This window comes from Microbacterium sp. 3J1, from assembly GCF_001049495.1.
GTDB lineage: Bacteria > Actinomycetota > Actinomycetes > Actinomycetales > Microbacteriaceae > Microbacterium.
This window is the reverse complement of the sequence record NZ_CDWI01000011.1, coordinates 341,497-396,394: the sequence shown is the minus strand read 5'-3', so window position 1 is coordinate 396,394 and position 54,898 is coordinate 341,497. Positions and strand designations below refer to the sequence as shown.

At 69.2% G+C, this 54,898-nt stretch carries 60 protein-coding genes and 1 tRNA gene (2 of these 61 running past the window's edge); 27 read left to right on the top strand and 34 right to left on the bottom strand.

Annotated features, from left to right (window positions below; translation table 11 throughout):
- From nadB to BN2660_RS10875, 5 genes are all read left to right on the top strand, one after another.
- Positions 1-644: the 3' end of an L-aspartate oxidase gene (nadB, locus tag BN2660_RS10895; RefSeq protein WP_091231574.1), read on the top strand. It extends 868 nt beyond the left edge of the window; 644 of the gene's 1,512 nt are visible here — the last part of the coding sequence; the start codon falls outside the window, past its left edge; its stop codon occupies positions 642-644.
- On the top strand, positions 644-1,495 hold the full coding sequence (gene nadC, locus BN2660_RS10890; protein ID WP_091231570.1) for a carboxylating nicotinate-nucleotide diphosphorylase: 852 nt from the start codon (positions 644-646) through the stop codon (positions 1,493-1,495). The genes nadB and nadC overlap by 1 nt, the downstream gene beginning before the upstream one ends.
- 3 nt (positions 1,496-1,498) lie before the next feature.
- Positions 1,499-2,638 carry a cysteine desulfurase family protein gene (locus BN2660_RS10885; RefSeq protein ID WP_091231567.1) on the top strand — a complete coding sequence of 380 codons (1,140 nt, stop codon included), beginning with the start codon at positions 1,499-1,501 and terminating at the stop codon, positions 2,636-2,638.
- A gap of 65 nt (positions 2,639-2,703) precedes the next feature.
- Positions 2,704-3,651 (top strand): glycosyltransferase family 2 protein, encoded by a 948-nt coding sequence (locus tag BN2660_RS10880; RefSeq protein WP_255305120.1) that lies wholly within the window; start codon positions 2,704-2,706, stop codon positions 3,649-3,651.
- 19 nt (positions 3,652-3,670) lie between these two features.
- Positions 3,671-4,444 carry an SDR family NAD(P)-dependent oxidoreductase gene (locus BN2660_RS10875; RefSeq protein WP_091231559.1) on the top strand — a complete coding sequence of 258 codons (774 nt, stop codon included), beginning with the start codon at positions 3,671-3,673 and terminating at the stop codon, positions 4,442-4,444.
- Between the two features lie 45 nt (positions 4,445-4,489).
- Here BN2660_RS10875 and BN2660_RS10870 read toward each other — a convergent pair whose 3' ends face one another.
- Entirely contained in the window at positions 4,490-6,535 is a 2,046-nt protein-coding gene (locus BN2660_RS10870) for an ABC transporter ATP-binding protein (protein WP_091233561.1), read from the bottom strand.
- Positions 6,536-6,714: 179 nt separating this feature from the next.
- On the opposite strand from BN2660_RS10870, the gene BN2660_RS10865 reads away from it, so the two are divergent.
- Positions 6,715-8,193 carry an MDR family MFS transporter gene (locus BN2660_RS10865; RefSeq protein WP_091231555.1) on the top strand — a complete coding sequence of 493 codons (1,479 nt, stop codon included), beginning with the start codon at positions 6,715-6,717 and terminating at the stop codon, positions 8,191-8,193.
- Positions 8,194-8,268: 75 nt separating this feature from the next.
- Here the strand turns inward: BN2660_RS10865 and BN2660_RS16625 are convergent, their stop codons facing one another.
- Positions 8,269-8,418, bottom strand: a complete 150-nt coding sequence (locus BN2660_RS16625) for a hypothetical protein (protein WP_176697167.1) — start codon at positions 8,416-8,418, stop codon at positions 8,269-8,271.
- Positions 8,419-8,522: 104 nt separating this feature from the next.
- On the opposite strand from BN2660_RS16625, the gene BN2660_RS10860 reads away from it, so the two are divergent.
- A complete protein-coding gene (locus tag BN2660_RS10860; protein ID WP_091231552.1) occupies positions 8,523-9,107 on the top strand; it encodes a 1-acyl-sn-glycerol-3-phosphate acyltransferase in 585 nt (194 codons plus the stop codon).
- 10 nt (positions 9,108-9,117) lie between these two features.
- Here the strand turns inward: BN2660_RS10860 and BN2660_RS10855 are convergent, their stop codons facing one another.
- On the bottom strand, positions 9,118-9,339 hold the full coding sequence (locus BN2660_RS10855) for a hypothetical protein (RefSeq protein ID WP_141651278.1): 222 nt from the start codon (positions 9,337-9,339) through the stop codon (positions 9,118-9,120).
- Between the two features lie 69 nt (positions 9,340-9,408).
- On the opposite strand from BN2660_RS10855, the gene BN2660_RS10850 reads away from it, so the two are divergent.
- Entirely contained in the window at positions 9,409-9,930 is a 522-nt protein-coding gene (locus BN2660_RS10850; RefSeq protein WP_091231547.1) for a DUF6328 family protein, read from the top strand.
- A gap of 21 nt (positions 9,931-9,951) precedes the next feature.
- Here BN2660_RS10850 and BN2660_RS10845 read toward each other — a convergent pair whose 3' ends face one another.
- Positions 9,952-10,512, bottom strand: coding sequence for a Dps family protein (locus BN2660_RS10845; RefSeq protein WP_091231545.1), 561 nt, complete (start codon positions 10,510-10,512; stop codon positions 9,952-9,954).
- Positions 10,513-10,636: 124 nt separating this feature from the next.
- On the opposite strand from BN2660_RS10845, the gene BN2660_RS10840 reads away from it, so the two are divergent.
- The 3 genes from BN2660_RS10840 to BN2660_RS10830 all read left to right on the top strand — a co-directional run bounded on the left by BN2660_RS10840 (position 10,637) and on the right by BN2660_RS10830 (position 11,989).
- Positions 10,637-11,131, top strand: a complete 495-nt coding sequence (locus BN2660_RS10840; protein WP_091231541.1) for a GNAT family N-acetyltransferase — start codon at positions 10,637-10,639, stop codon at positions 11,129-11,131.
- A gap of 94 nt (positions 11,132-11,225) precedes the next feature.
- A complete protein-coding gene (locus BN2660_RS10835) occupies positions 11,226-11,525 on the top strand; it encodes a Fe-S cluster assembly protein HesB (RefSeq protein ID WP_091231538.1) in 300 nt (99 codons plus the stop codon).
- Positions 11,526-11,644: 119 nt separating this feature from the next.
- The gene (locus BN2660_RS10830) at positions 11,645-11,989 is read left to right on the top strand and encodes a LysR family transcriptional regulator (protein ID WP_091231535.1); all 345 of its coding nucleotides are present in this window, start codon (positions 11,645-11,647) and stop codon (positions 11,987-11,989) included.
- Position 11,990: 1 nt separating this feature from the next.
- Here BN2660_RS10830 and BN2660_RS10825 read toward each other — a convergent pair whose 3' ends face one another.
- The 4 genes from BN2660_RS10825 to BN2660_RS16620 form a co-directional block, all read right to left on the bottom strand.
- Entirely contained in the window at positions 11,991-13,655 is a 1,665-nt protein-coding gene (locus BN2660_RS10825; RefSeq protein ID WP_091231533.1) for an ABC-F family ATP-binding cassette domain-containing protein, read from the bottom strand.
- Between the two features lie 202 nt (positions 13,656-13,857).
- Positions 13,858-14,421, bottom strand: coding sequence for an alpha/beta fold hydrolase (locus tag BN2660_RS10820; RefSeq protein ID WP_091231530.1), 564 nt, complete (start codon positions 14,419-14,421; stop codon positions 13,858-13,860).
- Between the two features lie 91 nt (positions 14,422-14,512).
- The gene (locus BN2660_RS10815) at positions 14,513-15,175 is read right to left on the bottom strand and encodes a hypothetical protein (RefSeq protein ID WP_091231527.1); all 663 of its coding nucleotides are present in this window, start codon (positions 15,173-15,175) and stop codon (positions 14,513-14,515) included.
- Positions 15,176-15,323: 148 nt separating this feature from the next.
- Positions 15,324-15,479 carry a hypothetical protein gene (locus tag BN2660_RS16620; RefSeq protein ID WP_176697166.1) on the bottom strand — a complete coding sequence of 52 codons (156 nt, stop codon included), beginning with the start codon at positions 15,477-15,479 and terminating at the stop codon, positions 15,324-15,326.
- 138 nt (positions 15,480-15,617) lie between these two features.
- Between BN2660_RS16620 and BN2660_RS10810 the strand changes: the two genes are divergently transcribed.
- Positions 15,618-15,956 (top strand): hypothetical protein, encoded by a 339-nt coding sequence (locus tag BN2660_RS10810; RefSeq protein ID WP_091231524.1) that lies wholly within the window; start codon positions 15,618-15,620, stop codon positions 15,954-15,956.
- Positions 15,957-16,020: 64 nt separating this feature from the next.
- Here the strand turns inward: BN2660_RS10810 and ychF are convergent, their stop codons facing one another.
- Positions 16,021-17,094, bottom strand: coding sequence for a redox-regulated ATPase YchF (gene ychF / locus BN2660_RS10805; RefSeq protein WP_091231520.1), 1,074 nt, complete (start codon positions 17,092-17,094; stop codon positions 16,021-16,023).
- Positions 17,095-17,313: 219 nt separating this feature from the next.
- On the bottom strand, positions 17,314-18,054 hold the full coding sequence (locus BN2660_RS10800; protein WP_091231518.1) for a class I SAM-dependent methyltransferase: 741 nt from the start codon (positions 18,052-18,054) through the stop codon (positions 17,314-17,316).
- Positions 18,055-18,113: 59 nt separating this feature from the next.
- On the opposite strand from BN2660_RS10800, the gene BN2660_RS10795 reads away from it, so the two are divergent.
- Both BN2660_RS10795 and rmuC read left to right on the top strand, forming a co-directional pair.
- Entirely contained in the window at positions 18,114-18,710 is a 597-nt protein-coding gene (locus tag BN2660_RS10795) for an exonuclease domain-containing protein (RefSeq protein WP_091231515.1), read from the top strand.
- 44 nt (positions 18,711-18,754) lie between these two features.
- Positions 18,755-20,038, top strand: a complete 1,284-nt coding sequence (gene rmuC / locus BN2660_RS10790) for a DNA recombination protein RmuC (RefSeq protein WP_091233557.1) — start codon at positions 18,755-18,757, stop codon at positions 20,036-20,038.
- 52 nt (positions 20,039-20,090) lie between these two features.
- Here the strand turns inward: rmuC and BN2660_RS10785 are convergent, their stop codons facing one another.
- Both BN2660_RS10785 and glpX read right to left on the bottom strand, forming a co-directional pair.
- Complete coding sequence (locus BN2660_RS10785; protein ID WP_091231513.1) at positions 20,091-20,384, bottom strand: hypothetical protein; 294 nt, start codon at positions 20,382-20,384, stop codon at positions 20,091-20,093.
- A gap of 156 nt (positions 20,385-20,540) precedes the next feature.
- Positions 20,541-21,527 carry a class II fructose-bisphosphatase gene (glpX, locus tag BN2660_RS10780; protein WP_091231510.1) on the bottom strand — a complete coding sequence of 329 codons (987 nt, stop codon included), beginning with the start codon at positions 21,525-21,527 and terminating at the stop codon, positions 20,541-20,543.
- A 182-nt stretch (positions 21,528-21,709) separates the two neighbouring features.
- Between glpX and fbaA the strand changes: the two genes are divergently transcribed.
- The gene (gene fbaA / locus BN2660_RS10775) at positions 21,710-22,738 is read left to right on the top strand and encodes a class II fructose-bisphosphate aldolase (RefSeq protein WP_091231506.1); all 1,029 of its coding nucleotides are present in this window, start codon (positions 21,710-21,712) and stop codon (positions 22,736-22,738) included.
- A gap of 69 nt (positions 22,739-22,807) precedes the next feature.
- On the opposite strand, the gene BN2660_RS10770 is transcribed toward fbaA, so the two are convergent.
- The 3 genes from BN2660_RS10770 to BN2660_RS10760 all read right to left on the bottom strand — a co-directional run bounded on the left by BN2660_RS10770 (position 22,808) and on the right by BN2660_RS10760 (position 25,421).
- Positions 22,808-23,317, bottom strand: coding sequence for a DUF6264 family protein (locus BN2660_RS10770; RefSeq protein WP_091231504.1), 510 nt, complete (start codon positions 23,315-23,317; stop codon positions 22,808-22,810).
- 267 nt (positions 23,318-23,584) lie between these two features.
- On the bottom strand, positions 23,585-24,376 hold the full coding sequence (locus BN2660_RS10765; RefSeq protein WP_091233553.1) for an IclR family transcriptional regulator: 792 nt from the start codon (positions 24,374-24,376) through the stop codon (positions 23,585-23,587).
- Position 24,377: 1 nt separating this feature from the next.
- Positions 24,378-25,421: a 4-hydroxy-3-methylbut-2-enyl diphosphate reductase gene (locus tag BN2660_RS10760; RefSeq protein WP_176697211.1), complete on the bottom strand. Its 1,044-nt coding sequence runs from the start codon at positions 25,419-25,421 to the stop codon at positions 24,378-24,380.
- A gap of 90 nt (positions 25,422-25,511) precedes the next feature.
- Between BN2660_RS10760 and xseA the strand changes: the two genes are divergently transcribed.
- The 6 genes from xseA to BN2660_RS10730 all read left to right on the top strand — a co-directional run bounded on the left by xseA (position 25,512) and on the right by BN2660_RS10730 (position 30,910).
- Positions 25,512-26,804, top strand: coding sequence for an exodeoxyribonuclease VII large subunit (xseA, locus tag BN2660_RS10755; protein WP_091231500.1), 1,293 nt, complete (start codon positions 25,512-25,514; stop codon positions 26,802-26,804).
- Between the two features lie 32 nt (positions 26,805-26,836).
- A complete protein-coding gene (locus tag BN2660_RS10750; protein ID WP_255305119.1) occupies positions 26,837-27,073 on the top strand; it encodes an exodeoxyribonuclease VII small subunit in 237 nt (78 codons plus the stop codon).
- Complete coding sequence (locus tag BN2660_RS10745) at positions 27,073-27,717, top strand: DUF4245 family protein (protein WP_255305118.1); 645 nt, start codon at positions 27,073-27,075, stop codon at positions 27,715-27,717. The genes BN2660_RS10750 and BN2660_RS10745 overlap by 1 nt, the downstream gene beginning before the upstream one ends.
- Positions 27,714-28,403: a carbonic anhydrase gene (locus BN2660_RS10740; protein WP_091231494.1), complete on the top strand. Its 690-nt coding sequence runs from the start codon at positions 27,714-27,716 to the stop codon at positions 28,401-28,403. The genes BN2660_RS10745 and BN2660_RS10740 overlap by 4 nt, the downstream gene beginning before the upstream one ends.
- Positions 28,400-29,794, top strand: a complete 1,395-nt coding sequence (locus BN2660_RS10735) for a class II fumarate hydratase (RefSeq protein ID WP_091231490.1) — start codon at positions 28,400-28,402, stop codon at positions 29,792-29,794. Before BN2660_RS10740 ends, BN2660_RS10735 begins: the two co-directional genes overlap by 4 nt.
- Positions 29,795-30,076: 282 nt before the next feature.
- A complete protein-coding gene (locus BN2660_RS10730) occupies positions 30,077-30,910 on the top strand; it encodes a type IV toxin-antitoxin system AbiEi family antitoxin domain-containing protein (protein WP_091231486.1) in 834 nt (277 codons plus the stop codon).
- Between the two features lie 125 nt (positions 30,911-31,035).
- Here BN2660_RS10730 and BN2660_RS10725 read toward each other — a convergent pair whose 3' ends face one another.
- The 4 genes from BN2660_RS10725 to BN2660_RS10710 all read right to left on the bottom strand — a co-directional run bounded on the left by BN2660_RS10725 (position 31,036) and on the right by BN2660_RS10710 (position 35,966).
- A complete protein-coding gene (locus BN2660_RS10725) occupies positions 31,036-31,242 on the bottom strand; it encodes a YbdD/YjiX family protein (RefSeq protein WP_091231482.1) in 207 nt (68 codons plus the stop codon).
- Positions 31,242-33,473, bottom strand: a complete 2,232-nt coding sequence (locus BN2660_RS10720; RefSeq protein WP_091231478.1) for a carbon starvation CstA family protein — start codon at positions 33,471-33,473, stop codon at positions 31,242-31,244. Before BN2660_RS10720 ends, BN2660_RS10725 begins: the two co-directional genes overlap by 1 nt.
- A gap of 139 nt (positions 33,474-33,612) precedes the next feature.
- Positions 33,613-34,899: an RNA 5'-3' helicase PhoH2 gene (locus tag BN2660_RS10715; protein ID WP_255305180.1), complete on the bottom strand. Its 1,287-nt coding sequence runs from the start codon at positions 34,897-34,899 to the stop codon at positions 33,613-33,615.
- A 287-nt stretch (positions 34,900-35,186) separates the two neighbouring features.
- On the bottom strand, positions 35,187-35,966 hold the full coding sequence (locus tag BN2660_RS10710) for an isoprenyl transferase (protein WP_091231473.1): 780 nt from the start codon (positions 35,964-35,966) through the stop codon (positions 35,187-35,189).
- A gap of 97 nt (positions 35,967-36,063) precedes the next feature.
- Between BN2660_RS10710 and BN2660_RS10705 the strand changes: the two genes are divergently transcribed.
- Positions 36,064-36,792, top strand: a complete 729-nt coding sequence (locus tag BN2660_RS10705) for a PAQR family membrane homeostasis protein TrhA (RefSeq protein ID WP_091231469.1) — start codon at positions 36,064-36,066, stop codon at positions 36,790-36,792.
- 23 nt (positions 36,793-36,815) lie between these two features.
- Here BN2660_RS10705 and BN2660_RS10700 read toward each other — a convergent pair whose 3' ends face one another.
- The gene (locus BN2660_RS10700) at positions 36,816-37,100 is read right to left on the bottom strand and encodes a hypothetical protein (protein WP_255305117.1); all 285 of its coding nucleotides are present in this window, start codon (positions 37,098-37,100) and stop codon (positions 36,816-36,818) included.
- 69 nt (positions 37,101-37,169) lie between these two features.
- Between BN2660_RS10700 and BN2660_RS10695 the strand changes: the two genes are divergently transcribed.
- The gene (locus BN2660_RS10695) at positions 37,170-37,556 is read left to right on the top strand and encodes a DUF4307 domain-containing protein (protein WP_091231466.1); all 387 of its coding nucleotides are present in this window, start codon (positions 37,170-37,172) and stop codon (positions 37,554-37,556) included.
- 96 nt (positions 37,557-37,652) lie between these two features.
- Entirely contained in the window at positions 37,653-38,141 is a 489-nt protein-coding gene (gene greA / locus BN2660_RS10690) for a transcription elongation factor GreA (RefSeq protein WP_091231464.1), read from the top strand.
- Between the two features lie 66 nt (positions 38,142-38,207).
- Here the strand turns inward: greA and ilvA are convergent, their stop codons facing one another.
- Both ilvA and BN2660_RS10680 read right to left on the bottom strand, forming a co-directional pair.
- Positions 38,208-39,437: a threonine ammonia-lyase gene (ilvA, locus tag BN2660_RS10685; RefSeq protein ID WP_091231460.1), complete on the bottom strand. Its 1,230-nt coding sequence runs from the start codon at positions 39,435-39,437 to the stop codon at positions 38,208-38,210.
- Positions 39,434-40,630, bottom strand: a complete 1,197-nt coding sequence (locus BN2660_RS10680; RefSeq protein ID WP_091231457.1) for an AI-2E family transporter — start codon at positions 40,628-40,630, stop codon at positions 39,434-39,436. Before BN2660_RS10680 ends, ilvA begins: the two co-directional genes overlap by 4 nt.
- A gap of 80 nt (positions 40,631-40,710) precedes the next feature.
- Between BN2660_RS10680 and BN2660_RS10675 the strand changes: the two genes are divergently transcribed.
- Together BN2660_RS10675 and BN2660_RS10670 are read left to right on the top strand one after the other, a co-directional pair.
- The gene (locus tag BN2660_RS10675; protein WP_091231454.1) at positions 40,711-41,967 is read left to right on the top strand and encodes a winged helix-turn-helix domain-containing protein; all 1,257 of its coding nucleotides are present in this window, start codon (positions 40,711-40,713) and stop codon (positions 41,965-41,967) included.
- On the top strand, positions 41,964-42,473 hold the full coding sequence (locus BN2660_RS10670; protein WP_091231451.1) for a hypothetical protein: 510 nt from the start codon (positions 41,964-41,966) through the stop codon (positions 42,471-42,473). Before BN2660_RS10675 ends, BN2660_RS10670 begins: the two co-directional genes overlap by 4 nt.
- A gap of 90 nt (positions 42,474-42,563) precedes the next feature.
- Here the strand turns inward: BN2660_RS10670 and BN2660_RS10665 are convergent, their stop codons facing one another.
- The 3 genes from BN2660_RS10665 to BN2660_RS10655 form a co-directional block, all read right to left on the bottom strand.
- On the bottom strand, positions 42,564-43,130 hold the full coding sequence (locus BN2660_RS10665; RefSeq protein WP_091231448.1) for a LemA family protein: 567 nt from the start codon (positions 43,128-43,130) through the stop codon (positions 42,564-42,566).
- Between the two features lie 88 nt (positions 43,131-43,218).
- Positions 43,219-44,532 (bottom strand): D-arabinono-1,4-lactone oxidase, encoded by a 1,314-nt coding sequence (locus BN2660_RS10660; protein ID WP_091231445.1) that lies wholly within the window; start codon positions 44,530-44,532, stop codon positions 43,219-43,221.
- Positions 44,529-45,776, bottom strand: coding sequence for an alanine racemase (locus tag BN2660_RS10655; RefSeq protein ID WP_091231442.1), 1,248 nt, complete (start codon positions 45,774-45,776; stop codon positions 44,529-44,531). Before BN2660_RS10655 ends, BN2660_RS10660 begins: the two co-directional genes overlap by 4 nt.
- Positions 45,777-46,251: 475 nt before the next feature.
- On the opposite strand from BN2660_RS10655, the gene BN2660_RS10650 reads away from it, so the two are divergent.
- Positions 46,252-46,324: transfer RNA gene (locus tag BN2660_RS10650), tRNA-Leu, on the top strand.
- Between the two features lie 10 nt (positions 46,325-46,334).
- On the opposite strand, the gene BN2660_RS10645 is transcribed toward BN2660_RS10650, so the two are convergent.
- From BN2660_RS10645 to BN2660_RS10605, 9 genes are all read right to left on the bottom strand, one after another.
- Positions 46,335-47,231: a hypothetical protein gene (locus BN2660_RS10645; RefSeq protein WP_091231438.1), complete on the bottom strand. Its 897-nt coding sequence runs from the start codon at positions 47,229-47,231 to the stop codon at positions 46,335-46,337.
- 288 nt (positions 47,232-47,519) lie between these two features.
- Positions 47,520-49,025 carry an NAD(P)/FAD-dependent oxidoreductase gene (locus BN2660_RS10640; RefSeq protein WP_091231435.1) on the bottom strand — a complete coding sequence of 502 codons (1,506 nt, stop codon included), beginning with the start codon at positions 49,023-49,025 and terminating at the stop codon, positions 47,520-47,522.
- A gap of 38 nt (positions 49,026-49,063) precedes the next feature.
- Positions 49,064-50,356 carry a S8 family peptidase gene (locus tag BN2660_RS10635; protein WP_091231431.1) on the bottom strand — a complete coding sequence of 431 codons (1,293 nt, stop codon included), beginning with the start codon at positions 50,354-50,356 and terminating at the stop codon, positions 49,064-49,066.
- Positions 50,353-50,895 carry a DUF501 domain-containing protein gene (locus BN2660_RS10630; protein WP_091231429.1) on the bottom strand — a complete coding sequence of 181 codons (543 nt, stop codon included), beginning with the start codon at positions 50,893-50,895 and terminating at the stop codon, positions 50,353-50,355. Before BN2660_RS10630 ends, BN2660_RS10635 begins: the two co-directional genes overlap by 4 nt.
- 58 nt (positions 50,896-50,953) lie before the next feature.
- The gene (locus BN2660_RS10625; RefSeq protein WP_255305116.1) at positions 50,954-51,508 is read right to left on the bottom strand and encodes an FtsB family cell division protein; all 555 of its coding nucleotides are present in this window, start codon (positions 51,506-51,508) and stop codon (positions 50,954-50,956) included.
- A 52-nt stretch (positions 51,509-51,560) separates the two neighbouring features.
- On the bottom strand, positions 51,561-52,841 hold the full coding sequence (eno, locus tag BN2660_RS10620) for a phosphopyruvate hydratase (protein ID WP_091231427.1): 1,281 nt from the start codon (positions 52,839-52,841) through the stop codon (positions 51,561-51,563).
- A 99-nt stretch (positions 52,842-52,940) separates the two neighbouring features.
- A complete protein-coding gene (locus BN2660_RS10615) occupies positions 52,941-53,600 on the bottom strand; it encodes an O-methyltransferase (RefSeq protein WP_091231425.1) in 660 nt (219 codons plus the stop codon).
- A 32-nt stretch (positions 53,601-53,632) separates the two neighbouring features.
- A complete protein-coding gene (locus BN2660_RS10610) occupies positions 53,633-54,658 on the bottom strand; it encodes an SdpI family protein (RefSeq protein WP_091231423.1) in 1,026 nt (341 codons plus the stop codon).
- Positions 54,655-54,898, bottom strand: the 3' portion of a protein-coding gene (locus BN2660_RS10605) for a GntR family transcriptional regulator (RefSeq protein WP_091231420.1). It continues 152 nt past the right edge of the window; the window shows 244 of its 396 coding nt (coding positions 153-396); its start codon lies beyond the right edge, outside the window; it ends in the stop codon at positions 54,655-54,657. The genes BN2660_RS10610 and BN2660_RS10605 overlap by 4 nt, the downstream gene beginning before the upstream one ends.

Sequence of the window (54,898 nt, the reverse complement as noted above, 5' to 3'; positions counted from 1 at the left end):
CCACCATGCTCGGCGCCGAGACGCTGGCCCGACGGTTCCCGACGATCGATCGCGTGACACGCGAGCGCGGCATCGACTGGGCCTCGGAGCCGATCGCCGTGACCCCGGCCGCTCACTACCTGATGGGTGGCGTCGCGACCGATCTGGTCGGGCGCACCTCTCTGCCGCGGCTGTTCGCCGTCGGCGAGGTGGCCAGGACGGGCGTGCACGGCGCGAACCGGCTCGCGTCGAACTCGCTGCTCGAGGGCGCGGTCTTCGGAGCACGTGCCGCCTCGGCGCTCGACGAGCCATGGCCGTCGCCCTCCGCTGCCCGGAGTGGCGCCTCCCCGGTCTTCGCGGCAGCCGTGACGAACCGAGTCCGGTCGACGCGAAGCGGGTCGACGACGATCGACCGCAGCGCCGTGCAGGCCCTGATGTGGCAGAGCGTCGGTCTGCTGCGATCGGATGCCGGCCTCGCGCAGGCTATCGAGACGCTCCGCCGCTGGAAAGCCGACGCTCCCGCCCCGCGGACCGTCTCCGAGCACGAGGACGCCAACCTTCTGCTGCTCGCCGAGGCGACGGCATCCGCTGCTCTCGCCCGCACCGACTCCGTCGGATCCCACCATCGCGACGATGTCGCCTCCCCCGTTCTGGAGACTGCCTGATGCTCACGCCCGCCCACATCGCCCGCGTCGTCGGTGCCGCCCTCGAAGAGGATGCGCCCTGGGGCGACCTGACGAGCACCGCACTGCTTCCGGCTGAAGCGACGGCGACGGCCGATCTCGTCGCTCACGAGCGCGGGGTGTTCAGCGGCGGAGAGGTGTTCGCCGCCGCCTTCGGACTCACCGATCCTACGATCGAGGTCGACGTCCACGTCGGCGAGGGCGACGAGTTCGCACCCGCAGACGTCCTCGCCTCGGTCTCCGGCAGCGCACGCGGCATCCTCACCGCCGAGCGCGTCGCGCTGAACTTCACGCAGCGCATGAGCGGCATCGCGACGATGACCGCCGCCTACGTGCGCGCGATCGAAGGGTCGACGGCACGCATCGTCGACACACGCAAGACGACGCCGGGCCTCCGTGCGTTCGAGAGGCACGCGGTGCTCTCGGGCGGGGGTCGCAACCACCGCTTCTCGCTCTCCGACGCCGTCATGGCGAAGGACAACCATCTCGCCGTGCTGCAGCGCTCGGGCGCCGATGTGGCCACCGCGCTCCGCGACGCGCTCGTGCGACTCCCGCATACGACCCACGTCGTGGTGGAGGTCGACCGTCTCGATCAGATCCCCGCGGTGCTCGACGGCGGAGCGCACACGGTGCTGCTCGACAACTTCTCGCTCGACGATCTTCGCGCGGGTATCGCGCTGATCGCCGGTCGCGCGCAGGTCGAGGCGTCGGGTGGCGTGACGCTCGAGACGGTGGCGGACATCGCTGCGACCGGAGTGGACGTGATCTCGGTGGGCGCGCTCACCCACTCCGTCCTCGCGCTCGACCTGGGCCTGGACGTCCGGATCGACTGAGCGATGCTGTACCTCGATCATGCCGCGACCACCCCGGTGCGGGCCGAGGTGTGGGAGGCGATGCGCCCGTACCTCTTCGACGTGTTCGGCAATCCGTCGAGCCATCATGAAGTCGGGGAGGCGGCGGCGAGCGCCTTGGAGGACGCACGCTCCCGAGTGGCCGCAGTGCTGGGGATGCGAGCGGGCGACGTCGTCTTCACCGGCGGCGGGACGGAGGCGAACAACCTCGCGGTGAAGGGCATCGTCCTCGCCCGGCTGCACGACGGCCGCCGTCACCTGGTCGTCTCGCCGATCGAGCACGAGTCGATCCTCGAGTCGGCTGAGTATCTCGAGCGATTCCACGGCGTCCGCGTGACCAGGATCGCGGTCGACACCGTCGGCCGCATCACCCCGGACGCGCTGCAGGCGGCGATGAGCGACGACACCGCGCTCGTCGCGCTCGGCCACGCCAACAACGAGATCGGGACGATCCAGGACGTGCCGGCTCTGGCTGCGGTGGCGCACCGTGCGGGTGTGCCCCTGCACGTCGACGCGGTGCAGTCGGCCAGCTGGCTGCCGCTCTCGGGCTTGGGAGCGGACGCCGTGGCGATCGCCGGACACAAGCTCGGAACGCCCAAGGGGATCGGCGCGCTCGCCGTGCGCGGTCGGATTCCGCTCGAACCTCTGCTGCACGGAGGCGGCCAGGAGCGGGGTCGGCGATCGGGGACGGAGAACGTCGCCGGCGCGGTGGCGCTGGCCACCGCTCTCGAGCTCGCGGAGGCCGAGCGGGGCGTCGTGAACGCGGGGGTCTCGGCGGTGTCCTCCGACTTCATCCGGGAGGTGCTCCGCGCCGTACCTCAGGCCGCTCTGACCGGAGACCCGGCATCGCGGCTCCCGGCGACCGCGAGCTTCACCTTCGCGGGCGTCAGCGGCGAGGCCGTCCTGCTCGAACTCGAACGGCGCGGAGTCGTGTCGTCGAGCGGCTCGGCCTGCGCCGCGGGCAGCGACGACCCCTCGCACGTCCTGCTGGCGTGCGGCGTGGACCCGGCCGTGGCGCAGACCTCCGTGCGCTTCTCCTTCGGCCGCGTGCCGCTGCCGGGGAATGCCGCAACCGAGCTCGCCGCGCTCGTCGCGGAATCGGTGCGCGCGGTCGCGGGCTCGTGATCCCGTCTCGGCGGCGGGACCGCCCGGCGCCGCTCTCGGCGCGACGCCGCCTCTAGACTCGGCTGGTGACCGCTCCCGCCCCGATCGTTACCATGATCGTCCCCGGCCGCGACATCGGCTCCTTCGCTCCCGCGGCCCTCGATTCGCTGCGTGCCCAGACCGAGGAGCGCTGGACCGCCATCCTCGTCGACGACGGCTCGACCGATGACACCGGTGCCGTCTTCGCTGCGGCGGCATCCGCAGACCGTCGATTCCGGGTGATCGACCACGAGGCCTCTCGGGGTCTCGGAGCCGCGCGCAATGCCGCGCTGGACCTCGTGGACACCCCGTTCGTGGGCTTCCTCGACGGGGACGACCAGCTCACTCCCACCGCGCTCGGACGTCTCACCCGAACCCTCGGCGAGACGGGCAGCGACTTCGTAGCGGGCGCATACGTGCGATCCCGCTTCGACGGCACGAGGTACTCGGCGGGTCGGGTGCAGCCCTGGGTGTCGGCGGCCACGGCGCCGGAGCGGCGGGGCACCACGATCTTCGAGCATCCGCAGGCCAGCGCGAACATCGTCGCCTGGTCGAAGGTGAGCCGCACGGAGCTCTGGGCGGACCTCCGGTTCCCCGAGGGTGTCGCATACGAGGATCAGATCGTCGCGCAGCTCATGTACACCCGCGCACGCGCCTTCGATGTCATCCCCGACACCGTCGTCGAGTGGCGGCTCCGGGCAGACGGCACGTCGATCACACAGGGCCGCGGGCGGCTGTCCGTGCTGCGCGAGTATCTCACCGCACTGCGCGGCGGCATCCGGGTCCTCCGCGAGGCCGGCGCGCACACCGCCGTGACCGCCCGTCTCGAGCTCATCATGACGATGGACGTGCCGCCGCTCGTCGAGATCGGGCTGACCCACCCCGACCCCGACTACGCCGCGGAGGTGTCGCTGTTCGTGGACGAGCTGCGAGCTCTGCCGGAGTTCGCGGATGCGAGTCCTGATCCCTCCCTCACCGCCGCGCTCGCGTGGTGACAGCCCCGACTGGAGCCCCATGACCGACTACCTCGACGACCTCTTCTCGCTCGCCGGCCGCACCGCCGTCGTCACCGGCGGCAGCTCGGGCATCGGTCGAGGGATCGCGACGGCACTGGCACGCGCCGGGGCGGCGACGGTCATCGTGGCGCGGGGCGAGGATCGGATCGCCGACACGGTCGCAGAGCTGCAGGCCGCCGGCTGCACCGCCGCAGGGGTGAGCGGCGATCTCGGTTCACGCCCCGGCATCCGGGCACTCGCTGAGGCGGCGACCGCGCCGTTCGGCGAACCCGACATCCTGGTCAACTCGGCGGGGATCAACATCCGACCGCCCTTCGCAGACATCACTGAGGAGGACTGGGATGCGACGATGACCGTCAACGCGCTCGCCCCCTTCCTGCTCGGACAGCGCTACGCGACGGGCATGGCGTCGCGCGGCTACGGCCGTCTCATCCACATCAGCTCGCAGCAGGCGCACCGGGCCTTCGTCGGCAGCGGTGTCTACGGTGCCTCGAAGGGTGCCGTCGAGTCGCTCATGCGCTCGGAGGCGGAGGCCTGGGGCGGCACCGGAGTCACGAGCAACGCGCTGGTGCCCGGCTTCGTGCTGACTCCGCTCAACGCCCGCCTGCAGGAGGATACGGGTCAGATCGCCGCTCTTGCCGCGCGCACCATGATCGGGCGCAACGGCCTGCCGTCGGACTTCGCGGCCGCCGCGGTGTTCCTCGCCGGCTCCGGCTCGTCGTATGTGACGGGTCAGTCGCTGTTCATCGACGGCGGCCTGTCGGTGCACTGACAGACGCACGAACGGAGAACGGCACCGAGCGCCGGGCGGCCCGGATCAGCCGCCCGCCGGGTACACGCGATCGTCGGCTCGGGGCTCTCCGAGGAGTGGTACCGACGCGGTGAGAGCCGCGACGGCGTCCTCCCCCGCGGAGTCCTGAGGAGCACGATCGGCCCGACGGTCGGCGAGCGCCGCCCGGACACCCCCGGTGACCGCCTCCTCGATGACCGCCTCGGTGTCGAGCACGCGGGATGCCGCGACCTGCTGGGCGGCGAGCTCGGCGTAGAGACCGTCGAGAGCGAGCAGCTCCGTGTGCGTTCCCGACTCGACGATCTGTCCGGCTTCGAGGACGTGGATGACGTCGGCACCCATCACGGTCGACAGCCGGTGTGCGATGGTCAGCGTCGTGCGGCCCTTGGCGGCCTCGTCGAGCGCCTCCTGCACGACACGTTCGGACACGGTGTCGAGAGCCGAGGTGGCCTCGTCGAGGAGGAGCACCGGTGGATCCTTGAGCAGCACCCTCGCGATGGCGATACGCTGCTTCTCGCCTCCGGAGAGACGATAGCCGCGTTCGCCGACGATCGTGTCGTAGCCGTCCTCGAAGCCCGCGATGATGTGGTGGATGTTGGCCGCCGTGCACGCCGCGATCATCTCCGCCTCGGTCGCACCGGGCTTCGCGTAGAGGAGGTTCTCGCGGATCGTCGCGTGGAACAGGTAGGTCTCCTGCGACACGATGCCGACCTGGTCGATGATCGACTCCTGCGTGAGCGTGCGCACGTCCGCTCCCGCGAACAGGACCGCTCCCCCGTGCGCCTCGTACAGGCGGGGCGCGAGGTAGAGCACGGTCGTCTTGCCTGCGCCCGAGGGGCCGACGAACGCGACGTGCTGACCGGGTTCGGCGACGAAGGACACGCCCTGCAGCGTCGGCCGAGCATCCGGTGAGGCATCGGGATAGCGGAAGACGACGTCGCGGAACTCGATGCGCCCCCGAGGGCCCGGCGCATCGGCCACGGTGATGGCGTCGGAGGAGTCCCGGATCTCGGGGACGAGATCCAGGTACTCGAAGATGCGGGCGAAGAGCGCGGAGGAGGTCTGCAGATCGAGCGAGACGCGCATGAGCCCCATGAGCGGCTGCAGCAGCCGGGCCTGCACGGTCGTGAAGGCCACGACGGTCCCGGCGGTGATCGCCCCGGTACCGCCCGCGATCAGGTAGCCCGACACGAGGTAGATGACGGCCGGCACGCTCGCCATCAGCACCTGCACGACGGCGAAGAACCCCTGGCCGCTCATCGCCCTGCGCACCTGCAGCTTCACCTGGTTGCGGTTCTCCGCCTGGTAGCGCTCCGACTCGGTCCGCTGCCTGTTGAAGGCCTTCGACAGCAGCATCCCCGAGACGCTCAGGGTCTCCTGCGTGATCGACGTCAGCTCCGACAACGACTCCTGGGTCTCTCCCGCGATGCGGGCGCGCACCTGCCCGACGCGCCGCTGCACGACGATCAGGAAGGGCATGAGGACGACCGCGATCAACGTCAGCCGCCAGTCGATCAGGATCATCGCCACGAGAGAGGCGATGACGGTGACGACGTTGCCGAGGATGCTCGTGACCGTGTTCGTCAGCACGCCGGACACTCCGCCGACGTCGTTCTGCAGACGCGACTGGATGACGCCGGTCTTCGTGCGGGTGAAGAAGCCGAGCTCCATCGCCTGGAGGTGCTCGAAGAGCCTCACCCGCAGGTCGCCCGTCACGCTGTTGCCTACCGTCGAGGTCAGCCACGTCTGAGCCACCCCCAGCCCGGCCGAGAAGAGGAACAGCCCGATCATCGCCACGACGAGCTGGATCAGCAGAGGGATCTGCGGGGCGCCGCCGTCGACGGGGAACAGCGCGTCGTCGAAGATCCGCTGCACGAGGAGCGGTGGGATCACAGCGATCGCGGCGCCGAGGATCACGAGAACGCCCGTCCAGACGATGCGCCACTTGTACTGGGCGAACAGGGCGACGACCCGGGCGCCGAGACCGTTGATGCGGGGCGCCTCCGCGTTCATGCGGCGCTGTGCGTCCTCATCCATGCCGCGGAATCCTCCGCGTCCGCCCATGCCACCCATGCTCATGTCGCCAGCGTAGTCAGCCTCGCCGACACCCCGGCTCGTACCGGCGAGGCTGAGCGTCCGCTGAGAGCGGATTCCTGTGGATCCGGAATGAAATGTCACACCCCGCCGTTACGCTGAATGGTTCCCGCGCACTCGCGCACTCCTCTCGTTTCTCTCAGTGCCCAGGAGGCCGCATGTCTGCCGTCGACACCGGTTCGATCACCACGCCCCCGAGCACTGCGGGAGGCGACATCTCACGCAGCGACATGCGCGTCATCTGGCTGCTGCTCGTCGCGGCGTTCGTCGCGATCCTCAACGAGACCACGATGGGCATCGCGATCCCGCATCTCAACGAGGACCTCGGCATCCCGCCCGAGCTCGGACAGTGGCTGACGAGCGCCTTCATGCTGACGATGGCGGTCGTGATCCCGACGACGGGCTTCATCCTGCAGCGCTTCACCACGCGCCAGGTGTTCATCGCCGCGATGATCTCCTTCTCGCTCGGAACCCTCGTCGCGCTCGTCGCGCCCGGCTTCGAGGTCCTCCTGGTCGGCCGCGTGATCCAGGCGGCGGGCACCGGCATCATGATGCCGCTGCTCATGACGACCATCATGAACGTCGTGCCGCCGCGGTCGCGAGGCCGCATGATGGGCCGCGTCGGCCTCGTGATCTCGCTCGCGCCCGCCATCGGGCCCACGCTCGCCGGCGCCGTGCTCGAGACCCTCAACTGGCGTGCGCTCTTCGCGATCGTGCTTCCGATCGCGATCGTCTCCCTCCTGATGGGCGCGAAGTGGATGACGAACCTCGGCGAGACCCGCAAGGTCCCGCTCGACGTGCTGTCCATCCCCCTCGCCGCCCTCGGATTCGGCGGCATCGTGTTCGGCCTCAGCCAGTTCGGCGGGCACGGCGGCTCGGGAGAGACCGTGGGCGTGGTCTCCCTCGTCGTGGGCGCAGCGTCGCTCGGCCTGTTCGTCTGGCGCCAGCTCCTGCTGCAGCGCGTGGACGACGCGCTCCTCGACCTCCGGGTGTTCCGTTCGGCGAACTTCACTCTCTCCGTGGTCATCATGACGATCCTGGCGCTGTCCATGTTCGGCACCCTGACCCTGCTGCCTCAGTACCTGCAGAACGTGGCGGGTCTCAACGCGCTCCAGTCCGGTCTGATCCTGCTCCCCGGGTCGGTGCTCATGGGTCTGCTGGGTCCGATCATGGGTCGCGTGTACGACGCGCGCGGCACGCGTCCGCTGCTCATCCCGGGCACGATCCTCGTGTCGGCCGCCCTGTTCTACTACTCGACGGTCGGCGAGCACACCGTCTGGTGGGTGCTGATCATCGTCCAGGCCGCGATGTCGGTCGGACTCGCGATGTCCTTCACGCCCCTGTTCTCGGCGTCGCTCGGCTCGCTGCAGCGCTCGCTCTACTCCCACGGTTCGGCCGTGCTGAACACGCTGCAGCAGGTCGGCGGAGCGGCCGGCGTCGCCGTGCTCACCGTCACCTACTCGGCCATCCTCCACACGGGCGAAGCCGAGGGACTCTCGACCGCTGCCGCCGGGGCTCCCGGCGCACGCATGGCCTTCCTCATCGCGGCGATCATCTCGCTGGCGGCCGTCGCGCTGAGCGCCTTCGTCAGCAAGCCGGCCGACGATGTGGCGGGAGACGTCCACGTCGGTCACTGAACGGCGCTCGGTCGCTCGACGGCGCTGACCCTCGCGGAGCGGGCCCCCTCTTCGCGAGGGGGCTCCCCCAGGGAATTACTCCGTGGGAGTCTTGGGCGCCGGGAGGTGGCAGACGCCACCGCTGCAGTAACCCGCCGCGGCGTCGTCGAGCAGGTTCGAAGCGCCGGGCAACGGCTCGAGCACGGCCGGTGCGACCTGCTCCACGGGTACCTGTGTCTGAGACATCCTTCGATGGTACGCCTGCTGGTGCACCCCGGCGCCGATATCTCCTTCCTGGGCCCGGCCGCAACCGGCAGACGATCGATAGGTGTTCCCCCTACCGTTGACCTGTGCTCAAGAGACTCATCGCCCGCCTGTTCTGGTTCTTCAGCCGCTGGAGGCTGACCGCCGAGGCGACCCCCACGCGGCCCACCATCCTCATCGGTGCGCCGCACACCTCGAATTGGGACTTCGTGTTGATGCTGGCGATCGCATGGCGGCTGGGCATCGAGGTCCATTGGCTGGGCAAGAGCAGTCTCTTCCGCGGGTGGCGCGGTCCGATCATGCGGCGGCTCGGCGGCATCCCCGTCGATCGATCCGACCCCGCCCGGGTCGTCAACGACGTCGTGGCACAGGTGCACACCGGCGGTGTCTTCGGACTCGTGATCACCCCTGACGGCACCCGAGGCGGAAACGCCTATTGGAAGTCCGGCTTCTATCGCATCGCCCGGGAGACCGGGATGCCGGTGACCCTCGGGTTCGTCGACCGCACGACGATGACCACAGGTCTCGGACCCACGCTCGAACTCAGCGGCGACGTCCCTGCCGACATGGACCGCATCCGCGCCTTCTATGCGGACAAGGCAGGACTCCGCCCCGAACGTCGGGCCGTCCCCCGTCTCCGCGAAGAGGTCGCCGGTGCCGCAGAGGCCTGACGCCCGCCGATCACTCCTCGGGTGACTCGTCGTCGACCTGCGCCGCGGCATCCGCCCGCGCGTAGTCGAGGTCCTCATCCGACAGCGTCTCCTTCATGCCGACGACCGCACCGGTGATGGCTCTGATCTCCTCTCTGGCGATCTCGCCCAGATGCGGGGCGTGATCGAGCGCATCGACGCGGCCCTCGACGGACAGTTCCGGCCACCATTCGCGGATCGGAGGGAGCGTCATCGCGACACCCGTCGGACGTGACATGCAAGAGGCTGGACATCGCGGAAGCGCGACCGGGAGACTGGCCTCATGACACCCGATGAACGCCCTCCGTCGCCGATCGCCCACGACGATCGGCAGGACGGTCGCGACGAGACGCCCAACGAGCGCGCGGACCGCAACTGGGACGAACTGCTCCAGGAGCTACGGGTCATGCAGACCGGCACGCAGATCCTCACGGGCTTCCTCCTCGCTGTGGCGTTCCAGCCTCGTTTCGAGGACATGGACCTCTTCCAGCGCGACGTGTACGTGGTACTCGTCGCACTCGCCGCCCTCGCCACCATTCTCGCGTTGGCCCCGGTCGGCATGCATCGCGCTCTGTTCGGTCGCCGCCGCAAGCCCGAGCTCGTGAAGGTCGCGGCGCGGATCGTCAAGATCGATCTGGTCGTGATCGCGGCCCTGACCATCGGCGTCACAACGCTCATCATCGATTTCACCGTCGACCGCAGGGCCGGGCTCGTCGCCCTCATCGCCTCGGTGGTCGCGGTCGGCCTGCTCTGGCTTCTGCTCCCGCGGATGATCCGCAGAGCGCTCGATCGCCGGCAGGCCTGACCGCCACCGCCGCGTGAGGCGTCAGCGGCCGGCGGGACTCCGATTCTCGGCGCTGACCATCCACGCGAACTGCTCGAGGCTCTCGATGACGGCGTGCAGGATGTCCGCGGACGTCGGATCCTCCTCGTCGACCTCGTCGTGAACGCTGCGCATGGTCGCGACCACGGCGTCGAGCCGCGCGGTCACGAGATCGATGGTGTCGGTCGTGGAGACCTCTCCCGCAGGGAAGGCCGGAAGCGACGTGGTCTCGGCGATCGTGTCCGTGCGTCCGTCCGGGACGGCGTGCAGAGCGCGCATCCGCTCGGCGACCGTGTCGCTGAAGGTGCGGGCCGCATCGATGATCTCGTCGAGCTGGCGATGGGTGTCGCGGAAGTTCCGTCCGACGACGTTCCAGTGAGCCTGCTTGCCCTGGAGAGACAGCTCGACGAGGTCGACGAGCACCGTCTGCAGGTTGGCGGCCAGGGTCGGAGAGGCGGTGAAGCCCTTCTCCGCGTTCTGGCGCCTGGTCGTCTTCGCGCCACGCTTCGTCGGCGCAGCGGTCGCGCTCTTCTTCGCGTCGGTCGTCTTCTTGTTCTCAGCCATGTGTTGACCTCCTGACCGCGACGCTAACGACACGCACGCGCGGAATCGAGGGGGTTGACACTGCCTCACCCCTGACCGAAGGTGGCGACCGGGAGGAACACCGATGCCTCCGGGAGGAACACAGATGTCAGAGAAGAAGAGTGCGGAGCTCGTCATCGCCCCGATCAGCGAGACGGATGCCGGAGAGGTGCTCACCCTGCAGCGCGCGGCGTTCGTGTCGGAGGCGCAGATCTACGGCAGCGCCGACATGCCCCCGCTGACGCAGACCCTTGCCGAGGTGGAGTCGGAGCTCCGCGCGGGCAGCGGGCTCACAGCTCGCATCGGAGGTCGCCTCGTCGGCGCGATCCGATACGTCGAGTCCGACGGGATGCTGCTGATCGGCCGCATCGCCATCGCCCCCGACATGCAGGGAGAGGGCATCGGGCGCACGCTCCTGGACGCGGCGGAGAAGGCATCGACGGCCGACGTCGCCGAGCTCTTCACCGGCAGTCTCAGCGAGGCGAACATCCGGCTGTACGAGGCGTGCGGCTACCGCGAGAGCCAGCGGATCCCCGACGGAGACGGCACGGAGCAGGTCTTCCTGAGAAAACCTCTGCGTCAGGTGGGAGACCGCTCCTAATGGGCGCGTCGGGTTGAAAACCGGCTGACGGATGCGGAATCGTGGCCCGGACACGTCGCGTCCGCCTCGTGTCCGCAACCGGAAGGAGAGTCTCGTGCTCACCCTCACCGATAACGCAACCGCCATCGTGAACACCCTCGTCAGCCGTCAGACCGACGCATCCGACGCAGGGCTTCGCATCCATTCGACTCCGGATCCCGGCCCCGACGGAGGCGCTCGCCTCGCCGTCCTGGTCACACCTGATCCCGAGCCGGCAGATCAGGTCGTCGAGGTCTCGGGCACACGCCTCTTCCTCGATGAGACCGCCGCCGCCGCCCTCGACGACAAGATCCTCGACGCCGGCGTTGACGACGAGGGAGCCGTGTCGTTCGCGGTGCTCCCTCAGGCCGTCTGACACGTACCACACCGGATGCCGCGGCTCATCGAGCCGCGGCATCCGTGCGTCCGCTCCCCTCTTGCGTAGGCTGGGTGGCGGAACGCACGATCGCCGTGCTCTGAGAGGAACACTCGCTCATGAAGCTCGCACTGCTGCGTCGGTTCGTCGTCCTCGCGGACACACTGCACTTCCCTCGCGCCGCCGAGCAGCTGGAGATCCCGCTGGCGTCGCTCTACACGTCACTCGACAAGCTCGAGGACGAGGTGGGTCATGTCCTGGTCAAGCGCGAGGGCACGCCTCGTCTGACGAGCGTCGGTGAGCTGTTCCTCGTCGAAGCCCGCGCGACGGTGGCCGCTGCTCCCCCGCCCGCGCCGAAGACCGCGGCTCCGGCCGGCGGCAAGGCGAAGGCATCGAAGGGCAAGGGCCGCGCGCCCGTCGTCAAGGGTCAGCCCAAGCCGTACAAGAAGCGCCAGGGGCGCTGAGTCAGCGCTCCTCGACCCGCCCGCCGTCGACGTGCCACCGGCGATTCATCGTCACCGCGTCGAGCATCCTGCGATCATGCGTCACGAGGAGGAGCGTGCCGTCGTACGACGCGAGTGCCTGCTCGAGTTGCTCGATCGCGGGAAGGTCGAGGTGGTTGGTCGGCTCGTCGAGCACGAGGAGATTGATCCCGCGCGCCTGAAGGAGCGCGAGTGCGGCCCGAGTGCGCTCTCCGGGTGAGAGCTCTCCGACCGGACGTGTCACATGGTCGGCCTTGAGCCCGAACTTGGCGAGCAGGGTGCGGACCTCAGCGGACGACATCTCCGGCACCAGTCCTTCGAACGCGTCGGCGAGCGCGGCGTCGCCGACCAGGAGCGACCGTGCCTGATCGATCTCGCCGATCTGCACGCTGCTGCCGAGAGCCGATCTCCCCTCATCGACCGCCTGTCGCCCGAGCAGGGCTCGAAGGAGGGTCGACTTCCCCGCTCCGTTCGGACCCGTGATGCCGATGCGGTCACCCGCGTCGATCTGGAGGGAGACGGGTCCCAGGGTGAACTCTCCCTGCCGCACGATCGCCGAGCTCAGGGTCGCGACCACCGAGCTCGACCTGGGTGCCGAGCCGATGGTGAACTCGAGCTGCCACTCCTTGCGTGGTTCCTCGATCTCATCGAGACGGGCGATCCGGCTCTCCATCTGGCGCACCTTCTGAGCCTGCTTCTCGCTCGACTCCATCGACGCCCTGCGCTTGATCTTGTCGTTGTCCGGCGCCTTCTTCATGGCGTTCCGCACACCCTGACTCGACCATTCGCGCTGGGTGCGCGCACGAGCGACCAGGTCGGCCTTCTTGTCGGCGAACTCGTCGTACTTCTCCCGCAGGTGCCGCTTCACCACAGCGCGCTCCTCGATGAAGGCGTCATAGCCGCCGCCGTAGAGCCGGTGCGAGTTCTGGGCCAGGTCGAGTTCAAGCACCCGAGTGACGGTCCTGGCCAGGAACTCTCGGTCGTGGCTGACGAGCACCACTCCGCCGCGCAGTCCGCGGACGAACGACTCCAGCCGCTCCAGGCCGTCGAGGTCGAGGTCATTCGTCGGCTCGTCGAGCAGAACGATGTCGAAGCGCGAGAGGAGAAGCGCGGCGAGTCCGACTCGGGCCGCCTGTCCGCCCGACAACCCCGTCATGAGCGCATCCGCGGTGACGCCGCCCTCCGTCTGCAGACCGAGATCGGCGAGCACCGCGGGAATGCGCTCCTCGAGGTCCGCCGCGCCGCTGGCGAGCCAGCGGTCGAGAGCCTGAGAGTAGGTGTCGGCCGGATCGGCCCCGCCCGGGGCGAGCGAGGGGTCCCCCAGGGCGACCGCCGCAGCATCCATCTCCTGCGTCGCGTCCGCGCAGCCGGTTCGTCGCGCGATGTACCCGGCGACCGTCTCGCCCTCGACGCGCTCATGCTCCTGCGGGAGCCACCCGATGAACGCGTCGGACGGAGCCAGCGCCACGGTCCCGTCGGCCGGCGCATCGACGCCCGCGAGGATCCGCAGCAGGGTGGACTTTCCCGCTCCGTTCGCACCGACGACGCCGATGACATCGCCGGGGGCGACGGTCAGGTCGAGTCCTTCGAAGAGGATGCGATGACCGTATCCTCCGGCCAGATCCTGGGCGACGAGAGTTGCGGTCATCGGACCATCCTCTCAGGACGGAAGGAGCGTTCGGATGGCGACCGGCTCAGAACACCACGCGGTCATGCGCGGCCACCGCGAGCGCTCGACCAGCGCGGCCGCGCGGGCTAGCACACCGTGCTCGTCGATGCATCCGGCGGTGACACACCCGCCTGAAGATCGATCGCGTGGACGACGGTGCGCCCCGCCGCAGCCATGCGGATCAGTCCCAGTCCAGGTACTCCTCGATGATGACGCCGGTCTCGATCGGGTGGTGCATCGGGAACAGGTGGTCGCCGGCGATGGTCTTGATGCTCGACCGGTCGGGGATCGACGCCTGCAGGGCGTCCGCGTGGGCAGCGGGGGTGTCGACGTCCTCTGTGCCCTGGACGATCAGCACGGGGATGGCGGGAGCGACCTCGATGTCGACGTCCTCCACACCGAGCAGCAGCAGGCCATTGGCCCGATCCGGATGCGCAGCGACGAGGGCGCGCGCGATCGTGCCGCCGAAACCGTGCCCGCCGACCCACGTGTCGCCGATGCCGACGTGGTCGATGACGGCGATCGCGTCGGCGACCCGCTCGTCGAGCGTCGCGTCCGCTGCGGATCGGTGGCCGATGCGGAGCACGTGGAACCCGGCTTCCTCCGCGAGATAGTGCGCGGCGACGCCCAGCACGTCGGCGGCCAGACCCTGCTCCTGGATGAGCACCAGCTTGACGGGTCCGTCTCCCTCGTCGACGAAGGGGATCGCGCGGCCGTCCGGCTCGAAGATCTGGGTGTCGGTCATGGGCGTGCGGCTCCTCGCTCGATCATCAGGGGTCGCCCTCCAGCGTATCCTGCGGGTCGCCGTGGTTCCGCGGGCGGTGCGAGGCGCGCGCTCAGTCGTCGCCCTGAAGCACCTCGTCGCGCGTCGCCCGGCGTGCGCCCAGCGCATGGAGTCCCGGCGCATCCAGGACTGTCCGGATGATGCGCCCGTCAGCACCCACGGCGATGTCGCTGGTGTAGATCGGGGCACCGATGAACCACGATCGGTCCTCCGGCCAGATCAGCGAGGGGATGTCGCCGTTGTGCCGCAGAGCTGCGACGGAAGAGAGCGGGCCCGACCACAGGAAGTAGTTTCGCTCCGGGAGCATCAGCGGCGCAGCATCGGGTCTCGCGACACGACGGCGGGCCATCGTCTCCTGCGCCTGTCTGAGCGCCGCCTCATCATGGGGAAAGACGAAGGCGGCGGATCCGGGCGCCGTACGCGGGTCCTGGTCGCGGTCGTACAGCCATCCCCACCCCTCCCACAGCGCGGTGTGCACGATCTGCGCGCCGGTGAAGGGCGCGAGTTGCTGGAGCAGCGCCTCGAGGACCGGATAGTCCTGCCGCTCCGGCATCTCCTCTCCCCACGGGATCGGAACGACGGCATAGGTCTCGTACCCCGCGGGGACGGCGTGACCGAGCGTCGCGCCGAAGACGTCGAGGAGCGGGCCGATCCACTGGCCGGCAGTCGGGTCAGGATCCCACGAGGCCCCCGCGACAGTGAGGTACTCATCCATGGACCGCACGCTATCAGCGGCTCAGCATGCGAGCCCGCAATAACGACATGCAGTGGCCCTGGCGATGGTCGCCCACTCGGGCAGACGCTGAACGGGAACGCGGCTGGTCGTTGCAGCGGATTGCACCGAGTTCCCGCGCGGAGCAATTTCAGCCGGAGTGCCTGCTGTGGTCCCCGAGGTCGGGTTTCGCCCGCAGGGCATCGGCGATCTCCTCCTCCGGTCGAGGAGCGATCATCTCGTCGGGTTCGAGTTCCGGGACTGACGGCTCGTCCGGGGCAGGTATGTGCTCGTTGATGTCAGACATGGCGAATCCTCCGATCGGCAACACACACAGCGTACGCGTCTGGATCTGCCTGGCCCGAGACCTTGAGACAGGACGCCGGCCGTCGGGGTCGGCCGGTTGGGGGCAGGACCTGAAAACCTCATCGCGCAGACTGGACCTATGAACGTCTGCAAGACCTGCGACTCGGCCGGGGTACCCGGTACCGGCCCGCTCCCCTGGGAGATCGACGCGACGACGGAGGCCCTGATCGACAGGGTCGCCGCCGGCCGGATGCTCGAGCTGCGTGGCGACGTCCCGCTCGAGGACATGATCCCTCTGCTCGAGTCAGAACTGAAATACACGATCGTCAGCTTCGTGGACTGTCTCGACTGCGAGCGCGTGCTCTTCTGGGGGCTCTGCGTGCGCGGTAACCCGATCCTCCGGCACGCGGACAGGAGCGAGATCGAACACTGGCGGTGGAGCACGGTGCCACCGCGAAGGAGATGGGCGCGGAAGTGACAGCATCCGCGCTTCTGCCAGCCGCAGCCGCACCGCGGACGTCCCCCGCTGCGGCCCGCCTGCATCAGTTGTTGAAGCGGAACTCCACGACGTCGCCGTCCTGCATCACGTAATCCTTGCCCTCGAGCCGGGCTTTGCCCTTCGCGCGGGCCTCGACGACCGACCCCGTCTCGACGAGATCTTCGAACGACACGATCTCAGCCTTGATGAAGCCCTTCTCGAAGTCGGTGTGGATCACCCCGGCGGCCTGCGGCGCCTTCGATCCCTTGGGGATCGTCCAGGCACGGGCCTCCTTCGGACCCGCCGTGAGGTACGTCTGCAGACCGAGGGTGTCGAAACCGATACGGGCCAGCTGGTCCAGTCCCGACTCGTCCTGGCCCGTGGAGGCGAGGAGTTCCGCCGCATCCTCGGGGTCGAGGTCGATGAGCTCCGACTCGATCTTCGCATCGAGGAAGATCGCCTTGGCCGGCGCGACGAGAGCGGCGAGCTCGGCCTTGCGGGCGTCATCGGTGAGAACGCCCTCGTCGACGTTGAAGACGAAGATGACCGGCTTCGCGGTGAGCAGGCCCAGCTCTCGGATCGGCGTCAGGTCGATGCCGGCGACCGACAGCAGCACGCCGCGCTCCAGCGCATCCTTCGCCGCGTTGGCCGTCTCGAGCACGACGGGCTCGATCTTCTTGCCGCGCACTTCCTTCTCGTAGCGTGTGATCGCCTTGTCGACCGTCTCGAGGTCGGCGAGCATGAGCTCCGCGTTGATCGTCTCCATGTCGGACGCAGGGTTCACCGCACCGTCGACGTGCACGACGTCGTCATCGGCGAATCCGCGGACGACCTGTGCGATCGCATCCGCCTCACGGATGTTCGCGAGGAACTTGTTGCCGAGCCCCTCGCCCTCACTCGCGCCGCGCACGATGCCGGCGATGTCGACGAACGACACCGCTGCAGGAAGGATGCGCTCGCTGCCGAAGATCTCGGCCAGCGTGTCGAGACGCGGGTCGGGAAGATTCACCACCCCGACGTTCGGCTCGATCGTCGCGAACGGGTAGTTCGCCGCGAGCACGTCGTTCTTGGTCAGAGCGTTGAAGAGGGTGGACTTGCCGACATTGGGCAGGCCGACGATTCCGATAGTGAGAGCCACGGGGCACGAGTCTACCCGGCGCGCACGTCCCGATCCTGCGGATGCCGCGAGGGCGCCGATCTGGCGCAGCGCAGTAACGATCGAGCATAGGCAGACCGACGACTCGGTCGTCCCCGGTACCGTCGTGCTCATGCGGAAGCACCGGGGTTTCGCCGTCGCATCCCTCGCGGTCGTCGGGGTGCTCATCCTCGCGAGTGAGCGGTCGAGTGGAAGTCTCCGTCAGTCGCGGACGGCGCGGAAGGCGCGCGTCACGTACGGGAGGTCGATGGTGGAGTCCTCTCCGAGACCGAGGTCGTCGAACAGCGCATCCATCTCGTCGCGGATTCGGACCTTCTCCTCCTCAGGAGCGGTGATCACGTAACTGCGCGACGATGCCATGCGATGCAGCAGATCGCGGGTGATCGGCCGCGTCCATTCCCAGGTGTTCTCCTCCAGCGCGTCGAACGGAGCCGCGACGACAGGTCCGCCCTCCGCGAGCATGATCTCCGCGTTGCTGCCATGCATGATCCGAGTGAGCTGCCGGACCCAGGCCTCCCGCTCATCACGGATGTTCCAGATCAGGCCGAGTGAGCCGCCGCTGCGCACGACCCGACCGATCTCGGCCGAGCCCGAACTCGGCTCGACCCAATGCCACGCCTGCCCGAGGACGACCGCGTCGAGGCTCGCATCGGGGAGCGGGAGCCTCTCGGCGGTTCCGACGAATGTCGGGACGCCCGGGATCGCATCACGCAGGATCTTCAGCATCGCGGGATCCGGGTCGACCGCGACGATCTCGGCATCGGGAGCACCCGCAAGCACCCGCGTGAGCTTGCCCGTGCCGGCTCCGACATCGGCGATGCGTCGAGAGTCCCCCGGGAGCCGCTGGAGCATCCAGGCCACCGCGTCGAAGGGGTAGTCGGGTCGGCCCAGTTCGTAGTTGTGCGCCTCCGCGCCGAAGGAGGTCGAGAGTCCGTCAGCCATGTCGTCAGCCTACGGCGCGTCCTCCTGCGCGGTCAGAAATGCCGGGAGAGAGTGGAGGCGTGCCCCTGGACTTCACCGCAATCGACTTCGAGACGGCGAACTCCAGTCCCGCCTCCGCCTGCTCCGTCGGACTCGTCCGCGTGCGGGACGGACGGGTCGTCGCCACGGCGGGATGGCTGATCCAGCCGCCTGTCGGCCATGACGAGTTCCAGGAGTGGAACGTCAGGATCCACGGCATCCGTGCCCAGGACGTCCTGAACGCCGCCACCTGGGCCGAGCAGTTCGATCGCCTGTGCGACTTCGCCGGTGCCGACGTGCTGGTGGCGCACAACGCCGGTTTCGATCTGAACGTGCTCCGGAAGGCCTCCGAGGCGACCGGAGGCGACTGCCCTCCGTACCGCTCGCTGTGCAGCCTGCAGGTGGCACGCAAGGTCTACGACCTCGATTCGTACCGACTTCCGAAGGCGGCCGAGGCGGCCGGCTTCACCGGCTTCTCGCATCATGACGCGCTTGCGGATGCTCTGGCATGCGCGCACATCATCATGGATTCCTCGCGGCGGCTCGGCGCTCCGGACGTCTTCTCCCTGGCGGACGCCCTGAGCCTGCGAGTCACCGAGCCCGTCGTCAGTCGGGTTCCGGAGCGCGCCGTCGCCTGAGTCGCTGCGGACGAATGTCCGAGGCCCCGCGCATCATGGACGACATGGATGCTCTGACGATCGTGCTCGTCTTCATCGCCCTCGCATGCGGAGCGGCGGTCGGGTGGTTCGTGCGGGCCGGTCGCAGCGCGGCCGATCTGGCCCGTTCGCAGGCCGAGCTGGCCGCGGCGCGTGATGACCGCGACCGACAGTACGACCTGTACCGCGATGCCGTCGAACATGCCCGCATCGAGCAGCGGGCCGAAGCTCAACGCGTGCAGCAGCAGAACGCCGTGCTGACGGCGCTCGCTCCTGTGCGGGAGAGCCTGCAGCAGATGCAGCAGAAGGTCTCGGCGATCGAGCAGGAGCGTCACGCGCAGTTCGGGTCGCTCGCCGAGCAGCTCCGGCGCGCTCAGGAGTCCGACGAGGCGCTGCGGGCGACGACCGAGTCGCTCGCAGGGGCGTTGCGCTCCACGGCGACGCGCGGGGTCTGGGGTGAGACCCAGCTGCGGCGCGTGGTCGAGGCGGCCGGGCTCACGCGTCACGTGGACTTCGACCTTCAGGCGACGGTCATGTCCGATCACGGACAGGGGCGGCCCGACATGGTGATCCGCCTCGCGGGCGGCGCGTCCATCGCCGTCGACGCGAAGGTTCCGCTGGATGCGTATCTCGAGGCGTCGGCGCTGCCCGCCGGCGACGCGCACGAGGCGCAGCGACGCATGCACATGCAGAAGCACGTCAAGGCTGTGCGCGCGCACGTCGATGCCCTGGCGAAGAAGGCGTACTGGGCGGGGCTCGAGTCGAGTCCCGAGTTCGTGATCTGCTTCCTGCCCACCGAGTCTCTGCTCGCCGCGGCCATCGACGAAGACCCGACACTGCTCGACTACGCCTTCAGCCGTCGCGTCGCACTGGCTTCGCCGGTCAATCTCTGGGCCGTTCTGAAGACCGTCGCGTACACCTGGACGCAGCAGGAGGTATCGACGGAGGCTCGCGCGCTGCTCTCGCTCGGGACCCAGCTGTACGACCGCCTCGGCGTTCTCGCCGGCCACGCCGACGACCTCCGCCGGGCGCTCGAGCGCACCGTCGACAGCTACAACCGGTTCGCCGGTTCGCTGGAGAGCCGCGTGCTGGTGACGGCCCGTCAGTTCCCCGGGATCGACTCCGCCGCGCTCGACACCCCGCCGACGGTGATCGCCGCACAGTCCCGGCGTTTCACCGCGCCCGAGCTGGTGGACGTCGAGAACGTCGATCTCGCTGCGCTGATCGACGATGCGGGGCTGCACGCAGATGTCGGCGAGGTCCGAGTCAGGCTTGCCGACGACGACTCCGCACGTCGAACGGACAGCTGACCGCTCGCCGGTGCGGCAAGTCAGGCGGCAGCGAGATCAGGCAGCAGCGGGTTCAGGCGACGCCGGGCACACCGCTGAGGAGCAGGATCACCAGACCGCTGGTGACCACGAAGGCTCCGATCATCCACCACGCGCTGAGCTCATGCCCTTCGTCGCGCCGGACGCGGAAGAGCACATCGGCCCGTCGCGCCGGATCGACGGATGCAGCGGTCGGGGCCGCGGGCGCCGCGGGAGCGCGCGTCGCGGCTGCCACCTCTTCCGCGCTGATGCGCAGGATGCGTCCGGTGCTGGTCGTGACAATCTTCGTCGGCGCGGCCTTCGAACTGCTCGTGTGCTGCGATGTCATCTGTCGGCCCTCCTCTGTCCGCGGTGCCTGGCGGCTCCATCGACGGCGACAAACCCAGTCACAATTGTGCCACGGACGGGCGGAAAAGCTGATTCAGCGGCGATTCGGCCGGTACCGGGTCGGTAACGATGCCGCTGCACTCTCGCCAGCCCGAGGTCAGAGCCACTTCGAGACGAGGTGCTCCGAGGCGATCCGTCGAAGCGTGCCCGAAGCCCCGCGCAGGACGACGCTCTCGGTGTAGATGTACCCGCCTTCGCGGCGGACGCCGGCGACGAGCTGGCCGTCGGTGACACCGGTGGCCACGAAGATCGTGTTGTCACCTCGTACGAGGTCGTCGGCCTCGTACACCTTGTCCATGTCGAGTCCCGCGTCGATCCCCCGCTGCCGCTCGTCATCATCCCGCGGCCAGAGTCGGCCCTGGATGTGGCCGCCCAGAGCCTTGATGGCGCAGGCCGTCACGATTCCCTCGGGGCTGCCGCCCACGCCGACGCACATGTCGGTACGCGCCGCGTGCCGCGCCGCGTTGATACCGCCGGCCACGTCGCCGTCGCTCATGAGACGCGTGCCCGCCCCGGCGTCCCGGATCTCCTGGATGAGCTGCTCGTGCCGCGGGCGGTTCAGCACCGACACCACGATCTCGTCCACCGGCTTGCCCAGCGCTCCGGCGAGCTTGCGGATGTTCTCGCCGATCGGGAGGCGGATGTCGACGACACCGACCCCCGCCGGCCCTGTGACGAGCTTGTCCATGTAGAAGACGCTGGAGGCGTCGAGCATGGAGCCGCGATCGGACACCGCGATGACGGAGAGCGCGTTCTGACGACCCGCGGCCGTCAGCGACGTTCCGTCGATCGGGTCCACGGCGATGTCGCACTCCGGTCCCGTGCCTGTGCCGACCTCTTCTCCGTTGAACAGCATGGGGGCGTTGTCCTTCTCGCCCTCGCCGATGACCACACGCCCCTGGAAGGCGACGGTGCCGAGGAAGGCGCGCATCGCGTCGACGGCCGCACCGTCAGCCGCCTCCTTGGCCCCACGACCGATGAACGGCACTGCACGGATAGCGGCCGCCTCGGTCGCGCGCACCAGCTCCATCGCGAGGTTCCGATCGGGACGAAGGGGGCTCAGATCCGCAGTAAGACTCACCATGCGGTCAGCCTAGCCACGAAGCCATACCGATCACGCGGTTTTCACGCGTCCAGGTGTGAAGGAAGTTCGGTTCTTAACGTGGGGGCAGGACACCCTCCTCGTCCGGCGTCCGCTGACGGCATCCGTCGAGCCACCCCGATAGAGTGACTGCTGTCCCGGCTTCACCTATCGCAGGAGTTCTCATGCCCGTCGCCACCCCGGATCAGTACGCCGAAATGCTCGACCGCGCGAAGGCCGGCGGCTTCGCGTACCCCGCATTCAACGTCTCCAGCTCGCAGACGATCAACTCCGTCCTGCAGGGCCTCACCGAGGCCGGCTCCGACGGCATCATCCAGGTCACGACCGGAGGCGCCGACTACTTCGCCGGCCACACGGTCAAGGCGCGCGCCACGGGTGCCCTCGCCTTCGCCCGCTACGCGACCGAGGTCGCCAAGAACTACCCGGTGACGGTCGCCCTGCACACCGACCACTGCCCGAAGGACGCACTCGCCGGGTTCGTCGAGCCGCTGATCTCCGCCTCCGAGGAGGAGGTGAAGGCCGGCCGCAACCCGATCTTCCAGTCCCACATGTGGGACGGCTCGGCTGTGCCGCTCGCGGAGAACATCGAGATCGCGAAGGATCTCCTCCCCCGCATGAAGAACATCAACGCGATCCTCGAGGTCGAGATCGGCGTCGTCGGCGGCGAGGAGGACGGCGTCGCGCACGAGGGATCCAACGAGGCCCTCTACACGACCTTCTCCGACGTCGACCAGGCCGTGCAGGCGCTCGGACTCGGCGAGCAGGGCCGTTACATCGCCGCCCTCACCTTCGGCAACGTCCACGGCGTCTACAAGCCCGGCGGCGTCAAGCTGCGCCCCGAGCTCCTCGGCGAGATCCAGGAGCAGGTGGCTGCCAAGTACAACACCGGCGCCAAGCCGCTCGACCTCGTGTTCCACGGCGGCTCCGGCTCCACCGATGAAGAGATCGCGCTCGCGGTCGCCAATGGCGTCATCAAGATGAACATCGACACCGACACGCAGTACGCCTACACCCGGGCGATCGCGGACTACATGTTCAAGAACTACGACGGCGTCCTGAAGGTCGACGGCGAGGTCGGCAACAAGAAGCAGTACGACCCGCGCGCGTGGGGCAAGATCGCGGAGACCGCGATGGCCGCACGCGTCGTCGAGTCGACGCGTCAGCTCGGCTCGTACGGTCAGTCGCAGAGCTGATCGTCCGTTCGCACGAAGAAGCCCCCGACCTCAGGTCGGGGGCTTCTTCGTGCGGAGACGGAAACGGGACTACTGCCCCGTCGTCGCCGTGAGGAAGGCCGCGAAAGCAGGGTCCCCCATCATCGGGACCGCTACGCAGATCGAGGTGACGAACAGCGTGACCGCGGCGCCGACCACGGGGACCCACCAGGTGAGCGCGCCACGCCGCAGCCGACGGATCGACAGGTAGGCCGTGAGCGCCCATCCCGCGCCGAGCACGATGGCAGCGAGAGTCCCCCAGAGCTTGCCCTGGGCGTAGTTGGTGAACTCCCCGTCGATGCCGAGCACGCCCATGACCTGGTTCATCGCCGTCGGGAAGTCGAGATAGGACAGTCCGGTCATGACGACGTTGATCAGGCCGTAGGCCAGCAGCGCGATGGTCACGAATCTGTCGACCGGGTTCGCGCGTCTCACCGGCGCCGGCGAGGCCGACTGCTCGAGCGTCGGCGGCGCGGTGTCCGCGAGTGCCGGCAACCCGGCCGCGCGGCGCTGCTCGTCGAGTGTCGCGATTTCACCGTACTGCGGCCGCTGGTCCGTCATTCCAGCATGCTAGTCCGATCGGCTCGGAGTCCCTCACAGGAAGGCATGTGGGGAAAACGATGGCGGCCCCGGCGAAGTGGGGACTCCTCGGGGCCGCGGATGCGAGCGCTGGGGACGCTCCTCATCCAAGTGGGTCGAGGAACGCTGGGGACGTTCCACCACCTGTAGCGCCGTTTGCACAGACGTCTACAGTCATGATCATAGGAAAGCGGATGCCCGCGCGCCAGGGGTACTTCTTCAGATAGTGAACTGAGGCCAGATAGCGCCTCAGATGGTGAAGTCCGGACCCACGTCGCTCCGATCCAGCGCATCCGCCCCGAGCTGGAGCGAGAGCCGTCGCGCCGTCTGGTGGAGCTTCGTCACCAGAGCACGGTCCACGACCGCCCTCTCCGCCGGCAGCGAGATCGCGAGCGACGCCGTGACGTTCGGTGCGATGACCGGCACCGCGACGCATGCGTTGCCGATGGCGTACTCCTCACGATCGACAGTGAACCCGGGCGAGTGCTCGAGCTGGGTGAGAAGAGTGCGACGGTCGCTGATCGTCCTCGGCGTCAACTCCTCGAGGCGGTGCCTCGACAGATAGTCGAGTCGTTCCTCATCGGTCATGTCCGTGAGGATCTGCTTGCCGAGCGCGGTCGCATGGGCGCTGGATTCGAGCCCCACCCACAGTTCGATGCGGGGGTTCCTCACCGCGTCGACGATGTCGACCAGGTGCATCTCTCCGTCATGGAAGCGGGACAGGTACGCGGTGGCCCCGACCTCGTCAGTGACCTCGCGCAGCGCCGAGCGGACGCGGGCGAGGAACACTCCCCGCGAGTCCTGCTCGGACTGGAACGCCGGGAAGCGGGAGCCGAGCACCAGCCCGTCCGGCTCGTTGGCGAGATAGCCCTCGTGGATCAGGGTGCGCACCAGGTTGTACGTCGTCCCCGGGGTGAGACCGGTGATCGCCGCGAGCATCTTCACCTGCAGAGGCCGCGGCGAGTTCGCGACGATGTCGACCAGCCGCAGTGCGCGTTGCACGGACCCGATGAGGGTCGGCTCGGCCTCTGCGGCGTTCACCTCAGGCGCTTCCGCCAGACGCGCGGCCTCCCAGCGCACGGGCGTCACGCTGGCCGGACGAGTCCTGGCGCAGCTCCTTCGGCAGGGAGAACATGAGGTCCTCCTCGGCCGTCTTCACCTCTTCGACATCGCGGTAGCCCGCACCCGCCAGCGCGTCGAGGACCTCGCGCACCAGCACCTCGGGAACGGATGCACCGCTGGTGACGCCGACGGTCGACACGCCGTCGAGCCACTCCTGCTTCACCTCTTCGGCGTAGTCGACCCGGTAGGCCGCCTTGGCGCCGTACTCGAGGGCGACCTCGACGAGACGCACGCTGTTCGACGAATTGGACGACCCTACGACGATCACGAGATCGGCGTTCGCGGCGACCTTCTTGATCGCGACCTGGCGGTTCTGCGTCGCATAGCAGATGTCGTCGGACGGCGGATTGTGCAGCTCGGGGAAACGCGTGCGCAGACGATTCACGGTCTCCATGGTCTCGTCCACCGACAGCGTGGTCTGCGAGAGCCAGACCACCTTGGACGGATCCTTGACCTGCACCGTATCGGCTTCCTCCGGCGAGTTCACGACGGTGACATGGTCAGGCGCCTCGCCTGCTGTACCTTCGACCTCCTCGTGACCCTCGTGACCGATCAGGAGGATCTCGAAGTCGTCGCGCGCGAAGCGCACGGCTTCCCGGTGCACCTTGGTCACGAGAGGGCAGGTCGCATCGATCGCGTGCAGTCCCCGATCGGACGCTGCGTTCACGACGGCCGGCGAGACCCCATGCGCGCTGAAGACGACGTGGGCGCCTTCGGGCACCTCGTCGACCTCCTCGACGAAGATCGCACCCTTCTCCTCGAGTTCCGTCACGACGTGGATGTTGTGCACGATCTGCTTGCGCACGTAGACGGGTGCGCCGTAGCGCTCCAGGGCCTTCTCGACCGCGACCACGGCGCGGTCGACGCCGGCGCAGTACCCGCGCGGGGCTGCCAGCAGAACACGCTTCTGTCCGACCACCGGGTTATCCTGAAGCCGCCCTACCGCCGCACGCACTCGTGGGATACGCGGAACAGGGAGATGAACGGCAGTCGAGGTCACTCGACAATTCTACCGCCGAGAACCTGAGCAGGAGCGGGAAGGTGCACTGAGCGGATGACGGTCTTCGAAGCGTCGACACGCCCCGGCGAGACCCCGCCTGCGGATGCGGTCGCTCCTCGCGACTCGTCGGCGGACGCCCCGACCTCCGTCGCCCGTCTGAACGCGACGATCAGGGACTTCGTCGCCCGCTGGAACACCGTGTGGGTCGAAGGCGAGATCACGTCATGGAACGTCCGCGCCGGCAACATCTTCGCGCGGCTCAAAGACACTCGCTCCGACGCGCAGATCTCCATCAGGATCTGGTCGAGCGTCCGCCCGCGGATCCCCGACGACCTGGGTGTCGGCGACCATGTGGTCGCCGCGGTGAAGGCCGACTACTTCGTCAAGGCGGGCGACTTCAGCTTCGCGGTCTCGGCGATGAAGCACGTGGGACTGGGCGATCAGCTGGAGAAGCTCGAGAAGCTGAGGATCCGCCTCCGGCAAGAGGGGCTGTTCGAGTCGTCGCGCAAGAAGCGGCTGCCGTTCCTCCCCCACGTCATCGGACTCATCACGGGCGAGCGCTCCGACGCAGAGAAGGACGTGCACCGCAATGCCGAGCTGCGGTGGCCGCAGGTGCGGTTCCGTACCGAGTACGCAGCCGTGCAGGGTGACAGGTGCGTTCCGGAGACCCTCGCGGCACTCGCGCGACTGGATGCGGATCCCGAGGTCGACGTCATCGTGATCGCGCGAGGCGGCGGAGATCCGCAGACGCTCCTCGGGTTCAGCGACGAGCGTCTGGTACGCGCTGTCGCGGCGGCCACGACTCCGGTGGTCAGCGCCATCGGACACGAGAACGACCATCCGCTCCTCGACGACGTCGCCGATCTGCGAGCATCCACTCCGACGGATGCCGCAAAACGGGTGGTGCCGGACGTCAGCGAGCAGAGGGCCGTGATCGCGCAGCTGCGCTCCCGCATGACCACCCGTCTGACGCAGAGGCTGTCGCACGACATCGCGCAGCTCGAGCAGCTGCGGTCGCGTCCGGCCCTGCGTTCTCCCGACCCGATCATCGAGACGAGGGCTCAGGAGCTCTGGCTCCTGCAGGCGCGCGGCCGCGACACCGTCACGCGGCGCCTGGACTCCGCCGGCCGTGCCACGAGCGAGCTCCGCGCATCGCTGCGCGCGCTCTCGCCTGCTGCGACGCTCGCTCGGGGGTACGCCATCGCGCATCTCGACGGCGGCGTCATCCTGCGGGACGCCGCGGATGCCCCCGCGGGCAGCGGCCTCACCATCACCGTCGATCGCGGGTCGATCGCCGCCCGCTCCGAAGGCGAGATCGACGAGACGTCGGCTCGTCGCTCGGGCTGAGGCCGCCCCGGGCACCGCGTAAGATGGAGGGCGTGAGTGCGCTGAACGACACCCCTGTGGACACGCTGTCGTTCGAGGCCGCTCGCGACGAGCTCGTGAAGGTCGTCTCCGAACTCGAGCAGGGAGCGCCGACGCTCGAGCAGTCGCTCGCCCTGTGGGAACGCGGTGAGGCGCTCGCCGCCCGCTGCGAGGAGTGGCTCCTCGGCGCGAAGCGCCGGCTCGAGGCCGCGCGCGCCGGAGCATCCGATTCCACCGACGAGGACGCGTAGTGGACAAGCCCGCGCCGATCGTCGCCGAGCTCGGCCGCCCGGAGACCCCCGAGGAGACGGCCGCGCGCAAGGCCGCCTCGAGCAAGGCGTACCGCTCGAGCCAGACGTTCCGCAGTCTCATCGCCGCGCTCATCGCCACCCTCGCCATCCTTCTGGTGATCGTGCTCGCTGTTCCCCGCGGCGAGCCGGCATCGGCGCCGAAGGTCGACCTGGTCGGCATCGCGGCTGACGTCGAATCCACCATGGGCAGCCCCGTCGTCGTCCCCGATCTCGATGACTTCTGGAGGGTCAACGCGGCAGAGCTCTCCACCGGCGCCCCCGCCGTCTGGGATGTCACGCTCGCTCCCGCCGCCGAGGACGAGCGCGGCTTCATCCGGCTCGCTCAGGCCTTCGGCACCGACTCGTCCTGGGCGCCGCAGCGCCTGAACGGCATCGCCCCCACCGACACGACCTCGATCGGCGGCCTCGAGTGGGACGTCTACGAGCTCGGCGACGCCGGCGCGAAGCAGAACGTCTCCTACGCGATCGGCACCCAGGCCGGTGACGACTACGTGCTGCTCTACGGGTCTCGTTCCGCGGATTCGACCGCCGAGCTCGCGGAGTCGCTCCTCCCCCAGATCCGCGAACTCTCGGAGTCCTCATGACACACGCGCTCTCCCCCGCCGCCGCCTGGACGCAGATGCAGGAGGGGAACCAGCGTTTCGTCGCCGATGAGCCGAAGCATCCGAACCAGGATGTCGCGCGACGCAAGAACCTCACCGAGGCGCAGCACCCCGTGGCGACGCTGTTCGGATGCTCCGACTCGCGCCTCGCTGCGGAGATCATCTTCGACCTGGGGCTGGGAGACCTGTTCGTGGTGCGCAACGCCGGACAGGTCATCGGTGAATCGATCGTCGCGAGTCTCGAATACGCGGTCGTCGTGCTCGAGGTGCCCCTGATCGTCGTCCTGGCGCACGATTCCTGCGGTGCCGTGCGCGCCGCGATCGACGGCACGGCCATCGACGCCGCGCCCCTGCCGCCGCACATCTGGAAGCTGATCTCGCCGATCGTCCCCGCCGCCCGCAAGGTGCTGGCGGAGAGCGGCGGGACCACGGTCGCCGAGATCGACGCCGAGCTGGTCGGGCAGGAGCACCTGCGCAACACCGTCGGCGACCTGCTGCAGTCGTCGGAGATCATCGCCAACGCCGTCGCCGAGGGCCGACTCGGCATCGTGGGCGCCAACTACCGTCTGGCCGAGGGCACCGCGGTGCCCGTCGTCACGGTGGGAATCGACACCGACGGAATCGACACCGAGGGGCAGAGCCCCGCAACCAAGGAGGGTTCGGAATGACCGACACCGAGTACCGCATCGAACACGACACCATGGGCGAGGTGCGGGTGCCCGTGAACGCGCTCTACGGGGCACAGACGCAGCGTGCGGTGGAGAACTTCCCGATCTCGGGCAAGGGCCTGGAGTCGACGCAGATCGCTGCGCTCGCGCGCATCAAGAAGGCCGCGGCGCTGGCGAACAAGGAGCTCGGCACGCTCGACGGCGCGATCGCGGATGCGATCGCCCAGGCCGCCGACCAGGTCGCGTCCGGCGTCCACGACGGCGAGTTCCCGGTCGACACGTACCAGACCGGCTCGGGCACCTCGTCGAACATGAACATGAACGAGGTGCTCGCGACCCTCGCGACCCGCATCCTCGGTGCGAACGTGCACCCGAACGACCATGTGAATGCCTCGCAGTCGTCGAACGACGTGTTCCCCACGTCGGTGCACATCGCCGTCACCCAGGCTCTCATCGACACGCTCATCCCGGCTCTCGACCACCTCGCGGTCGCCCTCGAGGCCAAGGCCGAGCTGTGGAAGGGCGCCGTGAAGTCCGGCCGCACCCACCTGATGGACGCGACGCCCGTGACGCTCGGTCAGGAGTTCGGCGGATACTCGCGGCAGATCCGTCTCGGCATCGAGCGCGTGCAGTCGGCGCTCCCCCGGGTCGCCGAGGTGCCGCTCGGCGGTACTGCCGTCGGCACCGGCATCAACACCCCGCTCGGCTTCCCCCAGAAGGTCATCGCCCTGCTCGCCGCCGAGACCGAGCTGCCGATCACCGAGGCGAAGGACCATTTCGAGGCCCAGGCGAACCGTGACGGCCTCGTCGAGACCTCCGGCGCGCTGCGCACGATCGCGGTCTCGCTGACCAAGATCAACAACGACCTGCGGTGGATGGGCTCCGGCCCCAACACGGGTCTCGGCGAGCTGCACATCCCCGACCTGCAGCCCGGATCCTCGATCATGCCCGGCAAGGTCAACCCCGTCGTCCCCGAGGCCGTGCTGATGGTGTGCGCTCGCGTGATCGGCAACGACGCGACGGTCGCGTGGGCCGGAGCATCCGGTTCCTTCGAGCTGAACGTCGCGATCCCCGTCATGGGCACCGCGCTGCTCGAGTCGATCCGCCTGCTGGCGAACGCGTCGCGCGTGCTCGCCGACAAGACCATCGACGGACTCCAGGCCAACACCGAGCGCGCGGCCGCGTTCGCGGGCATGAGCCCGTCGATCGTCACGCCGCTCAACAAGCTCATCGGCTACGAGGCCGCAGCGAAGATCGCCAAGCACTCGGTCGCCAAGGGCATCACCGTGCGCGACGCCGTCATCGACCTCGGCTACGTCGAGCGCGGTGACCTCACGCTCGAGCAGCTCGACGAGAAGCTCGATCTGCTCTCGATGACCCACCCGGGCTGAGCCCGACTGATCGGATGCCGCAGGGACGCGTTCCCTGCGGCATCCGTCGTTTCCGGCGGTCCTGTCGCCGCCGGCCGCTTCATCTGCTGCCCGAACCGCACGCGTCGCCCCGCTCTGCACACGCTGAATCGTTCCCGAGTGCGCCGTCCGCGGCATCGTGTGCAGATCGGGCGTGCGCGACCTCCCCTCCACCACGTTCGCCAGAGCAGGGCCGTACACCCCCGACGGGGTTCCGGTTCGCGAGACCGACATCCGGTGGGTGCCTGACGGCATGGTGGGCGGATGCTCTCCGCGCACGACACCATCCAACGCCTCGGCGGCCTCGCTCGGGGTGCGCATCTGCAGCGGCTCGGCTTCGACAGACGCGCGCTGTCGCGGATGGTCGCAGCGGGCCAGATCGAGCGCCTTCGGCCGGGGGTGTTCGGCGTAAGCCAGGTGGCGGAGGACGTGCGTGGGGCGACTCGACACGGCGGTGCCCTGACCTGCGTCTCCGTCCTCCGCCAGCACGGCATCTGGACCCTTCCGACCGAGGATGCACTGCATGTCTGGCTCGCTCCCGGCCGCCACCTGCTCCGGCACGAGAACTGCACCTGCGTCACCCATTACTACCGCGGGACGCCGCCGCTCGGATCGGTGTCGGTCGCGGTCGCACTCGTCCACCTTCACCGATGTTCGGGAGATGAGGCGTTCTTCGCCGCGTTCGAATCCGCCTGGCGACTCGGCTTGCTCTCACGGGCGGCGCGTTCACAGATCCGAGCGGCTCTTCCGCAGAATTCGCGGTGGCTTGTGGATCTCGCACGAGCGGACGCCGACAGCGGGCTGGAGTCTCTTCTTCGTCTGCGCCTGCACATCCTCGGCATCCTCCTCGAATGCCAGGTCTCGATCCGAGGCGTCGGCCGTGTCGACTTCGCCATCGGCGGTCGCGTGATCCTCGAGGCGGATGGGCGACGCAACCACGACGGCTCGCTCCGTCATAAGGACCTCGTCCGCGATGCGGCAGCATCCGCTCTGGGGTACGAGACCCTGCGTTTCGACTACGCGCAGATCATCCACGACTGGTCGACCGTGCAGAGCGCGGTGGTCGCAGCCCTGCAGCGCTCGTCCGAGCGCCGATGACCACATGTGCCTGTCGGCCGCCCGCATCGCACGCGTCGCCCCGTTCTGCACGGAAGAACCAGGATCCCGTGTGCGTTTCGGGGCCGCGTGTGCGTTCCGGGCACGCCGGAACGACCGGACTGCTGTCAGCAGCAGCGGGCGCCCGGGTCGGCATCCTGCGAGGCGTAGTGGCGGCGCCAGAACTCGCGCTCCGACAGCGGCTCGCGGTCGGGATGCTGCGACCGCTCGTGAGCGACGTAGTCGGCGTAGCGCGATTGACCGGTGAGACCGTTCAGATACCAGGCGACCGCATGCCAGACCCGGCGAGCCCGGTCCGCCGCGACGGCGACCATCAGTGCCCCCTCGTCGGCTGAGCGGATGCCGACAGCTGGTTCCACTCCTTCTCCAGCGCGCGTTCCTCGGACGAGGCGATCAGCCCTGCGGGCGCATAGCGCCGCGAGGGCACCGCCGGGTCCTCGTGGTCGACGACCGGCCCTGGGCGCAGCGCCTGGAACACCTTCACGAGCGAGATCGCGATGACGATGACCGACAGCACGAGGAACGTGACGGACAGCACGCCCTGGATCATCGTGTTGCGGACGACCGCCTCCATCGCTGCGACGCTCGTGGCCGTGCCGAACGACGTCTCCCCTGCGGCGAGCGCGTCGCGGAAGGCGATGTGGTTGGCGAAGTACCCCACCTGCGGCACCGTCGAGAAGATCTTCTGCAGGGATGCCGTCACCGTGACGACCGTGACGAAGGCGAGCGGCACCGCCACCACCCACAGTGCCTTGAACGTGCGCCGCCGCGCGACGATGGTCAGCACGACGGCGAGCGCGATCGCGGCCAGGAGCTGGTTCGCGATGCCGAAGAGCGGGAACAGGGTGTTGATGCCCCCGAGCGGATCGGTGACGCCCATGATCAGCACCGCACCCCACCCGGCCACCATGACGGCCGTGCAGATCCACGCGCCGGCCCGCCACGAGGTGTCCTTGAAGCGAGGGACGAGGTTGCCCACCGAGTCCTGCAGCATGAATCGCGCCACTCGAGTGCCTGCATCCACGGCCGTCAGGATGAACAGCGCCTCGAACATGATCGCGAAGTGGTACCAGAACGCCATCATCCCCGTGCCGCCGATCCACTGCTGCATGATGTGCGCCAGCCCCAGAGCGAGTGTGGGCGCGCCGCCGGTCCGCGACACGATCGACTCCTCGCCCACCGCCTCCGCAGTGCTCGTGAGCATCTCGGGGGTGAGGTTCACCCCGGCCAGTCCCAGGCTGTTCACGAACTGCACAGCCCCCTCCACGGTGCCGAGGGTGGCCGCCGGCGAGGAGTTCATCGCGAAGTACAGGCCGCGGTCGATGGAGATCGCTGCGACGAGAGCCATGATCGCGACGAACGACTCCATGAGCATTCCGCCATAGCCGATGAAGCGCGTCTGCTTCTCCTTCTCGATCATCTTCGGCGTGGTGCCCGAGGAGATCAGTGCGTGGAATCCGCTCAGGGCCCCGCACGCGATCGTCACGAACAGGAACGGGAAGAGCGCCCCGGACCAGACCGGACCCGTCTCACCCCCGGCGAACTCGCTGAAGGCTGGGACCGTGATCTCGGGCCGCACGAACACGATGGCGACCGCGAGCGCCACGATCACCCCGATCTTCATGAAGGTCGAGAGGTAGTCGCGAGGTGCGAGGAGGATCCACACCGGGAGCACCGCGGCGATGAAGCCGTAGATGATGATGCCCCAGGCGATCGTGGTGCGGTCGAGCGTGAAGATCGCCTGACCCCAGTCGGTCTCGGCGACCATGCCGCCGCCGATGATCGCGGCCATGAGGAGGACGAAGCCGATGAGCGAGACCTCGGTGATCTTGCCGGGGCGGATCCACCGGAGGTACGCGCCCATGAACAGCGCGATCGGGATCGTCATCGCCACCGAGAAGACGCCCCAGGGGCTCTCCCCCAGTGCATTCACGACGACGAGAGCGAGGATCGCGGTGATGATGATCATGATGAGCAGCGTGGCGATGATGGCCGCCGTCCCGCCGAACCGGCCCAGCTCGTCGCGGGCCATCTGTCCGAGCGAGCGACCGCCGCGTCGCATCGAGAAGAACATCACGAGGTAGTCCTGCACCGCACCCGCGAGCACGACGCCGACGATGATCCACAGCGTGCCGGGGAGGTACCCCATCTGCGCGGCGAGCACCGGGCCCACGAGGGGTCCGGCCCCTGCGATGGCAGCGAAATGGTGACCGAACAGCACGCGGCGGTCGGTCGCGACGTAGTCCTTGCCGTCGGCCTTGTACTCCGCAGGCGTCGCGCGCCGATCGTCGGGCTTGACGAGGTTGCGCTCGATGAACTTGGAGTAGAACCGGTAGAAGATCAGGTACGTGCAGACGGCCGCGAACACGAACCAGATCGCATTCACCGTCTCACCGCGGACGATCGCGAGCATCGTCCAGGCGACACCGCCCAGCACGGCGATCGCCGCCCAGAGCACGATCTTCAGCGGAGTCCACCGCGGCTTCTCATCCACCGCCGTCGGCGGAAGCGAGTGGTCTTCGACCGTCTTCGTTGCATCGCTCATAGCGCATCACTCCATCGTCTGCGTTCGATGCACCGAGCCTAATCCGGCCCGACGCCGGAGGAAACGCGGATCGCCGGAGCATCGGCCGGACAGACGACAGCGGATGCCGCGAAAACCGCGGCACCCGCTGTCGCTCGTCTCAGCTGAGCTCGCCACCCTCCAGGAGCTCGGTGACGAGCGCCGCGATCGCCGACCGCTCGGAGCGCATCAGCGTCACATGGGCGAACAGGTCGTGACCCTTGAGAGTCTCGATCACGCTCGCGACGCCGTCGTGCCGACCGACGCGGAGGTTGTCGCGCTGACCCACGTCGTGGGTGAGGATGACCCTCGAGTTCTGACCCATGCGGCTGAGCACCGTGAGCAGCACGTTGCGCTCGAGGGACTGCGCCTCGTCGACGATCACGAAGGCGTCGTGCAGCGAGCGCCCGCGGATGTGCGTGAGCGGCAGGACCTCGAGCAGGCCGCGCTCGACGACCTCCTCCATGACGTTGCCGGAGACGACGGAGCCGAGCGTGTCGAACACCGCCTGGCCCCAGGGCCCCATCTTCTCGCCCTGGTCGCCGGGGAGGTAGCCGAGCTCCTGGCCGCCGACGGCGAACAGCGGGCGGAAGACGATGATCTTCTTCTGCTGCTGGCGCTCGAGCACGGCCTCGAGACCCGCGCACAGCGCCAGCGCCGACTTGCCGGTACCCGCGCGACCGCCCAGCGAGACGATGCCGACCTCCGGGTCGAGCAGCACGTCGATCGCGATGCGCTGCTCGGCGGAGCGACCGTGCATCCCGAAGATGTCGCGATCACCGCGGACGAGGCGGTACTCGCCGTCGCCCGTGACGCGTCCGAGTGCCGATCCGCGTTCGGAGTGGATGATGAGTCCGGTGTTCACCGGAAGCCCCCTGGCGTCCTCGCTGATCCCGACCTCGCTCTCGTAGAGGTCGCTGATCTCGTCGCCCGAGAGATCGAGCGTGGTGATCCCCGTCCACCCCGAGTCCACCGCCTGCTCGGCGAGGTACTCCTCGGCGCGCAGGCCGAGCGACGCGGCCTTCACGCGCATCGGCAGGTCCTTCGAGACGATCGTGACGTCCTGGCCGTCCTGCGCGAGGTGCATCGCGACCGAGAGGATGCGGCTGTCGTTGTCGCTGAGCCGGATGCCGGCGGGAAGCACCGACATGTCGGTGTTCGCCAGCTCGACGCGGAGCGTGCCGCCTTCGCCGACCTCGACAGGGAAATCCAGGCGTCCGTGCTCGATGCGCAGGTCGTCGAGATGACGCAGCGCCTGACGCGCGAAGTAGCCGATCTCGGGGTCGTGCCGCTTGCCCTCGAGCTCGGTGATGACGACCACCGGGATGACGACCGAGTGCTCGGCGAACCGGAAGAACGCCTGCGGATCGCTCAGCAGGACCGAGGTGTCGAGCACATAGGTGCGCAGGTCCTGATCCGGATCGACGGACGAAGCTCGTCTCGTCGTCTTACGGGTGGACTGCTGCGCGGTGCTGGTGGACTGCTGCGCTGTACGTGAGGTCACGACCCACTCCCGACCCGGGGATTCCCGGTTATTCGAACGAGTCGACCAGGGGGTCACGAGTCGTCATCCTGAGGCCGACTCGACGGGCACCTTGCCCGATACCCAGAAGCTACGACCAGCGACCGACATTCCGTCGCCTCGACACGCCAGGGAATTGTGACGAGATGATTAACGGAGGGCGGCGTGACGGTTCAGCGACCGAACCGACGGTCGCGGTCGGCGAAGTCGCGGATCGCGCGGAGGAAGTCGACCTGGCGCAGGTCCGGTCCGAGGGCCTCGACGAAGTAGAACTCGCTGTGGGCGCTCTGCCACAGCAGGAAGTCGCTGAGCCGCTGCTCCCCGCTGGTGCGGATCACCAGGTCGGGGTCGGGCTGCCCCCCGGTGTACAGGTGCTCGCCGATCATCTCGGGCGTCAGGTGCGCGGCGAGGTCCTCGATCGTGCCCCCGGATGCCTGGTGAGCGGTGACGATGCTGCGTACCGCGTCGACGATCTCGTTGCGTCCGCCGTATCCCACGGCGAGATTCACGTGCAGCCCGGTGTGGTCGCGCGTGCGCTCCTCGGCGTCCGCGAGGACGCGGGCCAGCTCCGTCGGGAGGATGTCGGAGCGGCCGACGTGCTTGACCCGCCAGTTGCCCTCGCGGGACAGCGCCTCGGCGAGCTCGGCGATGATCTCGATGAGGTCGGCGAGCTCTTCGGAATCCCGCTTGCGGAGGTTGTCGCTGGAGAGGAGATAGAGCGACACGACCCGGATGCCGAGCTCGTCGCACCATCCGAGGAACTCGCGCATCTTGGCGGCGCCGGCGCGGTGCCCCTCGGCGGGAGTGTCGTACCCGAGCTGGCGCGCCCAGCGGCGATTGCCGTCGATCATCATCGCTACGTGGTGCGGTACGGTCGAGCGGTCGAGGTGGCGGCGCAGCCGGTTCGTGTAGAGCCGGTACAGCGGCCCTCGCCCCTGACCATCGCGTGACATCACCTCCCTACGCTACCGTGTCGCACCCGGGAAGGCGGAGGGCGGACGCTCAGGATATGTACGCCCTGCGGCATGGCGCCGCGCCTAGAGTGAGCACGTGAGCACCCCCGACTCCTCTGCCCCCGACGTCCCTCAGCTGCCTCTCCTGGACGAGGCTGCGCATGACGCGGCGGTCGAGATCAAGCCCACGTGGCGGGGCTGGATCCACGCCGCCACCTTCCCCGTGGCGCTCGTCGCCGGGGTCGTGCTGGTCATCGTCGCGCATGGCGGCGCCGCCAAGTGGGCGGCCGTCGTGTTCATGGCGACGTCGTTGCTCCTGTTCGGCAACTCGGCGCTCTACCACCGCCTCGACTGGAGCCCGAAGGTCAAGATCCTCCTGAAGCGGATCGACCACGCGAACATCCTGCTGCTGATCGCAGGCACCTACACCCCGCTGGCCGTGCTCGCCCTGCCACCGGAGAAGGGCGCGCTGCTGCTCGTCTTCGTGTGGAGCGGCGCGCTGATCGGCATCCTGTTCCGGGTCTTCTGGATCAACGCGCCGCGCTGGCTCTACGTGGCGATCTACCTGCTCCTCGGCTGGGCGGCCGTGATGTACCTCGTCGACCTCTTCCAGGCGAACCCGACGATGATGGTCCTCGTCATCGTGGGCGGCCTGCTCTACACCGGCGGCGCGATCGTCTACGCCCTCAAGCGGCCGAACCCCTGGCCCGGGCACTTCGGCTTCCACGAGATCTTCCACGTGTGCACGGTGCTCGCCTTCCTGTGCCACTGGACCGCGTGCCTGCTGATCGCGATCGACCCGCTGTCACCGTCGCTCGGCGCCTGACGCCCAGACGTCGTCGGCGGCTGTCAGGGCTTCTGCGGGTCGTCGTCGCCCTCGCGCGTGACCGGGAGGTCGGCGTCGGTGGCAGTGGCCTCGTCGGCGGCGCGTGCGGCCTCCTCAGCGTCGAGCTCCTCACGGACCTCCTCGCGGTAGCGGACACGGCGGATCCGTCGGTTCATGTCGAGGATGAGCAGGATCACGGCGACCAGGATGATCACGACGGCGGCGAAGCCGACGAAGCCGGGAGTCACGAGCTCCGGGGCCACCGTCATCGAGGGAGTCGGCATCGGGGTCGCGGTCAGAGCGAGCATGGAGTCTGCCTTTCACACACAGGTCGCATAACCTGGAGATACCAGCCTAACGACCGGAAGACCCACCTCGTGACGACCGCACAGCAGCTCGATGACCGCTACGGCCGTTCCCGGCGCCGCCGGTGGCCCTGGATCGTCGTCATCGCGATCGCCGCACTGGTCGTGGGCGCTCTCGGCTGGTCGATCGTCATGCAGCAGGTGAATGCCGTGGACGCTGACGACCTGGGGTTCGACCTGGTCGACGAGCACAGCGTGGACGTCCGCTTCCAGATCACCGGAGTGCAGGGCAAGGACGTCGCCTGCGTCGTCGAGGCCCTGGACGAGGAGTTCGGCGTCGTCGGCTGGAAGGTGGTCGAGATACCGGCCGGCGAGGCGCATTCGCAGGCGCTCTCGGTCACCGTCCCCACCGTCTCCGCGGCGACCACAGGTTTGGTGAACAGCTGCTGGGTCGCCTAGAATCGACGCAGACAGACGACGCCCTGGCACCGTGCCAGGGCGTCTTGGCATATCCCCCGACGATGATCGGCGGATACCGAACGAAGGAGCTTCGTCATGTCTACCGACGCTCAGGTTCCCTTCCTCACGCAGGAAGCCTACGACCGGCTCGTCGCCGAGCTGGAGCACCTGTCCACGACCGGTCGCGAGGAGATCGCCAAGCGCATCGAGGCCGCGCGTGAAGAGGGCGATCTCAAGGAGAACGGCGGCTACCACGCCGCCAAGGACGAGCAGGGCAAGCAGGAGGCTCGCATCCGCACGCTCGAGGGGCTGCTCAAGACCGCGAAGGTGGGCGAGGCGCCCGCGAGTCGCGGCATCGTCGAGCCCGGCACCGTCGTCACGGCCGTCGTGGCGGGCGGCGAGGAGGTCTTCCTGCTCGGCAGCCGCGAGATCGCCGCAGGCAGCGACCACGACGTCTACAGCGAGGCCAGCCCGCTCGGCCAGGCCATCCTCGGTCTGAAGGTCGGCGAGAAGTCGTCGTACGAGGCTCCCAACGGACGCTCCATCTCCGTCGAGATCGTCAACGTCGAGACCTACACGGGCTGACGCGCGACGCCCGAACACGAAGAAGCCCCGTCCGCTCGGACGGGGCTTCTTCGTGTTGGCCGAGGCTCAGTCCGGCACGACGATCGGCTGGAAGCCGGCGCGCCGGAGGGTGTCCAACGTGTGCTCCGAGTGCTCCGCGCCGCGGGTCTCGACGCTGAGCTCGAGGATGACCTCGCTGATCTGCAGGCCGTGCCCGTGCCGGGTGTGCATCGCCTCGATGACGTTCGCACCCGCTTCCGCGATGAGCTCCGACACGCGGGCGAGCTGGCCCGGCCGGTCAGGCAACGGGATGCGGATGGTGAGGTACCGGCCCGAGGCCGCGAGACCGTGCGAGACGACGCGCTGCAGCAGCAGCGGGTCGATGTTCCCGCCCGACAGCACCGCCATCGTCGTGCCGGTCGCCGTGATCTTTCCCGCCAGGATCGCCGCGACGCCCGCGGCACCGGCGGGCTCGACGACAACCTTCGCCTGCTCGAGCAGGATCAGGATCGCGCGTGCGAGATCGTCGTCGGAGACCGTGACGACCTCGTCGACGAGGTCCTTGATGATGTCGAACGGGATGGCCCCCGGTCGGGCGACGAGGATGCCGTCGGCGATTGTCGGCCTCGTGACGATGTCCACGGGGTAGCCGGCGTCGAGCGACGGGGGCACGGCGGCGGCGTTCTCCGCCTGCACCCCCACGATGCGCACCTCGCGTCCGCGCTGCGCCGCACGCGCCTTGACGGCCGCTGCGACTCCGGCGATGAGTCCCCCGCCGCCGATCCCCAGGACGATCGTGTCGACCTCGGGGACGTCGTCGAGGAGCTCGAGACCGAGCGTGCCCTGGCCGATGATGACGTCGCGGTGGTCGAACGGGTGGATGAGGACGGCGCCCGTGCGCTCGGAGAACTCGGCGGCCAGCCGCAGAGAGGTCGCGACCGTCTCACCCTCGAGCACCACCTCGGCGCCATAGCCGCGCGTGGCGAGCAGCTTGGGCACGGGCACCCCGAGCGGCATGAAGATGGTGGCGGGGATCCCGAGCGCCTGCGCGGCGAGGGCCACCCCCTGCGCGTGATTGCCTGCGGATGCGGCGACGACGCCCCGGGAGCGCTCCTCCTCGCTCATCCGGGACAGCCGGTACGCGGCCCCTCTGATCTTGAAGGAGCCGGTGCGCTGGAGGTTCTCCATCTTCAGCAGCACGGGCGCCCCGAGGACGTCCGAGAGCGCCCGCGAGGGCAGAGCGGGCGTGTGCGTGATCACCTCAGCCAGACTCTGAGCTGCGTTCTCGAACTCGGTCAGGCTGGGGACTGCGCTCACTGATTCCTCCCTCTCCGCTGTCGCGGAACCGTACTCCAGATGAGGTCGCCGCTCGGGCCGACCCCCGTTCGCCATGACCCGGAGCTGATGGTCACGGCGGCGACGTTGACGAATGCTGCCAGCGGCACCGCGAAGAGCGCACCGGGGATGCCGGCGATCATCGCGCCGCCCGCGACCACGAGGACGACGGCGAGAGGATGCACCTTCACGGCGGAGCCCATGAGCAGCGGCTGCAGGATGTGGCCCTCGAGCTGCTGGACGGCGAGGACGACGAGAAGCATCCAGAGGGCGATCCAGGGGCCGTTGTAGACCAGCGCGAGGAAGACCGCGACCGCACCGGTCACGACGGCGCCGACGATCGGGATGAACGACCCGAGGAACACGAGCACCGCGACGGGCAGCGCCAGCGGCACCTGCAGCAGGAACGCTCCGAGGCCGATGCCGATCGCGTCGATCGTCGCCACGAACAGCTGGGTCCGCGCATAGTTGACGATGGTCGCCCAGCCGTTGCGGGCCGCGCCGTCTGCGGCGGGGCGCGCGTCGCGCGGGAAGAGCTTCAGCGTCCATCGCCAGATGCCCGCGCCGTCGGCGAGCAGGCAGATCAGGATGAAGAGCGACAGCAGAGCGCCCGTGGCGACGTGGCCGACGGTCGTGCCGATCGCGAGCGCGCCCGACCAGAGCGCCTGAGCCTCCTCGTTGAGGAACGCGAGTCCCTGATCGAGGTAGTCGGCGATCTGCGTGTCGGAGAGGCTGAGCGGCCCCTCGTGCAGCCAGACCTGGAACTGGTCGAACGCCTGAGCAGAACTCTCCTGCACCTTGGGCAGCTCGGCCCTCACCTGCCAGATCACCAGCCAGAGGAGTCCGGCGACGATCGCGGCGGTGGCAAGCAGCGAGATCGCGATGGCGGCCCAGCGCGGGAAACGGTGCCGGAGCATCCAACCGAAAGCCGGCCACAGCAGGGCGGTGATCAGGATGCTCACCATCAACGGGATGACCAGGAGCTTGAGCAGCATGACCAGCCAGATGAACACGCCTGCGGCCGCGGCGATCAGCAGCAGCCGCCAGGCATAGCCCGCCGTCACGCGCAGCGGGAGCGGGACCGCGTCATCGGCCGGCGTCGTCACGGTGCGATCGGTGGAGACGGGGCGCGGACGCAGCAGCTCTGTCAGCCAGGAACGCCGCTCATCGCTCATCGCCCAAGTCTACGGCGCTCGCGACGTGGCACACGACGGCAGACGGCGCCCATGTCGGTGCCCGGCGCTACGCTGACGGCGTGACCGACACCCTCAGCTCCGCCCAGGCTCGCCGGATCGCGTTGGCCGCGCAGGGATTCACCCGTCGCCGACCGACGGCCGTCGCGGCGCGGCACATGCATCGCATGATGGAGCGTCTCGGCGTGCTGCAGATCGACTCGGTGAACGTGTTCGCCCGCTCCCACTACATGCCGCTGTTCTCGCGGCTGGGAGCCTACGAGCCGGCGCTGCTCGACCGGGTCTTCCTGTCGCGCACGACCCATTACGTCGAGTACCTCGCGCACGAGGCGACCTTCATACCGATCGACGACTGGCCTCTCTGGCGCTTCCGGATGGACCGATTCCGCGAGCGGTGGAGCCAGGACCCCTGGACGACGGCGAACGCGAGGACGCTGGAGTGGGTCAAGGACGAGCTCCGCACGCAGGGGCCGCTGCGGCCGGCCGATCTCAGAGACGACGCGCCGCGGGAGCGCGGCTCGTGGTGGGACTGGGATGACGTCAAGCTGGCGCTCGAGCATCTCTGGCGCATCGGGGATGTGGCGATCAGCGGCCGGAAGGGATTCGAACGGACATACGCACTCGCCGAACAGGTGATCCCCGACGCCATCCTCTCGAGACGGATTCCGCGACAGGACGCGATCCGAGAGCTCGTCCGCCGAGCTGCGCGATCCTCGGGCGTCGCCACCGCCTCCGACCTCGCGGACTACTACCGCATCCGCGATCGGTCCGCGGTGACGCAGTCGATCGCCGATCTCGTTGACGAGGGCGAGCTCCTCCCGGTGCACGTGCGGGGCTGGGAACGGAACGGTCGCCCGCTGCCCGCCTGGCGGCATCGCGACGCCGTGCTGCCTCGGCGGGTGGATGCCGCTGCGATCCTCACCCCGTTCGATCCGGTCGTGTGGTTCCGCGAGCGCGCTCTGCGCGCCTTCGAGCTGGACTACCGGATCGAGATCTACGTCCCGGCCGAGAAGCGACGCTTCGGCTACTACTCTCTTCCCGTGCTCGTCGGCGACCGCATCGTCGCGCGCATCGACCTGAAGGCCGACCGTTCCCGCTCGACCCTGCAGGTGCAGTCGGCGTGGTGGGAGCCGCAGGCGGATCCGGCGTCCGACATCGAGGCGATCGCGGCCGAGGTCGCTCTTGCGGCGAGCTGGCAGGGCCTCGAGAACGTCTCGGTCTCCGGGTGGGGGTCGGCCGCGCATGCCCTCCACGAGGTGCTCTCGAGCACGGATGCATCCGTCCGCCGCCATGTGCACCTCAGGGAGAGCGTCGCGTGACCCGGCGTGCGTGGTGGCTGACCGCCGGAGGCGCGGCCCTCGTGCTGGTCGTCCTCGCCGGGCTGTGGTTCTGGGAGGCCTCCTCCGACCGCGCTGAGACGCAGCCCCCAGCCACACCGACAGCGGCGCCGACGCGCTCGATCGACGTTCGAGCGCTCGCGCAGGTTGAGCTCGACGAGCACCTGGAGCAGTGCGCGGCAGAGGGCATGCCCGGCGGCGAGGCGTCACCGGGCTGCGGCATCCGCCTCCCGTGGGGCACCGAGTTCGCGGCTGTCGACGACGCTGCCCTGCGCATCGAGCAGCTGCCGCGGCTCGAGCTGGAGGGCGATTCCGACGGCGAGGGCGACTATGAGGGCTTCGTCGCGGACGGGGGCATCCTCGTGGCGACCGTCACCGGCACCGGTCACGACGGCGCACCGCGGACCGAGACCTACCGCACCGAATCCTGGTCCGTTCGCGGTGACGTCGTCGTCTCGGACGGAGCCGTGCGTCTCGAGGTCTGGTGACCGTCGGCCGGGTGAGCGCCCCCTGTCGAGCGGCCTGACATGCAAGAAGGCCCGGCACGCATCTGCGTATCGGGCCTTCGCATCAGTGCGTCAGAACTGGACGCGTGGCGGTTCGGAGATCGCGCCGCTGTCGGCGACCTCGAAGAACTCCCGTTCGGTGAAACCGAGACCCTTGGCGAACAGGTTGTTCGGGAAGACCTTGATCTTGGTGTTCAGCTCGCGCACGCCGCCGTTGTAGAAGCGGCGTGCGGCCTGGATCTTGTCCTCCGTGTCGACGATCGCCTGCTGCAGCTGGAGGAAGTTCTGGCTGGCCTGCAACTGCGGGTACGCCTCGGCGACCGCGAAGAGGCTGCGCAGCGCCTGCTGGAGGTGCCCCTCGGCGATCCCCGCCTCGCCGGGCCCGCCCGCGGAGAGCGTCTCGGCGCGCGCACGGGTGACGTTCTCGAACACGGCCTTCTCGTGCGACGCGTATCCCTTGACCGTCTCGATGAGGTTCGGGATGAGGTCTGCTCGGCGCTTCAGCTGGACGGTGATGCCGCTCCAAGCCTCGTCGACGCGGACCTTGAGCTGCACCAGCGAGTTGTACGTCGCCCAGAGATAGATCCCCGCGAGCAGGATCACTCCGACGACGATCAGTACCGGCACGAGCCATTCCATCAGAGGCCCACCCTTCCTCGTGTTTGTCCCATCTTATCGGCGCTGTCTGCGCGTCGACTGGGTGCGGCGCGCTGCCGCACCCGGCGGGTCACTCCCCGAGGACCCGCTCGAGGTGGCGGTTCGCGAATCGTCGATCGGGGTCGAGGCGGTCGCGGAGAGCGACGAAGTCGTCGAAGCGCGGATACCGCTCACGCAGAGCGTCGGCGTCGAGCGTGTGCAGCTTGCCCCAGTGCGGTCGACCTCCGTGGTCGATCATGATCTGCTCGACCGCCTCGAAGTACACGGTCGGGTCTGCCCTCCAGTACCGGTGCACCGCGATGTAGCCGGTCGCGCGCCCGTACGCGGTCGACAGCCACCGATCGTCCTCTGCAGCGAAACGGACCTCGAGCGGGAACTCGATGCGCCACCCGCGCTGCTCGATGAGCGCGCGAACCGCGCGGAAGGCGGGCACGACGTTCGCTGCCGGGAGGGCGTACTCCATCTCCCGGAAGCGCACGGTACGGCTCTGCGTGAGCACGCGGTGCGAAGCATCGGTGTACCGCCGGTCACCCGTGAGCGTGACGGCCAGTCGGTTGAACGGCGGCGTGATCGCGGGCGCGATCCGCCCGGTGCCGCACACGACCCGATACACGCCGTTCGACAGCAGCGTCTCGTCGACCCACCTCCCGAGCACGGGGAGCGGCTGCCGACGGGTGGACTCCGGCATCCGCGTCTGGCTCTTGGTGAGCGCGACGTCCGTGTGCGGGAACCAGTAGAACTCGAAGTGGTCGGCGGAGGACACGCGCTCCGAAAGGGTGGCGAGCACGTCGTCGAGAGGCGCCGGCTGATCGACGGCCTGCAGCACGAAGGCGGGCACGCACTGCAGCGTGACCTCGACGATGATGCCGAGCGCGCCGAGACCGAGAGAGACAGCCGGCAGCAGCTCCGGTTCGTGCTCCTCGTCGATGCGGAGGAGCGCTCCGTCGGCGGTGACCAGGGTGACGCCGACGACCTGGGCGGCGAGACCGCCGAAACGGGATCCCGTGCCGTGCGTGCCCGTGGAGATGGCGCCCGCGATCGATTGCCGGTCTATGTCGCCGAGGTTCTCCATGGCGAGGCCATGCGGGGCCAGCAGCCCCGGGATCCGGTGCAGGCGGGTGCCGGCGAGCAGCGTGACCCTACCGGTCGCCGCGTCCGCCGAGACGAGCCCCTGCATGTCGTCGAGCTCGAGCAGGACGCCCGGCGCGATCGCGATGCCGGTGAAGCTGTGTCCCGCGCCGACGGCCTTGATGGTGAGCCCGTGCGCGGTGCCCGCGACGACGGCACGCTGCACCCCCTCCGGGCTGCGCGGACGCTCGACCCTGATCGGCCGCACCTCAGCCGACCGCGCCCAGTTCTGCCAGGTGCCGCCGATTCTCGTCACAGGAACGCCTTCCCCTCGCCGCGATACGTCGGCAGCTCGTCGATGACCTCGTCGCCGGAGACGAGGTGATAGCGATCGAGGCGCTCAGCGCCTTCACCGCTCTTCGCATGACGGAACCACACGCGGTCGCCCACTCCGAGCTGCGTCGCCGCGGGGCCCTGCAGCGGCGTCTGCACCTCTCCCGCCGCTTCGCGGGCGAGCGTGCGGAGTCCCTGCGGCCAGACCGGAAGAGGCTGTCGGGATGCCACGGGTGGGCCGGATGCGATCCACCCGCCGCCGAGCACGGTGGCGATGTCCGCCGCGGGGCGCCGCACGACGTCGAAGGCGACAGCGGATGCCGGAGCCGGCCGGAACGAGCGGTAGCCGTCGAACAGGTGTCCGCCGAGGAGGCCGCTGCCCGCACTCGCCTCCGTGAGCGACTCGTCGCTGCCGGTGAATTCGAGCGAACCGGTTCCGCCGCCGTTCAGGAACTCGAGCGGGGCGATGTCGGTCAGCGCGGCGACGATGGCCGCGCGGCGCTGTCGCAGCTCGGATCGGGAACGTGCCTGCATGAGCCGGATGATCGGGGCGTCCGGCCCCGCCGCATCGCCCTGCCCGGCGATCTGCGCTTCGTACATCTGCAGTCCGACCAGACGGAAACCGGGTCGCCGCACGATCTTCCGAGCGAACGCCGCGACCTCCCCCGCCGTGAACAACGCCGATCGGCGAACCCCGATGTGCCCCAGGGCGGCGGAGCGCAGAGAGGCATCGGCATCGATCGCCACCCGGATGTCCGGACGCCTCCCGGCGGGCGCGACGCTGTCGACGATATCGAGGTGCGCCGGGTCGTCGACCATGAGCGTGATCCGCTGCGCGGCCTCTTCCGAGGCGAAGAGAGCCTCGAGGCCTGGTCGATCGACCGTCGGATACCCGAGCACGATGTCGTCGTGCGACTCGGCCAGCCACAGTGCTTCAGCGAGGGTGAAGGCGAGGATGCCCCGGTAGCCGGGGAGCGCGAGTACGCCGTCCAGGACGGCGCGGACCCGTACGGATTTCGAGGCCACGCGGATCGGCAGCCCTCCCGCACGGACAAGGAGGTCCATCGCGTTGTGCCGCAGCGCCTCTCGGTCGATGACCGCGACGGGTGCGGGCAGATGGCCGGTCGCCGCAGCGAGGCGAGGCCAGTACCGTGCAGGATCCTGCCATTCGGGGACGACGGCTGCGGGTCCCGTGGCGGGGCTCAGATCGGCGGTGAGGTCGAGCACTCCCCCACCCTACGGCGTCGGACACGCGGACTCACGCTTTCCGGAACCGGATCGCACACCGCGCGGATCTCATCCTCGCCCCCGCGATATTCCGGAACACTAGAGCCGCCTCCGTCATGATCGCGAGAATGCACCGTCTTGATCACTGAGGCCGTCGTTCAGACGGTCTCGTCGACCGTTTCTGGTCGATTGCCGGGGGGTAGCGATGCTGTCCCAGCAGCATCAAGGGGGAGACGGGCGCTGGGAAGCCTGTCTCCTTCGCCCGACCCGAGCCCGACGACTCGTTCCCGAGGCCACCGTCATGATCCGCATCGACGTGGGTCTTGAGTGTGGGGCTGTTCCGGAGCAGCCCCTGGTGCCGCGCCACGGTCCGCCTCCCCGGGCCGTCATGGTGCGGGCACCGGAGGTGTGGACGCCTTCCCGAGGCGTCCACACCTCGTCCTCCATGTACTCTGGGCCAGGGCCTGCGCCCTCGGCCCCCGTAGCCCAATGGCAGAGGCAGGCGACTTAAAATCGCTTCAGTCTGGGTTCGAGTCCCAGCGGGGGCACTCGGCGGGATCAGCGCCCGAAGAGATCTCCGATGCCCGGGATGCCGAGATCGCCCAGTTTCTCGCCCCAGCCGCTCGCAGTCTCACCCAGTCCCGAGACCGCCTCGCCGGCTGAGCCGACGACGCCCTCCGCCGCTCCCGACAGGCCGTCCGCGACTCCGGTCAGACCGTCGAATCCGACGCCGCTCCCGACCGCCTCGAGGTCGATGCCCTGAGCGACAGCATCGAAGTCGACGCCGAGACCCGACGCCTGCTCCAGCAGCGGCCCGGCGACACTGCTCGCCACGGCACCCGCGGCGACCACTCCTAGTACGCCCACGGCAGCGCCGCCCACGGCACCCGCGGCACCGATGCCGCCGAAACCGCTTCTGCCCCTGCTTCCGCCGCCGTGTCCTTCGCCGCGTATGCGCGACAGCAGTCCGCGCATCCGACCGGGGCTCGCCGCCTCGGTCCGGCCCGCGGCCCGCGCCAGATCATCGGGCGACGACGACGCGGGGCGTTCGGCCGGGCCGAGCTCGACGTTCATCCGCTCCTGAACCTGTGCGCGCTGAGCCGGGGTGAGCCGGGCGAAGGCCTCCCGGTGGATCTGCTCCACACGATGCGGATCCGCCGTCTGCATCAGATAGTCGTAGCGCGCGATCGCGGCGCGGTCGGCATCCGAACCGAGGCCTGCGCTCGTCGACCGCGCGGGCGGGGGCGCATAGGGATCGCTGCCCTGACGCGCGGACGGTGCCCCGTACGAAGCGCGACCGACGTCGTGCGCGCGCGGCGGCGCGTATCTGTCGTCCCCGCTGCGAGCATCTCCGGCGGTCGAAGGACCCCGCGGGTCGTCCGCCCTGCGGTCTCGACCGTCATCGAGGTCGAGAGCGTCCTTGGCGAGGCGGAGCAGTCGGTCGAGCTTTCCCATGGTGCGGTTCCTTCACGTGACGTGGGACGGCCACGGGCTCGCGTCCTGGGAAGGTGCGGGGGTCCTCGGCCGTCCGCGGATGCGGACGCCAGGTCTCCTCCACCCGAGACGGGCCGGTGGGCCGGGACCCGTCATCGGATCCGTAGTGACGACGCCACCGCATTCGGGAGTACTCCCCTTGCGCTCTCGACCGTAGCGAGGCGAGCTGTGAACGGGGTGCGAGACACACCGACACACACGACGAACGCCCCGACTCCTGAGCGGAATCGGGGCGTTCGACAGGCAGAGTCACTTGGTCGACGCGGCCTCTGCGGGAGTCTTCGCTGCGGGCTTCTCGGCAGCCGGCTTCGTCGCGGACGTCTTCGCGCCGGCGTGCTCCAGATCGGCATCCTCGTCGGAGGCCGTGGCCTGCTCGGCAGGAGCCGTGGTCGCGGGGGCCGGAGCCTCGGCCGCGGGTGCCGGAGCACTGGCAGCCGGACGCGGCCGTGCGGCGAACTCCTCGAACACGTACCGCGGGTTCTGCACGGTCTCGAGGTTCACCAGGTCGCGGCCGAGCCACAGGTTGTTCCACCAGCCCCACAGCACGCGGAACTTGCGCTCCCACGTCGGCATCGCGAGACCGTGGTAACCGCGGTGCGCGATCCAGGCGACGAAGCCCTTGAGGGCGATCTTGCCGGACTGGAAGACGCCGTTGTACAGACCGAGGCCCGCGACGGCACCGAGGTTCTTGTGGAAGTACTCCTTCGGGTCCTCGCCGCGGAGCACCGCCACGAGGTTCTTCGCGAGGAGCTTCGCCTGACGCACGGCGTGCTGGGCGTTCGGGACGCAGAAGCCGCCGACGCCGCCGCCCGAGAGGTCGGGAACGGCCGAGACGTCACCGGCGGCCCAGGCGCCCTCGACGAACGCCTCGGGGGTGCCGACGCGGAGGTCGGCGCGGGTCTGGATGCGGCCTCGCTCCTCGACGGGCAGGTCTCCGCCGCGGACGACGGTCGGGTTCGCCATGACACCGGCCGTCCAGACGATGAGGTCGGTCGGGATGACCTCGCCGGTCGACAGCTCGACGTTGCCGTCGACGGCACTGGTGAGCTGCGTGTCGAGGTGCACGTTCGCGCCGCGCTTCGCAAGGTCCTTCAGGACCCACTCGCTCGTCGGCAGCGAGACCTCGGGCATGATGCGCCCCATCGCCTCGATGAGGTGGAAGTGCGTGTCCTCGAAGCTGATCTGCGGGTACTTCGCGACCAGTGAGGAGGCGAGGGAGCGGAGCTCCGCGAAGACCTCGATGCCCGCGAACCCGCCGCCGACGACGACGACCGTCAGCAGGCGGTCACGCTCGGGACCTGCCGGGACCGACGACGCCCTGTCGAAGTTCGACATGAGGCGGTCACGGATCGCGACGGCCTCCTCGATCGTCTTCAGGCCGATCGCGTTGTCTGCGATACCCGGGATCGGGAACGTGCGCGACACCGCTCCGGCCGTCACGACGATCTGGTCGTACGCGAACTCGTACGGCTCACCCAGCGGAGGAGTGATCGTGGCGACCTTCTCGGCGTGGTTGATGTTGGTGACCTTCGCCGCGAGCACATTCGTGCGCTTGAGGTGACGACGGTGGGCGACGACGGAGTGACGCGCCTCGATGGAACCGGCGGCGACCTCGGGGAGGAACGGCTGGTACGTCATGTACGGCAGCGGGTCGACCATGGTCACGTCGGCTTCACCCTTGCGAAGGTGCTTCTCCAGCTTCCACGCCGTGTAGAAGCCTGCGTAGCCTCCACCGACGATCAGAATCTTGGGCACAGTGCTGTTCTGAGGCACAGAAGGACAACTCCTCGGAGTCAGGAATGTGGCGTGCGAGCGCGCGCCGATCGGATGCGCCGGGCAGCAGCGGTGACGCCAAGCGCTACCAGGATACCAGGGACTGTGAGGGCGATGAGCGGCAGGGTACCGTAGCGCACCGTTTCGGCGCTGGGAAGGAGCGGGGAACCGGGTTCGGTCGGCGCGTCGGCGGCCGGAAGCGGCGGCACCTCGACCGGCGCCGCGGTCGGCGCGGGCTGCGGCTCGGTCTCGGCCCTGCGGTAGATCCGCACCCACTCGGCGAGGTCCCCCATGGGATTCGCGTCCACCGTCGGCACATCCGCGGTGACGGCGGCCGCCGCGTCCACGAGACCGAATCCGTAGAGCGGATCGGGTGTCCGGGTCATCCCGTCGACGGGGATGGCGGTCTTGATGATGCGGTTGATCACGTTCGCGGCGTCCATGTCCGGGTGCGCCGAGCGGACCAGGGCTGCGATCCCGGCGACGATGGGCGCCGCGCCGCTCGTGCCGCGCCACTGCGCGACCTTGCCGTCGGCGGACACGCCCAGGAGTCCTTCACTGGGGGCGGCGATGCCGATCGTGATGCCCTGCGTCGAGGCCTCGATGCTGGCCGTTCCCGTCTGGTCCACTCCCCCGACCGTGAGCACACCGGGGATCGTCGCCGGCGCCCCGATGATGTTCGTGCCGCTTCCCCTGTTCCCCGCGGCGACCACGACGACGACGTCGTGCTCGAACGCGTACAGGAACGCGTCGTCCCAGCTCTTGTCCCAGTCCAGGGTGTTCGTCGTGAACGAGAGGTTGATGATGTCGGCGCCGTTGTCGACGGCCCAGCGCATGCCCTTCGCCACCTGCTCCGTGAACGGCACGGCGGCGGCGGCGCCGAAGCCGACCGAGATCGACAGCAGATCCGCCTCGGGGGCGACCCCGATCATGCCCGTGCCGTCGGGGGCACCTCGACCGGCCGCGAGCGACGCGACCCACGATCCGTGGTCGCCGTCGATGGCCCCGAGCGGGGTGCGTCCGTCGGCGGACCCGGTACCCGACACGTCGGTGCCGCCGGTGACCGCCCCGTCGAACACGCCGGGCACCTTGGCGATGCCGGTGTCGATCACCGCGATCGTGACTCCGTCGCCACGGGTCGTCTGCCAGGCGTCGCGGATGCGGGCGCCATCGAGCCAGTACTCGAGCGCGCGCATCGGGTCTGCCGGATCATCCGGCACGGGAGGCGGGGTGGCGGCGGCTCCCAGGAGCAGGACGGATGCCGCGACCGCCGCCATCGCGACGGCGCTGCGCAGCCTCCGGCGCGGCGTCATGTCGTCGTTGCCTCACCGTCGCGCAGCGCCGCGCCAGGGGCCTCGCACCGGCAGACCTCCGGTGACCATGACGACCGTGCGAGGGCCTCGTCGCCGATGGGGTTCACTCCCGCGCCTGCGGCCAGAGCGTGGCCCGCGAGCGCGTGCAGGCACTTGACGCGAGTCGGCATGCCGCCGGCGGAGATGCCGTCGATCTCGGGAACATCTCCGAACTGCGCGCGGTCGGCCAGATACGCCTCGTGCGCGGCGAGGTAGGCCGCGGCGACATCCGGGTCATCGGCCAGTCGCGCCGCGAGCTCCGGCATGACCTGGGTGGCCTCGAGGGTCGACATGGCCGCGGTCGCAGCCGGATGCGTCAAGTAGTAGAAGGTGGGGAACGGCGTGCCGTCGGCCAGCCTCGGCGATGTCGCGACGACGGTCGGATTGCCGCACACGCACCGGGCGGCGATGCCGACGACCCCGCGGGCCGGCCTGCCCAACTGTGCCGACACCACGGCGAGCTCGGCGGTCGTGGGGGCGGGGAAAGGCGGCGTGGTCACTCCCCCAGCGTAGGGGAGCATGCCGAGAGGATGCTTCGAGGGGCGCCTCGGCGGAGGGTCACGGTGCGACCGCGGCCGTGTCGCTGAGGCCTGCGGACGTGAGCGTGCGCAGCAGCTGCGGCATCCAGTCCGACGGCGTCTCCTCGAGAGTGTCGCTCACCGGGCCCTGCTGCTGCGGAAGCGCCGCCGGATCGAGGTCGTTGTCGATGAGGTAGACCACCTCGCCCGGCTTGACGTAGTAGAGGCGCTCTCGCGCCTGCGTCGTGATGTACGCCGGGTCGTCCCAGCGCTCGCGCTCCTTCTCGAGGGCGGTGATCTCGTCCTCCGACACCTGGATCGACTGCTCCAGCGCGGCGATCTTCTGCCGCTGGTCGATGAAGGTCCCGAGCGTGGGCACCAGCACCCAGGCGCCGAGCACGACGAGCGAGAGCATGATCACGGAGAACGCGGACAGGCGGATCCCCGAGGCCCATTCCCGCACGTCCACGCGGCGGTCGCCTGTCGCCTGAGCCGTGCTGCGGCGGGAACCCGCCGGGCGTCGCGTGCCGGGTGCCGTGGGCGCGGTGCTCGAGCTGCCCGCAGACGCCGAAGGAGGAGCCGGTCGTCGTGCCACGGCTCCTCCTTCGTGCCGTTCAGCGAACGGCGTGTGTCTGTCTCAGCTGCACTCAGCCCTGGTAACGGGGGAAGGCCGAACGCCCGGCGAATTCCGCCGCGTCGCCCAGCTCCTCTTCGATGCGCAGAAGCTGATTGTACTTCGCGACGCGCTCGCTGCGAGCAGGCGCACCCGCCTTGATCTGACCCGCGTTCGTGGCGACGACGAGGTCGGCGATCGTGGTGTCCTCGGTCTCACCCGAGCGGTGCGACAGCATGGCGGTGTAGCCGGAGCGCTGCGCGAGGCTGACCGCGTCGAACGTCTCGGTGAGCGTTCCGATCTGGTTCACCTTCACGAGCAGCGAGTTCGCGACGCCGCGCTTGATGCCGTCGGCCAGACGGCTGGGGTTGGTGACGAACAGGTCGTCGCCGACGAGCTGGACCTTCGAGCCGAGAGCATCCGTGAGGAGCTTCCAGTTGTCCCAGTCGTCCTCGGCCAGCGCATCCTCGATCGTCACGATCGGGAAGTCGGCGACCAGACCCTGGTAGTACTCGATCAGCTCCGGGCCGCTCCAGTCCTTGTTGTCGAGGCGGTACACGCCGTCCGTGAAGAACTCGGTGGCTGCGACGTCGAGGCCGAGCGCGATGTCGGTGCCGGGCGTGAAGCCGGCCTTCTCGATCGCCTTCACGAGGAAGTCGAGGCCCTCGCGGTTGCTGGGCAGGTCGGGGGCGAATCCGCCCTCGTCGCCGAGACCCGTCGCGTAGCCGGCCGCCTTCAGCTCGCTGCGCAGCACGTGGTAGGTCTCGACGCCCCAGCGGAGTGCCTCGGAGTAGGTCTCGGCGCCGATCGGCGCGAGGAAGAACTCCTGCATGTCGATGCCGTTGTCGGCGTGCTCGCCGCCGTTGATGACGTTGAAGAGCGGGACGGGCAGCACGTGCGCGTTGGGACCGCCCAGGTAGCGGAACAGGGGAAGGTCGGCAGAGTCCGCGGCGGCCTTCGCGACCGCGAGGCTCACGCCGAGGATGGCGTTCGCGCCCGTGCGCTTCTTGTTCTCGGTGCCGTCGGTGTCGATGAGGATCTCGTCGACGATGCGCTGCTCGCTCGCCTCGACGCCCTCGAGCGCCGGGCCGAGCTCGTCGATGATGGCATCGACGGCCTTCAGCACGCCCTTCCCGCCGTAGCGGCTCTTGTCGCCGTCGCGCAGTTCATACGCCTCGAACGCGCCGGTGGACGCGCCGGAGGGGACGGCGGCCCGCTGGACGACGCCGTCGTCGAGGAGCACCTCCACCTCGACGGTCGGGTTCCCGCGCGAGTCCAGAATCTCGCGTGCGCCTACAGCCTCGATCAGTGCCACTGATGTGCTCCTTGTTCAGGGGAAAGGTGTGTGGAGCGTCGTCGATCCGCGCCCAGTCTAGCCCGCTGCCGACGCTGCGCCGGGGCCGCCGCGGCCTCGTCACACGACGAGGGCGAGCGCGATCCCGTCCCAGCCCTTGATGCCGACGGTCTGCAGCGCCGTGGCGTCGAAGCGGGGATCCTCCGCGAGCATCCGGAGCCCCTCCTGCGTGCCGATCACCTTCGGGTCCGTCGAGTCGTCGCGGACGATCTCCCCGTCGCGTCCGATGTTGTCGAGCACGACGACGGTGCCCGGATGCCCGAGCTTCGCCGCCCAGTCGAGGTAGATCGTGTTGGACTCCTTGTCGGCGTCGATGAAGACGAGGTCGAATCCGCCCACGAGCGTGGGGAGCACGTCGGCGCCCCTCCCGACGCGGATGTCGACGCGATCGCCCACACCGGCGGCGTCGATGCTCGTTCGGGCGACGGCCGCGTTGTCCGCCTCGGCCTCGATCGTGACCACGCGCCCCTCCGGGCCCACCGCTCGCGCCAGCCAGATCGTCGAGTACCCGCCGAGCGTGCCGATCTCGAGCACGCGGCGCGCACCGCTGATGCGCGCGACGAGTCCGAGGAGCTTGCCCGCGAGGGGCGCCACCTCGATCTCGGGCATGTCGGCCGCACGCTGAGCCTCCAGCACCTTCTCGAGATCCGGATCGTGGCCGACGAGGAGGTCGGCGAGGTAGGTGTCTGCGTCGGCCCAGGCGGCGGGAGTGGGTTCCATGACGTCAGCCAACCCGGAGCGGGTCGCGAGCGTCAAGAGGCGTGCCGTCGTCGGTCCACATACGCCTGCAGGAGAGCGGCCGCCTCTTCCGCTCCGTCGACGGTGACGATGAACGCGCCGCGACCGCGCCGCGCGATCTCGATCGCCGGGCCGCGGCGCGTCACGATCCCGGATCGCCCGTCGACGGAGACCCGCCACCCCCAGCCGCCGAACTCCCCGAACGGAGACACGTCGACCGCGCGGGCGTGCTCGATCTCGTCGAGCGGGATGACCATGCGCGGTCGTCCGATGAGCGCGCGGGCGGTGAAGCCCTCGGGCGTCACGCCGATGCGGTACGACGCCGTGGCGGCGAGTGCGACCGCGACGACGACGGTCACGACGACGACCACCCAGCCGCCGGCGATCCCGGTGCTCAGCATGAGGGCGGCGAGCGCGATCAGCCCGGCGAGGACGATCGCGAGAAGGATGAGCGCTCCTCGCGGCATGGTGGCCGTCGCGAGCCAGACCACGCGCTCGCCCGCGGCGACCCGGACCGCGTGCCGCGGCGGGAGCGACCGTCCCGGTGCCGTGCGCACGCGGGGCTGCACTGCCCAGGCGAGAACGCCCACGCCGAGAAGCGCCGCAAAGGAGAGCCCCATCACCCCGCCGATGCCCGGGATGCCGGAGCCCGGGTCCGCATCGCGCTGGATGAGCAGGGAACCGAGGCTCAGGGCGAGTGCGAACGCCGACATGCCGGCGGCGAGAGCGCCGAGCAGACGCGCGGCACCTCCCCACTGCGCACCGACCGACACGAGAGTGGTGATCGCCAAGAGCAGTGGGATACCGAGCCCCACGGCGACGAGCAGCCAGAGATACGTGGACGCAGGGCCGAAGCCGTCGGCTCCCCCGATGCCCCAGTGCGTCGCGACGGGGTCGGTGAAGGACGGGAGCCAGCCGATGAGCACGATGATGCCGATCGTCGTCACCATCACGGGGACCAGCACCGCGACCAGCAGGAACAGCAGTCGGGCACGCCGCACCTCCGGCGGCGGGGCGGTGTCGGTGCGGAGCGTGTTCATGGCTGTGCCTCCTCGGGATCCTGCGGGCTGTGGGGGGAAGATTCGCGGATGTGAGAGCCGATGATTCCGGCGAGCGTCTCCGCCGACACACCGAGCGTCGCGGCGCGGTGCACGAGACGGTCGATCTCGTGCGCGAGATCGACGAGCGGAGCGGCCGCGGCGGAGATCACGGCCCCTCGTCCGCGACGCAGCTCGATCAGCCCCTCGTCGCGCAGGCGCTGATAGGCGTGCAGAACCGTG

Excerpts from the sequence above, each read along its gene's own strand:
- nadC (WP_091231570.1), top strand. The coding sequence starts at position 644 with ATGCTCACGCCCGCCCACATCGCCCGCGTCGTCGGTGCCGCCCTCGAA.
- BN2660_RS10885 (WP_091231567.1), top strand. The coding sequence starts at position 1,499 with ATGCTGTACCTCGATCATGCCGCGACCACCCCGGTGCGGGCCGAGGTG.
- BN2660_RS10875 (WP_091231559.1), top strand. The coding sequence starts at position 3,671 with ATGACCGACTACCTCGACGACCTCTTCTCGCTCGCCGGCCGCACCGCC.
- BN2660_RS10870 (WP_091233561.1), bottom strand. The coding sequence starts at position 6,535 with ATGGGTGGCATGGGCGGACGCGGAGGATTCCGCGGCATGGATGAGGAC.
- BN2660_RS10865 (WP_091231555.1), top strand. The coding sequence starts at position 6,715 with ATGTCTGCCGTCGACACCGGTTCGATCACCACGCCCCCGAGCACTGCG.
- BN2660_RS16625 (WP_176697167.1), bottom strand. The coding sequence starts at position 8,418 with ATGTCTCAGACACAGGTACCCGTGGAGCAGGTCGCACCGGCCGTGCTC.
- BN2660_RS10855 (WP_141651278.1), bottom strand. The coding sequence starts at position 9,339 with ATGACGCTCCCTCCGATCCGCGAATGGTGGCCGGAACTGTCCGTCGAG.
- BN2660_RS10850 (WP_091231547.1), top strand. The coding sequence starts at position 9,409 with ATGACACCCGATGAACGCCCTCCGTCGCCGATCGCCCACGACGATCGG.
- BN2660_RS10845 (WP_091231545.1), bottom strand. The coding sequence starts at position 10,512 with ATGGCTGAGAACAAGAAGACGACCGACGCGAAGAAGAGCGCGACCGCT.
- BN2660_RS10840 (WP_091231541.1), top strand. The coding sequence starts at position 10,637 with ATGTCAGAGAAGAAGAGTGCGGAGCTCGTCATCGCCCCGATCAGCGAG.
- BN2660_RS10830 (WP_091231535.1), top strand. The coding sequence starts at position 11,645 with ATGAAGCTCGCACTGCTGCGTCGGTTCGTCGTCCTCGCGGACACACTG.
- BN2660_RS10825 (WP_091231533.1), bottom strand. The coding sequence starts at position 13,655 with ATGACCGCAACTCTCGTCGCCCAGGATCTGGCCGGAGGATACGGTCAT.
- BN2660_RS10820 (WP_091231530.1), bottom strand. The coding sequence starts at position 14,421 with ATGACCGACACCCAGATCTTCGAGCCGGACGGCCGCGCGATCCCCTTC.
- BN2660_RS10815 (WP_091231527.1), bottom strand. The coding sequence starts at position 15,175 with ATGGATGAGTACCTCACTGTCGCGGGGGCCTCGTGGGATCCTGACCCG.
- BN2660_RS16620 (WP_176697166.1), bottom strand. The coding sequence starts at position 15,479 with ATGTCTGACATCAACGAGCACATACCTGCCCCGGACGAGCCGTCAGTC.
- BN2660_RS10810 (WP_091231524.1), top strand. The coding sequence starts at position 15,618 with ATGAACGTCTGCAAGACCTGCGACTCGGCCGGGGTACCCGGTACCGGC.
- BN2660_RS10800 (WP_091231518.1), bottom strand. The coding sequence starts at position 18,054 with ATGGCTGACGGACTCTCGACCTCCTTCGGCGCGGAGGCGCACAACTAC.
- rmuC (WP_091233557.1), top strand. The coding sequence starts at position 18,755 with ATGGATGCTCTGACGATCGTGCTCGTCTTCATCGCCCTCGCATGCGGA.
- BN2660_RS10785 (WP_091231513.1), bottom strand. The coding sequence starts at position 20,384 with ATGACATCGCAGCACACGAGCAGTTCGAAGGCCGCGCCGACGAAGATT.
- glpX (WP_091231510.1), bottom strand. The coding sequence starts at position 21,527 with ATGGTGAGTCTTACTGCGGATCTGAGCCCCCTTCGTCCCGATCGGAAC.
- fbaA (WP_091231506.1), top strand. The coding sequence starts at position 21,710 with ATGCCCGTCGCCACCCCGGATCAGTACGCCGAAATGCTCGACCGCGCG.
- BN2660_RS10770 (WP_091231504.1), bottom strand. The coding sequence starts at position 23,317 with ATGACGGACCAGCGGCCGCAGTACGGTGAAATCGCGACACTCGACGAG.
- xseA (WP_091231500.1), top strand. The coding sequence starts at position 25,512 with ATGACGGTCTTCGAAGCGTCGACACGCCCCGGCGAGACCCCGCCTGCG.
- BN2660_RS10740 (WP_091231494.1), top strand. The coding sequence starts at position 27,714 with ATGACACACGCGCTCTCCCCCGCCGCCGCCTGGACGCAGATGCAGGAG.
- BN2660_RS10735 (WP_091231490.1), top strand. The coding sequence starts at position 28,400 with ATGACCGACACCGAGTACCGCATCGAACACGACACCATGGGCGAGGTG.
- BN2660_RS10730 (WP_091231486.1), top strand. The coding sequence starts at position 30,077 with ATGCTCTCCGCGCACGACACCATCCAACGCCTCGGCGGCCTCGCTCGG.
- BN2660_RS10725 (WP_091231482.1), bottom strand. The coding sequence starts at position 31,242 with ATGGTCGCCGTCGCGGCGGACCGGGCTCGCCGGGTCTGGCATGCGGTC.
- BN2660_RS10720 (WP_091231478.1), bottom strand. The coding sequence starts at position 33,473 with ATGAGCGATGCAACGAAGACGGTCGAAGACCACTCGCTTCCGCCGACG.
- BN2660_RS10710 (WP_091231473.1), bottom strand. The coding sequence starts at position 35,966 with ATGTCACGCGATGGTCAGGGGCGAGGGCCGCTGTACCGGCTCTACACG.
- BN2660_RS10700 (WP_255305117.1), bottom strand. The coding sequence starts at position 37,100 with ATGCTCGCTCTGACCGCGACCCCGATGCCGACTCCCTCGATGACGGTG.
- greA (WP_091231464.1), top strand. The coding sequence starts at position 37,653 with ATGTCTACCGACGCTCAGGTTCCCTTCCTCACGCAGGAAGCCTACGAC.
- BN2660_RS10680 (WP_091231457.1), bottom strand. The coding sequence starts at position 40,630 with ATGAGCGATGAGCGGCGTTCCTGGCTGACAGAGCTGCTGCGTCCGCGC.
- BN2660_RS10665 (WP_091231448.1), bottom strand. The coding sequence starts at position 43,130 with ATGGAATGGCTCGTGCCGGTACTGATCGTCGTCGGAGTGATCCTGCTC.
- BN2660_RS10645 (WP_091231438.1), bottom strand. The coding sequence starts at position 47,231 with ATGGGAAAGCTCGACCGACTGCTCCGCCTCGCCAAGGACGCTCTCGAC.
- BN2660_RS10635 (WP_091231431.1), bottom strand. The coding sequence starts at position 50,356 with ATGACGCCGCGCCGGAGGCTGCGCAGCGCCGTCGCGATGGCGGCGGTC.
- BN2660_RS10615 (WP_091231425.1), bottom strand. The coding sequence starts at position 53,600 with ATGGAACCCACTCCCGCCGCCTGGGCCGACGCAGACACCTACCTCGCC.
- BN2660_RS10610 (WP_091231423.1), bottom strand. The coding sequence starts at position 54,658 with ATGAACACGCTCCGCACCGACACCGCCCCGCCGCCGGAGGTGCGGCGT.